At 37.0% G+C, this 57,671-nt stretch carries 44 protein-coding genes and 1 tRNA gene (2 of these 45 running past the window's edge); 10 read left to right on the top strand and 35 right to left on the bottom strand.

The window, feature by feature from the left end:
- Together R2Q70_RS08825 and R2Q70_RS08820 are read right to left on the bottom strand one after the other, a co-directional pair.
- Positions 1-72: the start of a hypothetical protein gene (locus R2Q70_RS08825; protein ID WP_316807238.1), read on the bottom strand. Its footprint begins 522 nt before the window's first position; 72 of the gene's 594 nt are visible here — the first part of the coding sequence; its start codon is at positions 70-72; the stop codon falls past the left edge of the window.
- A gap of 3 nt (positions 73-75) precedes the next feature.
- Positions 76-714: a DUF2975 domain-containing protein gene (locus tag R2Q70_RS08820; RefSeq protein ID WP_316807237.1), complete on the bottom strand. Its 639-nt coding sequence runs from the start codon at positions 712-714 to the stop codon at positions 76-78.
- 387 nt (positions 715-1,101) lie between these two features.
- Here R2Q70_RS08820 and R2Q70_RS08815 point away from each other — a divergent pair, with 387 nt between their 5' ends.
- Positions 1,102-1,962 (top strand): RNA polymerase sigma factor RpoD/SigA, encoded by an 861-nt coding sequence (locus tag R2Q70_RS08815; RefSeq protein ID WP_010601359.1) that lies wholly within the window; start codon positions 1,102-1,104, stop codon positions 1,960-1,962.
- Positions 1,963-2,410: 448 nt separating this feature from the next.
- On the opposite strand, the gene R2Q70_RS08810 is transcribed toward R2Q70_RS08815, so the two are convergent.
- From R2Q70_RS08810 to R2Q70_RS08775, 8 genes are all read right to left on the bottom strand, one after another.
- Positions 2,411-3,274 (bottom strand): AMP nucleosidase, encoded by an 864-nt coding sequence (locus R2Q70_RS08810; RefSeq protein ID WP_316807236.1) that lies wholly within the window; start codon positions 3,272-3,274, stop codon positions 2,411-2,413.
- Between the two features lie 95 nt (positions 3,275-3,369).
- Positions 3,370-4,638 (bottom strand): ATP-dependent Clp protease ATP-binding subunit ClpX, encoded by a 1,269-nt coding sequence (gene clpX / locus R2Q70_RS08805; protein WP_410478368.1) that lies wholly within the window; start codon positions 4,636-4,638, stop codon positions 3,370-3,372.
- Positions 4,592-5,299 (bottom strand): ATP-dependent Clp endopeptidase proteolytic subunit ClpP, encoded by a 708-nt coding sequence (gene clpP / locus R2Q70_RS08800; protein ID WP_316807234.1) that lies wholly within the window; start codon positions 5,297-5,299, stop codon positions 4,592-4,594. Before clpP ends, clpX begins: the two co-directional genes overlap by 47 nt.
- A gap of 58 nt (positions 5,300-5,357) precedes the next feature.
- Positions 5,358-5,720 (bottom strand): four helix bundle protein, encoded by a 363-nt coding sequence (locus tag R2Q70_RS08795; RefSeq protein WP_316807233.1) that lies wholly within the window; start codon positions 5,718-5,720, stop codon positions 5,358-5,360.
- A gap of 59 nt (positions 5,721-5,779) precedes the next feature.
- Positions 5,780-7,129: a trigger factor gene (tig, locus tag R2Q70_RS08790; protein ID WP_316807232.1), complete on the bottom strand. Its 1,350-nt coding sequence runs from the start codon at positions 7,127-7,129 to the stop codon at positions 5,780-5,782.
- A gap of 71 nt (positions 7,130-7,200) precedes the next feature.
- Positions 7,201-7,282, bottom strand: a tRNA-Leu gene (locus R2Q70_RS08785).
- 288 nt (positions 7,283-7,570) lie between these two features.
- Positions 7,571-7,876, bottom strand: a complete 306-nt coding sequence (locus R2Q70_RS08780) for a hypothetical protein (protein ID WP_316807231.1) — start codon at positions 7,874-7,876, stop codon at positions 7,571-7,573.
- A 275-nt stretch (positions 7,877-8,151) separates the two neighbouring features.
- Positions 8,152-8,949, bottom strand: coding sequence for a helical backbone metal receptor (locus R2Q70_RS08775; RefSeq protein ID WP_316807230.1), 798 nt, complete (start codon positions 8,947-8,949; stop codon positions 8,152-8,154).
- Positions 8,950-9,083: 134 nt separating this feature from the next.
- Between R2Q70_RS08775 and R2Q70_RS08770 the strand changes: the two genes are divergently transcribed.
- Positions 9,084-10,172 carry an L-dopachrome tautomerase-related protein gene (locus R2Q70_RS08770; protein ID WP_316807229.1) on the top strand — a complete coding sequence of 363 codons (1,089 nt, stop codon included), beginning with the start codon at positions 9,084-9,086 and terminating at the stop codon, positions 10,170-10,172.
- On the opposite strand, the gene R2Q70_RS08765 is transcribed toward R2Q70_RS08770, so the two are convergent.
- The 10 genes from R2Q70_RS08765 to R2Q70_RS08720 all read right to left on the bottom strand — a co-directional run bounded on the left by R2Q70_RS08765 (position 10,159) and on the right by R2Q70_RS08720 (position 28,175).
- Positions 10,159-10,854: an ABC transporter ATP-binding protein gene (locus R2Q70_RS08765; protein ID WP_316807228.1), complete on the bottom strand. Its 696-nt coding sequence runs from the start codon at positions 10,852-10,854 to the stop codon at positions 10,159-10,161. The two genes, R2Q70_RS08770 and R2Q70_RS08765, sit on opposite strands and share 14 nt — an antisense overlap.
- Positions 10,855-10,913: 59 nt before the next feature.
- On the bottom strand, positions 10,914-13,337 hold the full coding sequence (locus tag R2Q70_RS08760; protein ID WP_316807227.1) for an ABC transporter permease: 2,424 nt from the start codon (positions 13,335-13,337) through the stop codon (positions 10,914-10,916).
- Between the two features lie 79 nt (positions 13,338-13,416).
- A complete protein-coding gene (locus R2Q70_RS08755; protein WP_316807226.1) occupies positions 13,417-15,807 on the bottom strand; it encodes an ABC transporter permease in 2,391 nt (796 codons plus the stop codon).
- A gap of 69 nt (positions 15,808-15,876) precedes the next feature.
- Complete coding sequence (locus R2Q70_RS08750) at positions 15,877-18,246, bottom strand: ABC transporter permease (protein ID WP_316807225.1); 2,370 nt, start codon at positions 18,244-18,246, stop codon at positions 15,877-15,879.
- A 76-nt stretch (positions 18,247-18,322) separates the two neighbouring features.
- Positions 18,323-20,701, bottom strand: a complete 2,379-nt coding sequence (locus R2Q70_RS08745; RefSeq protein ID WP_316807224.1) for an ABC transporter permease — start codon at positions 20,699-20,701, stop codon at positions 18,323-18,325.
- A gap of 76 nt (positions 20,702-20,777) precedes the next feature.
- Positions 20,778-23,162, bottom strand: coding sequence for an ABC transporter permease (locus tag R2Q70_RS08740; protein ID WP_316807223.1), 2,385 nt, complete (start codon positions 23,160-23,162; stop codon positions 20,778-20,780).
- Between the two features lie 76 nt (positions 23,163-23,238).
- Positions 23,239-25,608, bottom strand: a complete 2,370-nt coding sequence (locus R2Q70_RS08735; protein WP_316807222.1) for an ABC transporter permease — start codon at positions 25,606-25,608, stop codon at positions 23,239-23,241.
- Positions 25,609-25,825: 217 nt separating this feature from the next.
- Positions 25,826-26,524: an ABC transporter ATP-binding protein gene (locus R2Q70_RS08730; protein WP_316807221.1), complete on the bottom strand. Its 699-nt coding sequence runs from the start codon at positions 26,522-26,524 to the stop codon at positions 25,826-25,828.
- Between the two features lie 8 nt (positions 26,525-26,532).
- Complete coding sequence (locus R2Q70_RS08725; protein WP_316807220.1) at positions 26,533-26,925, bottom strand: hypothetical protein; 393 nt, start codon at positions 26,923-26,925, stop codon at positions 26,533-26,535.
- A 5-nt stretch (positions 26,926-26,930) separates the two neighbouring features.
- On the bottom strand, positions 26,931-28,175 hold the full coding sequence (locus R2Q70_RS08720; RefSeq protein ID WP_316807219.1) for an efflux RND transporter periplasmic adaptor subunit: 1,245 nt from the start codon (positions 28,173-28,175) through the stop codon (positions 26,931-26,933).
- A gap of 226 nt (positions 28,176-28,401) precedes the next feature.
- Between R2Q70_RS08720 and R2Q70_RS08715 the strand changes: the two genes are divergently transcribed.
- The 3 genes from R2Q70_RS08715 (at position 28,402) to R2Q70_RS08705 (ending at position 33,581) form a co-directional block, all read left to right on the top strand.
- On the top strand, positions 28,402-29,811 hold the full coding sequence (locus tag R2Q70_RS08715; RefSeq protein WP_316807218.1) for a sigma-54 dependent transcriptional regulator: 1,410 nt from the start codon (positions 28,402-28,404) through the stop codon (positions 29,809-29,811).
- Between the two features lie 144 nt (positions 29,812-29,955).
- The gene (locus R2Q70_RS08710; protein WP_316807217.1) at positions 29,956-31,236 is read left to right on the top strand and encodes a sensor histidine kinase; all 1,281 of its coding nucleotides are present in this window, start codon (positions 29,956-29,958) and stop codon (positions 31,234-31,236) included.
- Between the two features lie 155 nt (positions 31,237-31,391).
- Complete coding sequence (locus R2Q70_RS08705; RefSeq protein WP_316807216.1) at positions 31,392-33,581, top strand: bifunctional alpha,alpha-trehalose-phosphate synthase (UDP-forming)/trehalose-phosphatase; 2,190 nt, start codon at positions 31,392-31,394, stop codon at positions 33,579-33,581.
- A 219-nt stretch (positions 33,582-33,800) separates the two neighbouring features.
- Here the strand turns inward: R2Q70_RS08705 and R2Q70_RS08700 are convergent, their stop codons facing one another.
- The 14 genes from R2Q70_RS08700 to R2Q70_RS08635 all read right to left on the bottom strand — a co-directional run bounded on the left by R2Q70_RS08700 (position 33,801) and on the right by R2Q70_RS08635 (position 50,761).
- The gene (locus tag R2Q70_RS08700) at positions 33,801-35,585 is read right to left on the bottom strand and encodes a glycoside hydrolase family 15 protein (RefSeq protein ID WP_316807215.1); all 1,785 of its coding nucleotides are present in this window, start codon (positions 35,583-35,585) and stop codon (positions 33,801-33,803) included.
- A gap of 449 nt (positions 35,586-36,034) precedes the next feature.
- On the bottom strand, positions 36,035-37,303 hold the full coding sequence (locus R2Q70_RS08695; RefSeq protein ID WP_010602492.1) for a glucose-1-phosphate adenylyltransferase: 1,269 nt from the start codon (positions 37,301-37,303) through the stop codon (positions 36,035-36,037).
- A 6-nt stretch (positions 37,304-37,309) separates the two neighbouring features.
- A complete protein-coding gene (locus R2Q70_RS08690; protein WP_316807214.1) occupies positions 37,310-38,722 on the bottom strand; it encodes a glycogen synthase in 1,413 nt (470 codons plus the stop codon).
- Positions 38,723-39,188: 466 nt separating this feature from the next.
- The gene (gene cobA, locus R2Q70_RS08685) at positions 39,189-39,983 is read right to left on the bottom strand and encodes a uroporphyrinogen-III C-methyltransferase (protein WP_316807213.1); all 795 of its coding nucleotides are present in this window, start codon (positions 39,981-39,983) and stop codon (positions 39,189-39,191) included.
- A 530-nt stretch (positions 39,984-40,513) separates the two neighbouring features.
- Positions 40,514-40,978 (bottom strand): hypothetical protein, encoded by a 465-nt coding sequence (locus R2Q70_RS08680; protein ID WP_316807212.1) that lies wholly within the window; start codon positions 40,976-40,978, stop codon positions 40,514-40,516.
- An 80-nt stretch (positions 40,979-41,058) separates the two neighbouring features.
- Entirely contained in the window at positions 41,059-42,069 is a 1,011-nt protein-coding gene (locus tag R2Q70_RS08675; protein ID WP_316807211.1) for a bestrophin family protein, read from the bottom strand.
- Positions 42,070-42,072: 3 nt separating this feature from the next.
- Complete coding sequence (locus tag R2Q70_RS08670) at positions 42,073-42,333, bottom strand: hypothetical protein (RefSeq protein WP_316807210.1); 261 nt, start codon at positions 42,331-42,333, stop codon at positions 42,073-42,075.
- Positions 42,334-42,390: 57 nt separating this feature from the next.
- Entirely contained in the window at positions 42,391-43,641 is a 1,251-nt protein-coding gene (locus R2Q70_RS08665; protein WP_316807209.1) for a sulfate adenylyltransferase subunit 1, read from the bottom strand.
- Positions 43,642-43,732: 91 nt separating this feature from the next.
- The gene (cysD, locus tag R2Q70_RS08660) at positions 43,733-44,638 is read right to left on the bottom strand and encodes a sulfate adenylyltransferase subunit CysD (RefSeq protein WP_316807208.1); all 906 of its coding nucleotides are present in this window, start codon (positions 44,636-44,638) and stop codon (positions 43,733-43,735) included.
- Between the two features lie 180 nt (positions 44,639-44,818).
- Complete coding sequence (locus R2Q70_RS08655; protein WP_316807335.1) at positions 44,819-45,538, bottom strand: phosphoadenylyl-sulfate reductase; 720 nt, start codon at positions 45,536-45,538, stop codon at positions 44,819-44,821.
- A 2-nt stretch (positions 45,539-45,540) separates the two neighbouring features.
- Complete coding sequence (locus R2Q70_RS08650) at positions 45,541-47,052, bottom strand: TSUP family transporter (RefSeq protein ID WP_316807207.1); 1,512 nt, start codon at positions 47,050-47,052, stop codon at positions 45,541-45,543.
- The gene (gene cobA / locus R2Q70_RS08645) at positions 47,036-47,806 is read right to left on the bottom strand and encodes a uroporphyrinogen-III C-methyltransferase (protein WP_316807206.1); all 771 of its coding nucleotides are present in this window, start codon (positions 47,804-47,806) and stop codon (positions 47,036-47,038) included. The genes R2Q70_RS08650 and cobA (R2Q70_RS08645) overlap by 17 nt, the downstream gene beginning before the upstream one ends.
- Positions 47,807-47,978: 172 nt before the next feature.
- On the bottom strand, positions 47,979-50,069 hold the full coding sequence (locus R2Q70_RS08640) for a HEPN domain-containing protein (protein WP_316807205.1): 2,091 nt from the start codon (positions 50,067-50,069) through the stop codon (positions 47,979-47,981).
- A 245-nt stretch (positions 50,070-50,314) separates the two neighbouring features.
- Positions 50,315-50,761, bottom strand: coding sequence for an RrF2 family transcriptional regulator (locus R2Q70_RS08635; protein WP_010599447.1), 447 nt, complete (start codon positions 50,759-50,761; stop codon positions 50,315-50,317).
- Between the two features lie 115 nt (positions 50,762-50,876).
- Here R2Q70_RS08635 and R2Q70_RS08630 point away from each other — a divergent pair, with 115 nt between their 5' ends.
- The 5 genes from R2Q70_RS08630 (at position 50,877) to R2Q70_RS08610 (ending at position 56,838) form a co-directional block, all read left to right on the top strand.
- The gene (locus R2Q70_RS08630) at positions 50,877-52,643 is read left to right on the top strand and encodes an ATP-binding protein (protein WP_316807204.1); all 1,767 of its coding nucleotides are present in this window, start codon (positions 50,877-50,879) and stop codon (positions 52,641-52,643) included.
- 100 nt (positions 52,644-52,743) lie between these two features.
- On the top strand, positions 52,744-53,967 hold the full coding sequence (locus R2Q70_RS08625; protein ID WP_316807203.1) for a metallophosphoesterase: 1,224 nt from the start codon (positions 52,744-52,746) through the stop codon (positions 53,965-53,967).
- 64 nt (positions 53,968-54,031) lie between these two features.
- Positions 54,032-54,658, top strand: coding sequence for a M23 family metallopeptidase (locus R2Q70_RS08620; RefSeq protein WP_316807202.1), 627 nt, complete (start codon positions 54,032-54,034; stop codon positions 54,656-54,658).
- Positions 54,659-55,280: 622 nt separating this feature from the next.
- Positions 55,281-55,490 carry a hypothetical protein gene (locus R2Q70_RS08615; RefSeq protein WP_316807201.1) on the top strand — a complete coding sequence of 70 codons (210 nt, stop codon included), beginning with the start codon at positions 55,281-55,283 and terminating at the stop codon, positions 55,488-55,490.
- Between the two features lie 148 nt (positions 55,491-55,638).
- Positions 55,639-56,838 (top strand): GAF domain-containing sensor histidine kinase, encoded by a 1,200-nt coding sequence (locus R2Q70_RS08610; protein ID WP_316807200.1) that lies wholly within the window; start codon positions 55,639-55,641, stop codon positions 56,836-56,838.
- A 46-nt stretch (positions 56,839-56,884) separates the two neighbouring features.
- On the opposite strand, the gene R2Q70_RS08605 is transcribed toward R2Q70_RS08610, so the two are convergent.
- On the bottom strand, positions 56,885-57,671 hold the 3' portion of the coding sequence (locus R2Q70_RS08605) for a TIM-barrel domain-containing protein (RefSeq protein WP_316807199.1). 3,062 nt of this gene lie beyond the right edge of the window; the window shows 787 of its 3,849 coding nt (coding positions 3,063-3,849); the start codon falls outside the window, past its right edge — the gene reads right to left on this strand; it ends in the stop codon at positions 56,885-56,887.

The raw sequence follows: 57,671 nt of genomic DNA, 5'->3' as shown, positions 1-57,671 counted from the left end.
TCCGAGCGAAAAAGCACCCAAAATCAAAAGGCTAAAACCTGCATACTTAAATACTTTGATGATCTTATTCATATATCAAATCGTTAAATCGTTTTCTTGTTTCAGTTTACAACCAAATGCAAATATCCCAGCAAAAATCAAATATTCTAAACCATGGATCAATAATTGGTTTATTTCATGTACATCTAATACCGATCTCAACTCGGAGTTAAGGTAGGTTGAATGCTTAAAAATCTGAGCGGTGATATAATAATAGATGACATTTACGGGTATGTAAAGTAGCTCCGAAATCCCAAACATCCTTAACCTAAAGGCATTGGTACTTGTAAAAATTTCGCCCTTTATCACATCATTAAGCAGATCTTTCATTTGCTTAAGCTGATAGAAAGAGATTATTAATCCAACAAAAAGAAATAAAAAGTAACTAACTGCGAAAGGACTCATTACTTGGTCTATTTTGAAATCTTCTAATGTTGCAGTTAATTTCGCTGGCTTATCGATTGCAAAATTAAAGACTTTGCTCAATGATGATACATCGGGGTGTGGACTTTTCAACTCCAATTCAAAAGATATCAAATCTGTCCCCATCACCCTTTGTTCCGAAAGTACACTTACCAAACAAATTATAGCCCAGATACCACATACTGCGATACCAATATACCAAGAGGAATCGATAAGGAATTTATAGAAGATTAGAGAACGCGATTTCTTCATATTTTAAATTTTAAAGTTTTGAATTATGATATTGACTAGGTTTAAACTTTTATAAGACAAAGCGAACCTAATGCAGCATTTTCAATTATGGTCAGAATTTATTATTCGTCATATATTTTTAATAATTACAAAGCAAACATAAAAATTTTATTATTACAAATCAAAATATATTTATTGATTCACAATAAATAATAATTGAAAATCAACTAAATTAAAATTATGTTAGTAAATAATGACAAAAACATTCTTGGAATGATTTTTGTTGTAAGTAAAACTGTAAAAAACATGTGCAAACGGCAACATTTTCAGCAATTTATCCTTTCGGATTGGCGTACAATTTCGTAACTTTGCACACTTCAACAATTAAAGAGCACACAAAACGTATAAATGAGACAACTCAAGATAACGCAATCCATTACCAACCGTGAAAGTCAGTCGTTAGATAAATACTTACACGAAATTGGTAAAGTAGATTTAATAACAGCAGAGGAAGAGGTAATTTTAGCAAGGAAGATTCGTGAAGGCGATCAGGCTGCATTAGAGCGATTAACTAAAACCAATTTACGTTTCGTTGTATCTGTTGCAAAACAATATCAAAATCAGGGTTTAACTTTAGGCGATTTAATTAATGAAGGTAACTTGGGTTTGATCAAAGCGGCAAAACGTTTTGATGAAACAAAAGGTTTCAAGTTCATTTCTTACGCTGTTTGGTGGATTCGTCAGTCGATTTTGCAGGCTATTGCCGAGCAAAGCCGTATTGTGCGTTTACCTTTAAACCAGGTTGGTTCATTAAGTAAAATCAGTAAAGCTTTCTCTAAATTAGAGCAGGAATATGAGCGTGAGCCATCTCCAGAAGAATTGGCAGATATTTTAGAAACCACAGTTGATAAGATTTCTGACACACTAAGTAATTCTGGCCGTCACGTATCAATGGATGCTCCATTTGTTCAGGGTGAAGAAAATACATTATTAGATGTATTGGAAAACCACGAACCTAACACGGATAGTTCATTGATCAATGAATCATTATCAGAAGAAATTAAACGTTCTTTATCTACCTTAACTGAAAGAGAAAGAGAAATTATCGTATTATTCTTCGGTTTAGGATCAAATCATCCACTTTCATTAGAGGAAATTGGGGAAAAATTTAACCTAACCCGCGAGCGTGTGAGACAAATTAAGGATAAAGCGCTACAACGTTTACGTCATACTTCAAGAAGTAAAATTTTAAAATCTTACTTAGGTTAAGACTTTATACTTTTTAATGTAACATTTATAGGGGCCGACAAATTTGTCGGCCCTTTTTTTATGCATTAAATTTCAGGTAAAGGAGCAACTACCGAGCCTACCTCTACCTTGTACGTCATTGCGAAGCCGATTTTTCTTCGGCTGTGGCAATCTCATTTTGTAAGTAATCTAAGTATGAGATTACCTCGCCGTTCCTCTTCGAAAAGACGGCTGAACCTAAAGATATATCCATTTACACCGGTTATTCCCATGCAGGTTGGCATCCTAAAGCGACACCAACCTCATCTTAAGTTATCCATACCCTAAAACGAATATCGCATAAAAAAAGACCGGTAAACCGATCTTCAAACATCACATTACTCCTCGAAAGATAAATGCAATAAAATCATGAAAAAGTTCGCGAGGGCGAACATTCAGGCATTTGATCTAACTAATAATTAACTGACGATTAAAACAATAAATGTTTTACCGTTAATCCATTATTAATCAATTGCTTTAAAGAGTCGATACCAATCCTCAAATGTGTTTCTACATACTTTTCTGTCACTGTACTATCGCTTTCTGCCGTTTTAACACCTTCAGGAATCATCGGCTGATCTGACACCAATAAGATTGCACCAGCTGGAATTTTATTGGCAAACGCGGTGGTAAAAATTGTCGCGGTTTCCATATCTACGGCCATTGCCCTCAAGGTTTTCAGGTATTTTTTAAATTCCTTGTCGTGCTCCCAAACCCTTCTGTTTGTAGTATAACAGGTTCCAGTCCAGTAATCTCTTCCGTGATCGCGGATGGTGGTTGAAATCGCTTTCTGTAAAGCGAAGGCTGGTAATGCAGGAACCTCAGCAGGCAAATAATCGTTTGATGTTCCTTCTCCCCTAATGGCTGCAATAGGCAGAATCAAATCACCAAGTTGATTTTTCTTTTTCAAGCCACCGCATTTACCCAAAAACAACACCGCTTTAGGTTTTATGGCTGTTAATAAATCCATCATGGTTGCCGCAAGCGGGCTACCCATACCAAAGTTGATAATGGTAATGCCGTTTGCCGTTACGCTCTGCATGGGCTTATCTAAACCCATAATTGGCGCATTATCATTCCATTCAGAAAACATACTTACATATTTGCTGAAATTGGTCAGGAGAATATAGTCACCAAACTGATCTAACGGGCGACCTGTATAACGGGGCAACCAGTTTTTCACAATTTCTTCTTTTGATTTCAAGCCAGATTTAACCGGGCTTTCTACCTCTTTTACTCGTTTTGATTTTTCTACAATCGTTTCATCTTTTTTTACGTCTTTTTCTTCATTCATATTTTAATAGCATTGAGCATAGCGCAAAGCGCATAGCGTTAACAAATATTATATTAAAAAAAATCCCCCCGCTTTCGCGAGAGGATTTGATTTTTTTATGCAGCTTGTAACTTTTTAAAGTCGGCCTTTTCAAATTTTTCTATCGCATAATCGAGATTAATGTGCAATTCCTTGACATCCGTCTGCGTCGGTGTATCAAACATCGCATCAAGCATAATCGCTTCGCAAATGGACCGTAAACCACGGGCGCCTAATTTGTATTCCATTGCTTTATCAACAATAAAATCCAAAACATCATCTTCAAAAACCAAGTTAACATCTTCGTAAGCAAAAAGCTTAACATATTGTTTAATTAGTGAATTTTTAGGTGCGGTTAAAATATTACGCAACGACTCTTTATCCAATGGATTTAAGTGTGACAGCACCGGAATACGACCAATTAATTCAGGAATCAAACCAAAAGATTTTAAATCCTGAGGGGTAATGTATTTGTAAAGATTTTTAAGATCTAAAACGGCCTCATCTTTCTTAACTTTGTAACCTACCGCCTGTGTACGTAAACGGTTCGCAATTTTGCGTTCAATTCCGTCAAAAGCGCCACCGCAAATAAATAAAATGTTGTTGGTGTTTACCGGAATCATCTTCTGATCAGGATGTTTACGTCCGCCCTGAGGTGGAACGTTTACAACCGTACCTTCTAAAATCTTCAGTAATGCTTGCTGAACACCTTCTCCTGATACATCACGTGTAATGGATGGGTTATCGCTTTTACGGGCAACTTTATCCACTTCGTCGATATATACAATGCCACGCTCTGCAGCAGCAACATCATAATCAGCAGCCTGAAGTAGACGCGTTAAAATACTCTCTACGTCCTCTCCTACATAACCTGCTTCAGTTAAAACTGTTGCATCGCATATACAAAAAGGTACATGTAAAATTTTAGCAATGGTTTTAGCTAAAAGTGTTTTTCCAGTTCCTGTTTCGCCCACTAACATGATGTTCGATTTTTCAATCTCAATCTCGTCTTTATCAATTTTTTGATTCAAACGTTTATAATGGTTGTAAACTGCTACAGATAATACTTTTTTCGCATCATCCTGACCAATTACATATTGATCCAGGTGTTGTTTAATTTCTAAGGGTTTAAGCAGAGAAATTGCAGCCTGGATATTTTTTGTGTTTTTGGTACCTAATTCCTGTGCAAGCAACTGATTGGCCTGGGTGACACATTTATCGCAGATAAATGCATCCATGCCCTCAATTAACATTAAAGTTTCATGCTTGCCAGAATGGCAGAATGAGCAACGGGATTCTTTATTTTGTTTCGCCATCTTTTTTCGCGTTTCTCGATAAAACTTCATCAACCATACCAAATCCTTTTGCCTCGTCGGCAGTCATCCAGTAGTCGCGATCTGAAGCTTTCTCTACCCAATCATAAGTTTGGCCAGAGTGCTCTGAAATAATATCGTATAATTCTTTTTTCAATTTTAACATCTCTCTCAAGTTGATCTCCATATCTGAAGCCACACCTTGTGCACCTCCTGATGGTTGGTGAATCATTACTCTTGAGTGAGGTAAAGCAGCACGTTTTCCTTTTGCTCCTGCAACTAACAATACAGCACCCATAGAAGCAGCCATACCTGTACAAATGGTAGCTACATCTGGCTGAATGTACTGCATGGTATCATAAATACCTAAACCAGCGTAAACAGAACCACCCGGAGAGTTGATGTAAATCTGAATGTCTCTATCTGCATCGGTTGATTGTAAAAACAATAACTGTGCTTGGATGATATTTGCATTCTGATCGTAAATCGCATCACCTAAAAAGATGATTCGGTCCATCATTAACCTAGAGAAAACGTCCATTTGAGCAACATTTAACTGACGTTCCTCAATAATATATGGCGTCATGCTCTGTGGATTCATATTTGCCTGCGCAATAAATTTATCTACGTGTAAACTGCCAATCCCTTGATGTTTAACGGCAAATTTTCTAAATTCTTGTGGATCTATGTTCATTTAGTGTTTTGAGTTTGGAGTTTGGCGTTAAGCGTCGAAAACAAATAGCCAAACTAAATTATAATTTTAATAAATATTTCCTGAAGTTGGTTAATTTCCGTGCCAATTTATCTAATTCTTCCAGATAATAAAGCAGTTCTGTGTCAGAAATATATTTTCTTCGTTCTAAAACTACTAAAATATTTGCATTCTCAAATACAGATCGATGCGCAATATTCAGATAATGAGCAAATTCCCTACTGGAAACCGAACCCGAACCTTCGGCTATATTGTTAGATATGCTAAGAGCAGCCCCATTGAGCTGCTCTGCAAATCTGTATTTTTTATCAACTGACAATCGGTCAGCTATATCAAGTAATTTTTCAGTTAAATCGATAGACAACTGCCAAACCTCGAGCGATTGAAATTTAAATTGAGCCATTGCTAAATATAAGCAATTGAACAATTATTTTAACGCCGATCGCCTAACGCGAAACGCTACTACTTCTTATCTAACTCAACAAACTTATCGTAATCAATATCTTTTTGATCTAAAGTAACGATCGTTTTGATTTGCTCGAAAGTTTTTAAAGCTTTAACCTCTTCGAATGTGCGGTTTGCGTTTTCTTTTTCTTGCAAAAACTGAACTGCATATTGCGCCAATTGCTCTTCTGGAAGTGGGCTAGGGCTATACATTCTAAACTGTGCATCCAACTTAGCTTTAGCAGCTGCAACTACATCTTCATATTTAATTTCGATGCTGTTATCTTTAATGATTTTGTTTTCGATTAAAGTCCATTTAAGGTTTTTAGCGAAATCATCATAACCTTCTGCCAATTCTTCATCTGTTAATTTTTCGTTTGTTGCTTTTAACCAACGACGTAAAAATTCATCAGGTAATTCAAAATTGTGTTTAGTTAAAAGCGCCTCGTAAATATCGTTTGATAATTTACGTTCAGCATCTTGTGTAAACATAAGTTCTACTTCTTCCTGAATTTTGGCTCTGAATCCAGCTTCATCAGTAACAGTACCTTCTCCAAACAATTTATCAAAAAATTCCTGGTTTAAATCTGATTCCTCTAAACGATTTACGTTTTTAACCGTTAACTGGAAGTTTGATTTTAAATCGGCAGCATCTTCTTCAGAAATGTTTAAAGCTTTAGCAATAGCTGCAGTATCTTCAAAAACTTTCTGAATACCAACAGTTACAACATCGTCTTTCTTTAAACCCACCAATGATTTCAATACTTTTTTATCCGTAATTAAATCTAAACGAATGGTTGCAGTATTAGAAATTCCACCTTCGAAAACTGCGCCATCAGCACCTAACTGTACCAACTCAGCATATAATACATCACCTTCTTCAGCAACCTCAGGGTTAGTCATTTTACCATAACTGCGACGGATGTTTTTGATACGGCTTTCTAAAGTTTCCTGATCCGCTTTAACCACATACTGCGTAAACTTATCTTTTGAGGAAATATTTACATCAAATGCAGGTGCTAAACCCAATTCGTAATCAAATTCAAATTCATCTGTATTATCCCACTTAAACTCGCGGGCATCATCCATTTGAGGAAGTGGTTGACCTAAAATTTCTAATTTTTCCTCAGCAATGTAGTTCGATAAAGTATCGTTTAACAAGTTGTTAACCTCTTCTACCAAGATACTTTTGCCATACATTTTTTTAATGTGAGCAGCAGGAACCATTCCTTTACGGAAACCTGGTAATTGTGCTTTTTTAGCTTGGTCTTTTATTGCCTTTTCTACTTTTGCACTATAATCAGCAGGTGCGATTTTGATTTTTACAACAGCATTTAAGTTGCCGGTTTTTTCCTGTGTAATATTCATTTCTTTCTGAATCTTGTTTTTAAAAACAAAACCGTTCCGATGTTTAAATCGGAACGGCCTTTATCTTGTTGTGCGGAAGAAGGGACTCGAACCCCCACGCCGTGAAGCGCCAGATCCTAAGTCTGGTGCGGCTACCAATTACGCCACTTCCGCAGTTAGGATGTTGTAAGGACTGCAAAGATAGAAACTAGATTGAATAATCAAAAAGTATCTACCATAATTTATTAAATATTTTCGCGTAAAAAAGCTAACTGGCTAATTTTTAAGGAGAATAGTTTTTAAAAAATATTTAGAAAAGCAATAGTTATGCTACTATTTCAGCGCTGTCCTGCTTTTTGCTACAAGGCCCGATGAAAAAATCGGGCGCTTTTCGCGTCAATCAGGTTTAGCTAACTTAAAACTTTGCAACTATCTATGATTTCCTACGGCAGAATCAACAACCTACTTCATCACCACTTCCGATACTTCAATCAATTCTGGCCCACCTTCCAGCGGGTAACCTTCAACCTTAGTTCCTCTTAAAGTAACCTGTCTGTCTACATAAGTATCTAAATTCAGGCTGCTGCTCCTTAAGGCGTATGGTTTTCCACCATAAGTAATGCTATGCGTACCATATTGAAAGGTGGTCATTCCCAGCTTTGTAATTCTTCCTTCAATTGAAACGGTTTCGCCGCTGGCGGCAGACCTCATAGATCCGCAGCTAGACATGATCACTGCAAATAACGAGAGTAAAATTATTTTTTTCATAATGGGTTAATCTGGTAAGTTAAAGTTATTGATTATTAACATAAATTGTTCGATAAAGTTCTCTGGTTGGATTACAAATCCAATACTCCGCGGACTGTTGCTAGTCGGGATTTGCAATCCCGACGTTAATAAAATCCTTGAAAGGACGAGATTACAAATCTCGACCAACAATAGCTTTTGAGATTTTTTAACGTTGCTCTTCGGGATTTGTAATCCCGACGTTAATACTGGAAGGTCGAGATTACAAATCTCGACCAACTGAGAACCAGTCCAACTCAATAAAGTTCTTTTTGAAACTCAAAAAAATACTGAACAGCTTTAACCAACCTGCTGCCATACCAGCTGAACATTTCGCCATCTACCAATTTGATCGACACATTTGGGATGGCTTTCTGGATTTCTTCAATATGTTTTTCGGCGAAAGGATAAGGTTCAGAAGAAAGCAAAATCAACTGAGGATTTAAATATTTCAATTTTTCAAGCGTAATCGTCGGGTAGCGCTCATGATGAATCACATTTGTCATGCCATTTACAAGTAAAACATCATCGATAAAAGTATTTTTACCCGCAGCCATATAAGGTTTGCGCCAAATCAGGTAAGCAACCTTTTTATCGATTTGATTTTGCAAAGCCAGTGTTTTCAAATCGTTAAAGCCAGCAGAAATTAAATGGTTTAAATAACCTGCTTCAGGTTCACGATCTACCAACTCCCCTATTTGCGTGATGGTTTTCATCGCATCATTTAATGTAAAAATATCGCTCATCCAAACCGGAAAGTGCTCTGCAAGTTCTTCGATATCGCTTTGCGTATTTTCTTCCTTGTTCCCGATAATCAAATCGGGCTTCAAATCTTTAATAAGATCGATATTCAGCTTTTTCGTCCCACCAACTTTTGTGCGTGCTGCAAATTTCTCTATCGGATGAATGCAAAATTTAGTTAAACCAACAATTTCCTGGTCTAAACCTAAATCAAACAGTAGTTCAGTTTGCGAGGGCACAATCGAAACAATTCTTTTAGGAGGAAAATTAATCAGGATTTCATTCCCCATCTGATCAGTAAAAGACTTCTGCATAAACAAAGGTAATGATAGAATGCAGATTACATGACTAAATCTCCATCCATCGTTAGTTACTCAAATTAATAAGCTGAAGACTGCAAACATTACATTTAAAATCTGGTTAACCTTATAATTAAATGGTATCCCCAATGAAAAAATCTATCCTTTTGTTGACCCTAATCATGAGCATATACATGAAAATTAATGCACAACAGCTGCTTGAAGTTGCATCTTTTGAAAAAAACCAGCCTATAGGCGTAACAGTTTCTCCAGTTTCAAATCGACTATTTGTTTCATTTCCAAAACATGAACCTTACTTATATGGCTTAACTGAAATTGTAGACGGGAAGCGGAAAGCATTTCCTGACCAAGAATGGAACAAAGTGGATAGCTTGGATACAAAAAACCATTTTGTAAATGTTCAGGATTTATATGCTGATGAAAATAATTTTCTTTGGATATTGGATTCAAAACCTGCGGGTGCTTCATCAGTATTTGGCGATTCTGGAAAAAGCAAAAACGGACAGTTTAAGCTTCTAAAAATAGATTTGAAGACAGATAAGGTAGCGAGGGTTTATGAATTTAATGATCTGCCAAAAGATAAAAGCGGCTTAAATGATCTGGTAGTTGATACTGATAAAGACCTGGCTTATCTATCAGATCCTGGTTTAAGTGCCGTAGTGGTGTTGGATTTGAAATCAGGAAAGTCGAGGATAGTGCTCGAAAAAGATCAATCGACAATTGCGCAGCCAAATTTCGTTTTGAAACTTGATGGTATCGATGTGGTAGATGATAAAGGAAAGCCTTTTAATTCTAATGTTAATGGAATTGCCCTCACCAAAGACAATAAATATTTTTATTTCAGGGCGATTAATCAAACCAAACTTTACCGAATCGCTACAACATTTCTCGCAGATGAAAAGTTAGGAAAAGAAGCGCTTTCTAAAAAAGTAGAAATGGTCGCCGAAACAGGTGTATGCCACGGCATGATTGCTGACAATAAAGGGAATATTTATCTCAGTTCATCTCCTGATTATTCAATTAAATACGTATCGCCGGATGGCAAATTACATACTCTGGTAACCGATAAAAGATTAAGCTGGCCAGATTCTTTTGGAATTGGAACTGATGGTTTTCTCTACCTTAGTTGCTCTCAATTAAACCGGTTACCAAAATATAACAAAGGAAACGACAGAACAGTATATCCGTACCAGGTGTATAAAGTTAAATTGCCTTAGCATTGGCTAATTTCACATCATCTTTAATTACGCCGTCGGCAATGTGCAAAATGCGATTGCCGTAAGTGGCATTTTTCTCTGAATGTGTTACCTGTATAATGGTTATTCCATCTTCCTGATTCAACTTTTGAAACAGTTGCATAATTTCATCAGCCTGTGCAGATTGCAAATTACCCGTAGGCTCGTCGGCAAGAATAACACTTGGCTGTGCGGCTAATGCCCTGGCAATACCTACTAATTGTTGCTGTCCGCCCGAAAGTTGGTTTGGAAACAAGTCTTTTTTCGCTACAATATTAAAGCGATCCAATAAGTTAGCAATTCTACTTGCCCGTTCCGAACTTCCAACTTTTTTGTAAAGCAATGGAGCTTCTATGTTTTCGTAAACGGTCATTTCATCAATTAAATGATAGGCCTGAAATACAAAACCGATGTGGTTTCGGTACAATTCAATGCGTTTCCGTTCATTTAATGTGGTTACATCTTCTCCCATAAACTCGAAAGTGCCGTAAGTCGGTTCTTCCAACATCCCTAGGATATTAAGCAACGTAGATTTTCCGGCACCTGATGGGCCCATGATTGAAACAAATTCTCCCTGTTTAATGGTGGTGGTAACATGGCGAAGCACATAATTTTTTACGCCTTTGTTCGAATAGTATTTCTCTATATTTTTTAGCTCTATCATTTTTAATGAGTATTAAGTATTTATTATCAAGACATGCTTTCAGCTTTAGTCTTTAAACTTTATTCGTATTTCAATGCATTTACAGGATCTGTTACCGCTGCTTTTCTCGCTTGGATGCTCACAGTTAGCACCGCAATAACTATCGAGACAAGTGTGGCAAGCAGAAATGGGATAACCGGCATTTCTATCCGGTAGGCAAAACCATCCAGCCATTTTTTGATAAGAATGTAAGCAATTGGCCAGCTGATTAAATTTGCCACAACAACCAATATCAAAAATGATTTATTTAGCAGATTTACAATCTGGATGTTTGATGCGCCAAGTACTTTTCTCACAGCGATTTCTCGTGTTCTGCGTTTTGCAACAAAGGTAGAAAGTGCAAAAAGACCTAATAATGATAATGAAACCGACACCAGGCTGAACAATACAATCATATTGATAAACCTGTTGTTATCTTCCAGAATTTTATCAAAGGCATCATTCATACTCGTATAGGTCATTGGATAATCAGGATACAACGCTTTCCATTCTGCCTCTATCTTTTTAATGATTTCGACGCTGTTGGCTGCATCTAACCGAACCAGCATGTTATTGGTGGTCGACATGCCTCCTAAATGTGTTACTTTATAAATCGTTGGCATCACTGCCTTATCGAAACCTTCATTGTGATAATCTTTAATTACACCCACAATTTGAAATGTATATTTTCGATCATCACGTAATAAATCATAAGTTTTCCCAACCGGATTCTTATCAATTAACTTCGCAGCGCTTTCATTGATTACCACACTATTGGCAGTATCTTGTTTATAGTCCCTGGAAAACAACCGACCCTGCACCACCTGAACACCCAAAGCTTGCAAGGCATCCATCGTTACGGTAACCGAATTAACCGGAATTTTATTTTCTTTATAAGTAATTTCTTCGGGTGTATTAAATACATTTCCCATTACCTGTGTGCTTGTAGCAATATATTTCACTCCGGGAACTTTCCTCAACCGCTCGGCAAATTTTTCTTCGTAGTTTGATTTGATGTTAATGAGATTCCCTTTTTCAAAACCTAAATCTTTATTGCTCACATATTTCGTTTGCTGGTACATTACCCCAATGGCAATGATAAAAGTTACCGAAATCACAAATTGAAAAACGACCAGTATGTTCCTCAAGGCAATGCCTTTTAGCCCGTTTTCATAATTACCTTTTAAAACCGAAACGGGATTATAATTTGACAAAATCCATGAGGGATAAAAACCAGCAAGAAGGGTGACTAAAACAAACAGAGTAAGCAGTTGCAAAATCATCATGAATAATTGAGGATTATACCAAAAGCTTAGAGAGACATTAAAATTTTGATTAAATGCAGGTAAAACCATTTCAACCAGAACTACGCAGAGGAAAAGTGATACCATACTTTGCATCGCAGACTCCAGTAAAAACTGCGTTAATAACTGGCCTTTATATGAACCTAAAACCTTTTTAACACCAACTTCTTTCGCTCTCTGAACAGACTGTGCGGTTGCCAGATTCACAAAATTAATCATCGATACCAAAAGAAGGAAAATTGAAATTCCAACTATAGGCTTCAACTTATCTTTCCAACTGAGTTTTAAGGCCGGATTAGCATGAACATCTGAAATTTGTAAAGCACTAAGTCCTGGAGTGTTGCCGTTTTTATAAATGTCATTGTAATTTTTCTTCTCCTTCGCAAAGGCTGCTTTCTTAAAATTAACATATACATTTTGCAGCGTCTTATTCAAAGCCGTACTATCTACAGGACCATTCATTTTGGCATATACCTGGCAAAAATGTCTGTTGCTGATGTTTGCAGGATCATGATCTTGCTCGCCAGTTCTCATGATGGCATTAAAACTAACAGATTGCGGGGTTTGAGGTTCTTTCACCACACCAGTTATGGTAAACACTTGTCCGGGGTCGCTCCTCCAGATTAATAGCTTCACGGTTTTACCTAATACCTTATCGGTGCCAAATAATTTTAACGCAAGGCTTTCCTTTATCACAATTGATTTTGGGGCGTTTAATGCAGCCTCTGCACTTCCATGCAAAAACTGATAGTTAAAAACCCTGAAAAAATTACTGTCAGCATCTTTTATTTGTTTAACCAAAATTGGATCTGCCCCATTAACTTTTACGGAATAACCTGCACTCCATTCCCAATCCTGATCTACTTTTGTTACTGCAACAGCTTGCGGAATATTTTCTCTAACCAGAGAAGCCATTCTGCTATCCGTTGCTTCCTGCCAGTGTTCTTTATTATCTGGCGTAAAAAAATCATGTTTTTCGCGGATTTGATAAACATTTTCGAGTTCAGGAGTCCAGCTATCATAACTTTCTTCGTGATTAATATATAAAAGCATCAACACAAAAGCAGTTAAGCCAAGTGCTAATCCACCAATATTTATAGCAGCATAAACTTTGTTTTTCCAAAGGTTTCGCCAGGCGATTTTTAAGTTTAATTTGAACATTTTGAGAGTTTTACGTGATAAGTTTTAAGTTGTACGCACCAAAACTTACAACCTAAAACGTATTACTTATTACTTGAATTTACTCATATTTAAGTGCATCAATTGTGTTTGCCCTGGCGGCTTTAAATGACCGTAAGCTCACAGTTATTAAAGTTATTGCCATTGAAATAATCATTGCTAAAAGAAATGGCCAGAAACTAATGTCGATTCTATAAGCAAAGCCAGAAAGCCATTTTGAAACAAACAAATAAGCCAGTGGCCAGGCAACCAGGTTAGCGATGAAAACCATTATTAAAAACGACCCGTTGAGCATTTTAACCAACTCCAAGGTAGATGCGCCTAAAACTTTCCTGATGGCAACTTCTTTGGTTCTTTGCGTTGCAACGAAAGAGATTAATCCGAACAAACCGATAAAGGAAATAAAAATGATTACGCCGGCAAAAACTTTGAAAAGGGTTCCCATAATTCTTTCTCCCTCATAATAATTTTTGATTTGGTCATCTAAAAAAGCTTCATTATACACCGATTCGGGGAAAGTTTGCTGCCATATTTTAGATACAACTTTCATCGTGACCATCATCTCCTTAGCATTTAATTTTACAGCAGCATAATAGTGCCTTGCTCTTAGTGAGCCAACTAAAATCGGGTCGATATTTTCATGCAAGCTTTTATTTTTAAAATCCTGAATTACACCAACTATTGGAGCTTTCATTCCGCCCATAGAAATTGTTTTACCAATCGCCTCGTTGGGATTTCGAACATTGAGTTTTTTTAATAAGGTTTCGTTTACCAAGTATTCATTTATCGTATCAGATTTAACCAGATTTCTACCGGCTACTAGTTTTAAATCGAATGTTTTTAAATAGTCTTCATCAGCATTCTTAGTATTTACCTGAAAATCGGCGTCTTTACCTCCATTGTAAGAAAAAGTATTTCCATTATTATTTTGTGAAGATGGAGCAGTACGGCAGAAACTCACTTCTTCAACACCAGAAATTTGTTTTAATTGAGCCTTGAAAGTAGCAAAGCGAGATACAGTAGCACTGTCATTTGGTAAATCTATCATTGCAATTGCCGATGGATTGAAGCCCAATGGTTGCTCCCGAACGTATTTCATTTGTTGTAGAATTACCAGTGTACCAATGATTAAAGTTACGGTTAGCGTAAATTGTACAACAACCAAAATTTTTCTCAAATCTAAACCACCCGTATTGGCAATAACTTTATTTTTAATGGCTAACGCAGGATTAAAACCAGACATTACCATAGCCGGATAAAAACCTGCCAATAAACTCACAAACACAACCAATAATATCATAAACAGAAAGATTATCGGATGCTGGAATATGCTGAATGATATCTTTGAATTAAACAGATTCTGCATTCCCGGCAAGGCGATTTCTGTTAGTACACTTCCAATTAATAATGAAATGAATACGATTGTTAAGGTTTCAGTTAAAAATTGAATAACTAACTGGCTTCTTTGGCTTCCCATTACTTTCCTAACTCCAACTTCTTTAGACCGACTTACCGCCTGTGCAGTTGCCAGATTAATAAAATTAATAGAAGCTGTAATCATCAGAAAAAAGCCAATTATCACTAATCCGTACAATTGTTTTTTCGGCATAATGCGACCTGAGAAATTGCCAAATTTTTCGTTGTAGTGAATATCTGCCAATGGCTGGAATAAATGTCCCTCTTTACCGGGTGCTTTTTCTACATAATATTTTTTAATGAACGATGTTAATGGCCCGTTAAGTGCTTCGATGTTAACATTTGCTTTCAACTTAAAGTAACTTTCAGAACTAGAACTTACTGAACCCCAGTTCGTTAATTTAGAATCTTTAAAAGATTTGTAAGCAAGCATAATTTTTAAGGGTACTGAATTATTTTCTGCCACATCATCAATTACGCCACTCACTGTATAATTCATTTTATCATCAAAGCTGAAGCTTTTGCCTAAAGCAGTTTTCCAATCTCCAAAAAACTTATTCGCCATTTCTTTCGAAAGTACGACATGATTTGGATCTGCAAGTGAACTGAAACGTCCCGACAACCAGTTATAATTAAATACTTCAAAAAAATCAGGTTCAACATAAAAAACATTTTCAATTGTTTTTAACCTTTCTTTTCCATTAGCATCTTTAACTTTAATCATCCCTGCACTATTTTCAATAGCAGCAACTTTTTCAATGTAAGGAGAAAAATCGTTGCGTATTGCAGCAGTTAATGGTAAAGGCACACCTTGCGAATGGAACTGATTACCATCTGCATAATCCCAGGTTGAAACAATTCTGTAGATTTTATCTTCATTTTTGAAACCTTCATCAAAACTCATTTGATAGCGGATGAAAATAAAAATGAGAATACAACTGGCCATCCCGATAGATAAACCAAGAATATTGATAAGCGTATAACCTTTGTTTTTCCAAAGGTTCCGCCAGGCGATTTTTAAGTTTAATTTGAACATTGTAGTATCAAGTATTTAGTATCAAGACATTGCAAATGGCTTTAGGCCTTTTGCTTTAGGCTTTCGGCTTTATTCATATTTAAGTGCATCAACCGGATTTGCTCTTGCTACTTTCACTGACTGTATGCTAACCGTTAAAACAGCAATAATAAACGAGATGAAAAGTGCAAGCATGAAAGGCAGCACCGATATACTGATGCGGTATTCAAAGGCAGATAACCATCTATTGATGATAATATAAGCCAAAGGGAATGCGATTAGGTTGGCAATGACCACAAGTTTTATAAAATCTTTATTGAGCAAAGTAAGAATGTTACCCGTGCTGGCGCCAAGAACCTTTCGAATGCTGATTTCCTTCTTACGCTGCTCTGCCATAAACAAAGCTAAACCTAGCAAGCCCAAACAGGAAATGAAGATAGCAAAGCCACCAAACCAATTCGAAAGTGTTCCTAAAAGTTTTTCTGATTCAAATTTTTCTTCAAAAGAATCACTTACAAAAACCCGGTCTACCGGATAATCAGTATTTATACCTTTCACAATTGCATCTATTTGTGCCAGTGAAGTACTTATGTTCTGCGTTTCGTTCAACCGAACTAAAATTACACCACCACTATCGTGATATGCCCTGTTGAAAATCATTGGTGCAACTTTTTGATATGGAGATTCTGCAACGAAATCTTTCATCACACCAATAATGGTACACTTATTCTCATCATATTCAATTACAGTACCTACGGGATTTTCGAGCGCCATTATTTTAGCAGCGGCCTCGTTAATTAATACTTTGTTAGAATCTCCAGGAAATTCGACTTTAAATTCCCGACCCGCTAACATTTTTGCACCGATGGTTGAGATAAAATCATAACCGATTCCTCTCTGATTAAATAAAACTTTATCGTTTGGGTTTTTGCCTGGCCAATTGATATTTGATGTATTATTGCCACCCTCATCAATATTCATACTTAGTAGCGAAACATTTGTTGCAGCACCCGATCTTAAGAGTTGAGTTTTCAGCAGTTCGATTTTATTTGTCTTTTGTAAATTCCCCATGGCTGCCATTTGGATTAAATTTCCCTGGCTGTAACCTATTGGCTTGTTTTTAATATAGGATAGCTGCTGATAGATAACCGCAGTACAAATAATTAAGCATGCTGCAAATACAAATTGGGATACTACGAGTATTTTTCTTACCGAGAATGCCGAACCTGTTTTTAAGTTAAAACCTTTTAAAACTTTTACTGGATCGAATGAGGAAAGATAAAATGCGGGATAGCTGCCTGCCAGCAAACCTGTAAATAACACTAAAGCTACAAGAACGAGCCAATACTTCCAATCGTTGTATTGAATGATTAAATTGATCTGTAAGATTGAGTTAAAGTACGGCAAGCTAACCTCTACCAATATAAAAGCGATCACAGTTCCGATTGAAGCCAATAAAGTGCTTTCTAAAATAAACTGAGCAATTAGCGATTTCCTACTGGATCCAATTGCTTTACGGACGCCAACCTCTTTGGCTCGTTTCTCCGATCGTGCGGTAGACAAATTCATAAAATTAACGCAGGCAATAAGCAAAATGCAAATGGCCAGGATAAAGAAAATTCTAAGTTGGTCTATTTTCCCTCCAACAGATTTACCATTTTCAAACTCATTATAAAGATGTAGTTTGGATAGCGGATGCAGAAACAATTCATTTAAAAGTCCTTTTTGATTGCGCTGATAAATTCCTTTGATATCGTTATTAACCTGATTTAACAATTCACTACTTTGAAGTTGCACTATTGTCAAGCAGAAATTACTTCCCCAACCTTGTTCTTTTATCCATTTTTGGCGTTTTTCATTTAATTTCCAGGGCATTAAATAATCAAATTTGATGCTTGTATTTGCAGGTAGATCTTCAATTATTGCTTCAACTTTCAGTCCATCCTCATTATCTAGTTTTACAATTTTGCCAAGCGGATTTTGGTTTCCAAATAGTTTATCCGCCAGTGATTGCGTAAGCACAACGCTATTGATATCTTTTAATGGTTCAACCTCGTTTCCACTTAAAAATTTATAATCTAAAATTTTTAAAAATTCAGGGTCAGCGAACACACCCCTATTTTTAATTTTCTTATTGTTGTAGCTAAGCAATTGCTCAAATGGATAACTAGACCTTGCGGCATTAACTATTGAAGGATATTTTGCTTTCAATTCTGGAGCTAGCAAACCTGGCGTCCATGCCCAGCTATGAACTTTACCATTAGCCTCCATATTGGTGTGGGCTACATAGGTGGTTTTGTAATTTTTAAACTGCTTATCAAAAGCAAACTCATAAGATACATATAACAGCAGAAGCATACAGCTTGCTAATCCAATAGCTAAACCCCCAATATTTATTAGAGAGAATCCCTTATTTTTCCACAGGTTTCGCAACGCGATTTTTAAGTTTAATTTGAACATTGTAGTATCATGTATTTAGTATCAAGTATCAAGACCTTGCAAATAGCCTTAGGCTTTTTGCTTTGAGCTTTTAGCTCTATTCATATTTAAGCGCATCAACAGGGTTTCCTTTTGCGGTTCTGTAGGCCTGAAAACTTACTGTTATCAATGCCATTGTTAAGGTTCCGATTGCGGCGAGCGGCATAATCCACCAGCTAATTGTGGTGTGAAATTCGAAATTATTTAACCATTTACCCATCGCGAAATAACTGATTGGTATCGCTATTACGATTGCAACTACAATCATCTTAATAAAAGAAAAAGACAATAATTGCATCAAATTAACCACAGATGCGCCGAGCACTTTCCTTACGCCAAATTCTTTAGTGCGTTGTTCTGCACTGTACGCAACCAAGCCGAATAAACCCAAACACGAAACGAAAATTGCCAATCCGCCGAAGAGGTTAGAAAGAATGCCAAGTGTTTTTTCAGCTTTATATTTCTCCTGGTATAGGGAGTTCACGAAAATAACTTCAGTTGGATATGCCGGATTAAACGCCTTGGTAATTCTACTAATGGTTTCGACATTGCTTTGTAAATTATTTGCGTTGTTAAGGCGCATGGTAATGGTGCCGGTTTGCTTTAGGTTTATGAAAACTACTTGCGGATTGTTCGATTTATAGGGCGAATCCCAAACGTAATCATCAAACACACCTATAATATGTGCGTTTGAACCAAAAAGCGTTACTTTTTTACCAATGGGTTCCTTATATCCAAATACTTTAACAGCTGATGCGCTCACAATAACGGCACTGGTATCTGAGGCAAAGCGCTTCGAAAAATCTCTGCCCTGTAATAATTTAATACCGTTGGTTTTGATAAAATCGTAAGAGGTGGCTACCTGATTAAACATTACGGTATTTTCGGGCCTTGTCATTCCGTCCCATTTGATATCCATAAAATTTCGGCCACGATGAGAAAGGCTAACAGATGATTGATACATTGAGGTAACCGCTCCGGATTTCAACATTTCAGTTTTTAATAAATCGAATTTAGTTTTCAATTCTCCATCTTGAGGAATTTCGACTAAAGCATTTACATCAAAACCAACAGGCTTATTTTTGATGTATTGGATTTGGCGATAAATAACCAAAGTTGATATAATGAGGATAATGGCAAAACAAAATTGTCCGATAACCAATACCTGCCTTAAGCTTATATTTAAAAATCCTTTAGAAGTTATTTTTCGCTTTAGGGTTTGAATTGGGTTAAAAGCTGACAAATAAAAAGCGGGATAACTGCCAGCAATTAATCCTGTAGCCAATACGATACCTAATATACCAACCCAACTTGCTGTATTGAAATATGAAATACCCAGGTTTATATTTAGTAACTGATTAAATGCCGGAAGAGAAAGTTCTAATAAAGCAATAGCAAGTACAACCGCAACCAACGTAAGCACCATCGATTCTGTTAAAAATTGAAGAATTAACGATGAACGATTTGCCCCAATGGTTTTTTTGATACCAACTTCCTTTGCCCTTTTTTCTGATTTGGCGGTTGCCATATTCATAAAATTGATGCAGGCAATAAGTAAAATTCCAAATGCCAGACCAACAAAAAGATATATTTGGTCTATATCGCCACCCGCAGGTTTGCCGTTTTCAAACTTACCGAATAAGTGTAGTTTACTGGCCTGATAAAGAAAATGTGGCTGTGATTGCGAATTTTGTGGTGCATTAGCTTTAACCAAAGCTTCAATTTTACGATTTACCAAATCAATATTTGCATCTGGATTTAAAGATACCATGGTTACGAAACTGTAGTTGTTCCAATTCAAATCTTTAGCGCTACCATCTACAATTTCGTAAAAAGACCATGGCATTAAAAAATCAAAACGGTTAGAACTATTTTCTGGTAAATCTTTAATTACAGCGGTGATGATGAGGTTTTCCTTATCCTGATAACGAACAGATTTATTTAAAACATCAGTTGTTCCGAACAAAGTTTTTGCTGTACTTTCTGTTAAAATAACTGACAATGGATTTATAAGCGCTGTTTTTGCATCGCCTGAAATAAACTCATAATCGTACATTTTGAGGATATCTGGTTCGGCAAATTTCGAATCTTTTTTATAACTGTTTTGTCCGTTGGCAATTAAACTTTTTTTGCCATAATCCATGCGGGCAATATATTTAACCTCTGGTAAATATTGTTTCAAGAGTGGCGCCAAAGCAGTGGTAGTCCCATTAAAGGTTCCGGCAATTTTATTGCCTTCGCCCGGAACATTTGTCATTGCTACAAAAACATTTGCAGAATTTTTGGCCTGTTTATCAAAATTCCATTCATAAGAAACGTACAATAACAGCATTAAACAAGCTGCAAGACCAATTGCTAAACCGATTACATTAATAAAAGAAGAAGTTTTGTTCTTCCACAGGTTACGCAAGGCGATTTTTAAGTTTAATTTGAACATTGTAGTATCAAGTATTTAGTATCAAGTATCAAGACCTTGCAAATAGCCTTAGGCTTTTTGCTTTGAGCTTTTAGCTCTATTCATATTTCAAAGCATCAACCGGGTTAGCTTTTACAGCTTTTTTAGCCTGAAAACTAACGGTGATTACAGTTAATAAAATGGTGATTAATGCGCTGCTGATAAATGGCAGTACCGGCAAATCGATTCTATAGGCAAATGTTTCGAGCCATTTGTTAGTTAGAACGTATGCGATAGGCCAGGAAATTAAATTAGCTATAAGCACCATCATAAAAAATGAAGTGTTAATCAGTTTAAAAATTTGAATATCACTTGCACCTAAAATTTTACGAACCGCTATTTCTTTAATTCTACCATTGGTAATGTATTTTGCAAAAGCAAAAAGGCCTAAAATGGCGATAGATATGGTTAACAAAGCCGCAGCAAAAAATACAGATTGCAGCTGCTCTTGTTTCTTGAAGAGCCTACCATAAAGTCCATCTAAAAATTCATATCTAAAATCCTCACCATCTTTTGGATTAATTTGAGACCATTGAGATTTTAATGTTGCCAACGCTGCTGCCATTTTATTCTGCTCAATTTTCAGCAAAATTTCAGTTTTGAAACTTCCACAAGGGTCTTTTATGGTGTAAATGGTTGGCTGAACGGCAGTTTCAAAGCCTTGCGTTTTAAAATCTTTAATTACTCCAACTATTTTATAATCAATGTTGCAACCAGTTATAATCTGACTGATGGGATTTTTAATTCCATATTTTGCAAGAGCACTTTCGTTTATAATAGCAGCGTTCGCGGTATCAGTTTTAAATGCATTCGAAAAAAAGCGGCCATCTTTTAACTTAATATCAAGTGTTTCGAAATAATCAAAATCTACATTTACGAAATCTATATTTGCTTTTACGCCATTTGCTTTATAGTTATTGATTCCGTTTGTTCCCCCAGGAATAAAAGAAGCCACAGTTGCCGATTTTACTCCAGGAATTTTCAGTAATTTTTCTCTCACTGGCTCAAAACTTAGTGAACCAAATTTTGCAGGATTATTGAAGAGCGTTAAATTTTTGATATAAACAACTTGATTTGCTGTAAAACCTAAATCCTGGCTTCGCATATATTTTAATTGCGAATTGATAATCAATACACCAATAATAAAAATTACGGCAATGCTAAACTGAAAGACCAATAGTCCGTTTCTCAGCCAGGAAGTTTGTCGACTGGTAGAAAAATTCCCTTTTAAAACCAAAGCAGGTTTAAAACCAGATAAAACCATTGCCGGGTAAATCCCCGCAATAAGGGTTATTAAAACTAAAATTAACGGCATTTGCCAAAACAGACTATTATCGAAATGCCAGATAGATAGTTGCACCTGAAATAGATTGGTAAAACTTGGCAATGCTAATTCAGCCAGAATTAAAGCCAAAATGATAGCTGCGAAACATTGCATTAAAATCTCTATCAAAAACTGAGTTGCCAATTGAAAACGGAAAGCACCCATTACTTTTTTCACTCCAACTTCTTTAGCACGTTTGGCAGCCTGTGCAATACTCAAGTTGGTGAAATTGATACACGCAATAAGCAAAATCAATATCCCTAAAGTTGAAAGTGCTATTAGTATTTTATAAGCAGCATCGCTACCTGCTTTTGGCTTTAAATGCTGGTTGGAGAGTGGATCGAGAAATGTTGAAATACCTTTTATTTCTTCACTTTTTTTATCTTTTTTACTTTGTAATAATTCGGTTCTATATAAGTTGGATATTTTTTGTTGTAAACTTTTTAAATCAACCCCTGGTTTTAATTGTAAATAAATGCTGTAATCATTCATATCATAATTATCGCCTTTACCTAATTCGTTGCCAATAGAAACACCATCAAAAGTAAAGTTAGAATGTACATCGTTTTTAATTGAACCTGCAATTGTCCCTGTTATCCCAGAATTACTTGCTCCAAACCCTACCAGTTCTGGCTTATTATCTTTTTTACTTGGAAAAAGCGTTTTCATGCTTTCGGTACTTAGGTAAGTAAGCCTTTCTACATCGCCTGCTGGCCTAACCAAACCACCATCCGGATTTATATTTAAAATTTTAGCTGCATTGTAATCAACAACTAGAATTTTTCTCGTAAAAAGTGAGTTTTTCCCATTTTTAATTGTTAGTTCAAAAGAGCTATCTTTTGTCAAACCTACTGACTCAACTTCAGGAAAATTTTGCTTAATGGCTACTGCAAATGGTGCTGCAACGTAATTGGTTTTGAATTCCGGATAGGCTACTCCAACTACATAAATATTTTTATAGTTGGGGTTTGATTTATCGTAGCTGGTTTCATACGTAAAATACATCATTACCAAAATAAACGCAGCCAAAGCAATCGCTAAACCACCAACATTAATTAACGTGATTCCTTTGTTTCTCCAAAGATTCCGCAACGCGATTTTTAAGTTTAATTTGAACATTGTAGTATCAAGTATTTAGTATCGAGTATCAAGACCCAGCAAATAGCCTTAGGCTTTTTGCTTTGAGCTTTCAGCTCTATTCATATTTCAAAGCATCAACCGGATTAGCTTTTGCCACTTTTACCGATTGTATACTTACTGTTAGAATGGCAATAAGGACAGATAATGCAACCGCAATTAAAAAAGGTAAAGCAGATATTGATATCCGATATTCAAAAGCAGATAACCATTTATTGATGATGATGTACGCTATCGGGAAAGCGATTAAGTTGGCGATAGCAACCAGTTTGATAAAATCTTTATTTAGCAGCGTTAAAATACTTGTTGTATTTGCACCCAAAACTTTACGGATACTGATTTCTTTTTTCCTTTGTTCTGCCATGAAAAGTGCTAAACCCAATAGGCCAAGGCAAGAAATAAAGATTGCAAAACCACCGAACCAGTTTGAAAGTGTTCCTAAAAGCTTTTCGTTTTGAAATTTAAGTTCAAATCCTTCATCTACAAATTTTCTGTTTACCGGGTAATCAGGTTCTATTTGTTTAACCAATTCATCAATTTTTGAAATAGAGGTACTGATGTTTTGATTTGAGTTTAACCGAACAATAATAACCTGTATATCATCCATATAACTCGGATAAAATACCATTGGTGCAACTTTCTGATAAGCGCTTTCTACAACAAAATCTTTCACCACAGCTACATTTGTTTTTTCTGTTCCCCAATACCTAATTTTCGCTCCTATTGGATTTTTAAGTCCCATCATTTTAACAGCGGCTTCATTAAGCATAATGTTGTTGCTATCGCTTTTAACTGTTGAAGAAATTTCCCTTCCGGCCACCAAGTTTGTGCCTATGGTTTTAATAAAGTCATCACCAATTCCTCTATTGTTAAATAAAATCGATTCTCCTTCGGTTTTACCTTCCCAATTAACATCAGTTGTGTTGTTTCCGCTTTCGGTGATGTCTTTACTAAAGGTTGTTACGCTGCTTGCTGCCCCAGATTTTAACAGTTGCGTTTTGAGTAATTCGAGTTTGCTTTTTTCGCCAACCTTGCCGCTAACTGCAATTTGAACCAGATTAGATTTATCGTATCCGATTGGTTTGTTTTTTACATAATTAAGCTGCTGATAAATAACTGATGTACAAACAATTAAACACGCTGCAAAAACGAATTGAACCACCACCAGAACTTTTCTGATGGAAACAGAAGAATCTGTTTTGATTTTTAAACCTTTTAATACTTTTATCGGTTCGAATGATGATAAATAAAGTGCTGGGTAGCTTCCAGCCATAAAGCCGGTAAAAACCATTAAGCCTAAAAGTGTAAACCAAAAAGTTAAACTTTTATAATCAATTTGTAATGCGATGTTTAGCAGATTATTGAAGTATGGCAAACTTACTTCCACCAAAATAAAAGCCATAACACCCGAAATAATGGTTACAAAAACCGACTCGAGTAAAAACTGCCCTACTAAAGATTTCCGTGTCGAGCCTATTGCTTTACGAATGCCTACTTCCTTGGCACGACGCTCAGACCTAGCCGTAGATAAGTTCATGAAATTTACACAGGCAATCAACAAAATACAGAAAGCCAATAGTAGAAATATTTTCAGTTGCTCAATTTTCCCACCAACTGATTTCCCATTTTGGAAATCATCGTACAAGTGCCATTTCGTATAAGGGTGCAATAAAGCTTCGGCTGTATTTCCTTGCTGGTTTCTTTTGTAAATGTTTTTAATGCTTGCATTTGCAGCCTCAAAAAATCGATTATCTTTCAACTGAGCCACAGTTAAACACATATTATTGCCCCAGTTTTTTTCTTTTGCCCACGGTTCTCGTTTTTCAAAAAGTGCCCAGGGCATTAAACATTCAAAAATTATCGAGTTGTTTGCAGGGATATCTTCAATTATGGCCTCAACTTTTAAAACATCCTTATTATCAAGTTTGAGCGTTTTATTTATGGGGTCTTCATTACCAAACAATTTTTTCGCAAAAGATTCTGTCAGAATAATAGAATTAACATTTTTTAAAGCCTCTTGAGGATTGCCCTTGATAAATTTATAATCAAATATTTTAATGAAAGATGGGTCAGCAAAATTTACTCTCGAGTTGATTCTTTTATCACCAATGGAAATTAATTTTGTAGACGGATAAGTACTGTGTGATGCATATTTAATACCCGGTATTTTAGCGGCAACTTCTTCGGCCATTGCATTTGGTGTCCACGCCCAGCTAAAAATTTTACCATTTGCAGGAGCATTCTGATAAATTACATAAGTTTTATCACTATTGGCAAACCCCTTATCAAAACTCCATTCGTAGGCTACATATAGCAGCAATATCATACAGCTTGCTAGTCCAATGGCCAATCCTCCGATATTGATCAGAGAAAATCCTTTATTTTTCCAAAGGTTTCGCAATGCGATTTTTAAATTTAATTTGAACATTTTTTTGAAGTATTACGCGGTCAGTTTTAAGTTGTAAGTACAGCACGTAAAACTTATAACGTACTACTTTTAACCTTTTAGTGCCTGATCCGAATCTTCCCATCCAGGAAGATTCGATTGGCTATCATTAAACTAAAACTATTTTTAGGGTTGAAAATTTGTACTGAACTTTAAAGCGACCAGCCTTGTAAAAGATAACTCGCAACCTTTAACTCAATTAAATCAACTCTTCGTTTCTGCTTTTATTTATCTTTTCAGAAATCACGTGGCCATCTTTCAGGTTGATGATTCTGTTTGAAAAACTTGCATCATGGCTCGAGTGTGTTACCATTACAATCGTTGTTCCGGTTTCATTTAATTCGCAAAGTAATTCCATCACTTCATTACCATGCGAACTATCCAGGTTTCCTGTAGGCTCATCGGCTAAAACCAATTTCGGTTTGGTAACTAATGCCCTTGCAACCGCTACACGCTGCTGCTGACCACCAGAAAGCTGTTGCGGAAAGTGACCGCTTCGGTTAACGATGTTCATCCTTTCAATGATTTCATTAACCAATTTCTTGCGTTCCCCCGCTGGGATTTTGTTGTAAATGAGTGGCAGTTCTATGTTTTCGAAAACGGTTAACTCATCAATTAAGTTAAAATTCTGAAAAACAAAACCCATATTTCGCTTACGGAAATTTGAGCGCTCTTTATCGTTTAAGGTTAAAAGTTCGGTATCAATAAACTTGTAGCTGCCGCTTTCAGGTTTATCTAACAAACCCATCACGTTTAATAAGGTTGATTTTCCACAACCAGAAGGACCCATTATCGAAACGAATTCGCCTTCTTTTACGTGAAGATTGATTCCGTTTAGTGCTGTAGTTTCCACTTCTTCGGTTTTGTAAACTTTTTCCAGGTTTTCTATTTTAATCATGAGGCAACTTATTTGATGGTTAGTTTAATATTGTTTTTTTGGGCGTTTTTCAATTCTACATCAAAATCCTTTATGCCGAGTTTTTTGTGGTAAATTTTGAATGTATATAATCCAGGTTGCAATTGTAACTCGCTAGTTTCTGGTTTTAATGCTAAATTAATTTTGAGTTTCCCCTCTTTTTTCAATTCAACTTTTTCGAGCATCGCTAAATCTCCTATTATTGTGAAATCAGCTTTGGCCGTCTTTGCATCAGCATCTTTTCCCGATTTACTGTAAATATTCATTTCATAGTTTACGCCATCCTTATTATCAATCCAGTTGGCCTCCTTTTTAAAGATACTTTGCGCATTTGCTAAAAAAGAAAAGCAAGCTAAAATCGTAGTTATCAAAAATCTATTCATGTGATCTATTTATTAATTTCTACCTGATCGTATTGGTTAAATTGGTCGTAAGACGAAGTAATTACTTGATCGCCTTTAGCCAAACCTTCTAAAATCTCATAATACAGGTAATTTTTTCTGCCGATTTTAACGTTTTTCTTAATTGCTTTACCATTGTTTACCACAAATACCCACGAACCGCCTGTACTTTGGAAAAACTGACCCTGAGCAAGCAGTAAAGATTTGCTGTTATCAGATAAAGTTAATTTTGTTTGTAACGATAAACCGCGGCGTAATCCATCTGGTGCAGCACCTTTAAAAATCATTTCAACCTGAAACTGCCCTGCAGTAACCTCTGGAATTACCTTGCTAACAGTTAAGTTGTATGTTTTGCCGTTAAATTCGCAAGTAGCAGTTTGCCCTTCTTTAACCCGGTTAATGTAATATTCATCAACACCAGCCTGTAGCTTATACCCTTGTAAAACATCAATTTTTCCAATCATCTCATTTGAATTGTATGATTTACCAATAACCGGGTCGTACGATGATAATTTACCGGAAACTGGCGCTTTAATTGTCATGTTTTCGATGTTACGACGAATCATTTCCAGGCTTTCATTCATCTGCCCCATCGATTGGTCGATTTGAGAAAGTTGCATCTTACGGCTTTGGTTTTCTTGTTTTATGGCCTGACGAACAATTTTAAGTTTACCCTGATAATACTCGTAATCCTGGCTCGACTTATTAAATTCTTGCTGTGTGATCACTTTTTTTGCAAACAAAGCACTATCAATTCTATACTGTCGGATTGCTGTACGAAGATTGTTTTCTACGTCTAAAACATCCTGGTTCAGTATCCTTTGATTTTGCTCTAAGTCTAATCTCGATTTACGCAACTGATTAATTTGTTCGGTAGCTGCCGTTTGCTGAGAGGTGTATCCCATCATGGCGTTTGAGTTTTCTATTCTCAAAAGTGGTGTTCCTTTTACGACAGACGCACCATTTTCTGTAAAAATCTGAGCAACTGTACCACCTTCTGATGAACTTACAATTACTGAAGTTAACGGAACAACACTTGCATTTAGTAAAACCACATCTTCAAAATCTCCATATTCAACCTTGCTAACGGTTAATTTATCGGCATCGGCACTATAAGTCTTTTTTAAAGATAAAGTATATCCATAGATTACAACTGCCACAAAAGCAATTGCTCCACCTAATATTAAAAGGGTTTTGGTGCTAAATCTTTTCTTCTCTATTTTTTTATCCATTGTTTGGTAAGCTGTTCGGTTGCTTAATAACCAAGCTTGTGCCAATCACCCCAAACACAAATAAATAACTAATAATCAAATACTTAAAAATTTTTATATTTTTATGGTGTTCGTTATCGAACAGTTTATGTGCGGGAGCGGACAGTTTGGTTAAATTTACCCCCGGCCCGCTGAAGGGGGAGTTACAGGCGAGATGGAATTGTAATATTTAATATAGCCATTTAATATGAACGGTAGACATTCAAGTTCCCCTTTAGGGGCGGAGGGGTTAAACACCACAGTTTTGATTATAGATGATGACGAGGACATTCTTTTAAGTGCCCGTTTGTTTTTAAAGCAACAAGTTAAACAGGTAATTACCTGCAAATCGCCAAAAGAAATAAATGTTTTACTAAGTAAAAACGAAGTTGATATCATTCTGCTTGATATGAACTATCAAAAAGGTGCAAGCGATGGACGAGAGGGTTTGTATTGGCTGGAACATATTTTAGCAATAGATAAAGATTATGTTGTTATTTTAATGACTGCCTTTGGCAATGTGGAACTTGCGGTCAAAGCCATTAAAAAAGGTGCCACAGATTTTATTCTCAAACCCTGGGAAAATGAAAAGCTTTTCGCAACCATTTCTGCCGCATCCAAACTTCGAGAATCAAACAGAAAAGTTAAAAAACTAGAAAAAATCCACACCTCCCTCCACAAAGATATGACGCGTGGGTTCGAACATATTGTTGGTGAGGCTGATGTGATCAGAAATTTGCAAAATACCTTATTAAAAGTTGCACCTACAGATGCCAATGTTTTGATTTTAGGAGAAAACGGAACAGGCAAACAGGTTTTTGCGTACGAAATTCATGGCAATTCACAACGAAAAAATCAGGTGTTCATGCATGTAGATCTAGGTTCACTGAACGAAAATTTATTTGAAAGTGAGCTTTTTGGTTATGCCAAAGGCGCTTTTACCGATGCAAAGGAAGACAAGCCTGGCAGATTTGAATTGGCTGATGGTGGAACGATCTTTTTAGATGAAATTGGAAATCTTACCTTGCCTTTGCAAGCAAAACTATTAAGCGTTTTACAGAATAGAACAGTAACACGACTCGGAGAAAGCAAAGAACGCAAAGTAAATGTTCGTTTAATAACAGCAACCAACATGCCCTTGAATGAAATGGTTGCTAAAAATACCTTCCGCCAGGATTTACTTTTTAGAATTAATACCGTTGAATTATTACTGCCACCACTACGCAAACGCGGAAATGATATTTTACTTTTGGCTAATCATTTTATGCAGGTATTCAGTTCCAAATACCATAAAGAATTACGAAGTTTAAGCACACAGGCGAAAAGTGTATTGTTAAACTATAACTTTCCAGGAAATGTTAGGGAGTTGCAACATGTACTAGAACGAGCAGTGATTATGAGCGATGGAAATGAAATTACGGAGCAAGATTTACAGTTAAGTCCGCAGCGATTTGCACAAAATAATGCTATACCTGATGAAATGGCATTAGGCGATATGGAAAAAATGATGGTGCAAAAAGCGATTGATAAGCACAAAGGCAATATATCAAAAGCCGCTGCCGAACTGGGTTTAACCAGAGCAGCATTGTATAGGAGAATTGAGAAATTTGGAATTTAAGCTAAAAGCTGAAAGACTAAAGCAGAAAGCTTTGGACTTTTCGCTTTAAGCTTTAAGCTTTAACAAATGTTTTACAAACGCTTTACTTTTCGTTTAATATCACGCTTAGCTCTCATTAATTTGCTGGGCTATTTGTTATATTACTTGATTAAAAACACTGAATTGTGGTTTACCATTATTGGCGTAGGTTTAATTTTATTGGGTTCGGTTATATCGCTTTATTACTACATCAACGAAATCCGCTCAGATATTAAACGTTTCATTCTAGCAGTAAAAACCCGAGACCACACGCTGAATTTCAAAAACAAAGCCACGAGGGGAAGTTTTCCTGAGCTTTATGAGTCTTTCGGAGATATCCTTCAGGTGCATAAACAAATTCGTTTGGAGCAAGAAGCAATGTTCCAATTGATTAAAACCATTTTAGAACAGGTTCCTGTTGGTGTAATCGTGGTGAACAACACAAAAACCGAACAAAACAACGAAGAAATTGCTTTTTTTAACCAGGCGGCTTCAAATCTGCTCGGCGTTCCGGCTTATAAATATTGGCACCGCTTGCAGCAACATTTACCAAATTTTGCCGAAGAAGTCGATCAGATTTCTTCCGGAGGAAAGCGTTTCCTGGAACTGAAGATTCAGGATAAACTTATTCAGCTTTCTACAGAAGTTATTCCATTAAATCTCTACGGAAAAAATTACACCATCATCAGTTTTCAAAACATAAAAGATGAAATTGAGCAAAAAGAAACAGAAGCCTGGAATAGATTAATTGGTGTAATTTCTCATGAGATTTTAAATTCCATTACTCCAATCAGCTCATTATCTGATACGATAAATAGCATGGTTACTAATAAGGAAAACCTTGATTTGGACGAAATGGAAGATTTGAAAACAGCATTACAAACCATTAAACGCCGTTCCTCTGGATTATTGGATTTTGTAAAAGATTACCGCCTGATTGCGGAATTGCCCACACCTAACCTCCAACCTCATACCATTGGCGAAATACTAAAACACATAAAGGTACTGATGCAGCCATTTGCAAAAGTTAAAAACGTAGTTTTAGATGTAGAACAAACATCATCGAAAATTACTGTTCAGCTTGATTTAAAATTAGTTGAACAAGTGCTGATTAATCTTATTACGAATAGTATTTATGCCGTAGAAGAAAACTTGAATCCACATATTTCTGTCAGTTATCGATTAGAAAACACAAAATTATACATTGATGTTAGCGATAATGGTAAAGGAATTGAAGCTGCTGATTTGGAAAAAATTTTCGTTCCTTTTTACACCACCCGAAAAAATGGCTCTGGCATTGGTTTAACCATTAGCAGAAACATTATGAAAATGCACCGGGGAAGTATTGAAGTTGTTTCAACACCAAACGAGCAAACTACATTTTCGTTGCTATTTAATTACGTTTAATTGACGCCCAAATCTTCAATTAGCAATTTATCAATTCAAACAATCAAACAATTTTTTAGCTGGTATTTTAATCATTTGAATGTTTCTTTTGAAACAAATTCCAAACAAAAAGTGTTTGAACTGCTTTTATTTATGTGAATACATTAGATACAAGCATGAAGACAGTTATAATATCGAACAGACTACCCGTTAAAATCATCGAAGAAAACAACGAGTATACGTTCATTCCAAGCGAAGGTGGCCTTGCTACCGGATTGGGTGACGTGTACAAAACAGGCAACTCCATTTGGGTTGGCTGGCCGGGAATAGAAGTTCCCGAAGACCGGCAGGAAGAAGTAATCCAGAAATTAGGGGAACTTAACCTCTACCCGGTGTTCCTTACCCAAGAAGAAATTAATTTATATTACGAAGGCTTCTCTAACGAAGTGTTGTGGCCGGTTTTCCATTATCTGGTTACTTACGCACATTACGAACAAAATTATTGGGATTGCTATAAATCGGTAAACGAAAAGTTCGCTAAAAGTGCCATGCAGGTACTTAACAGAAGCGATAAAATATGGATTCAAGATTATCAATTACTTTTATTACCTGGAATTTTAAGGGAAAAACTTCCCAATTCAACCATTGGGTTTTTCCAGCATATCCCCTTTCCATCTTACGAAATTTTTAGATTAATTCCCTGGCGGGAAGAGTTATTGAATGGTCTTATCGGCTCAGATTTAATAGGTTTCCATACTTATGATGATGTTCGCCATTTTATCAGTACCGCAACGCGTTTGCTACCTGTTAATTCATCATCAAATGTGCTGAACAGCAACGAAAGGCAAATCGTTATCGAAGCATTTCCGATGGGAATCGATTTTGATAAATTCTCTTCTTTAACATCCACACAAACCGTAATTGAAGAAATAGACCATTTCAAATATGGAAAAGACGAAATTAAAATTATTCTTTCCATTGATCGGTTAGATTATAGCAAAGGTATTTTAGAGCGATTAAAAGCGCTTGAACTGCTTTTGCAAATGCATCCGGAGTACATCGGCAAAATTGAACTTTTTATGATCGTTGTTCCTTCAAGGGATAATGTTCCGCAATATAGCGAACTACGCGACCAGATTGATCAGTTTGTTGGTAACCTGAATGCCAGGTATCGCTCTATGGATTGGATTCCGGTAAATTATTTTTATCGGTCTTTTCCAATTGAGGTTTTGTCGGCGCTTTATTCTTCAGCCGATATCTGCCTGGTTACGCCAATGCGAGATGGGATGAACCTGGTGAGTAAAGAATATGTAGCCAGCAGAAACGATAATGATGGCGTATTGATTTTGAGTGAAATGGCCGGAGCATCGAAAGAGCTTACCGAAGCACTCGTTGTTAATCCGAACAACCTTGGCGATATTATGGAAGCCATCGTTACCGCATTAAAAATGCCTTTAGAAGAACAACAGCAACGCATGAAAGCCATGCGGGCAATTGTAGAAAAATTCAATGTAAAACATTGGGTTAATAATTTTATTTTAAGACTAAACGAAGTGAAAGATTCTCAAAAATCATTACAAACCAAACATGCCGTAAATTCGGTTAACGAAATTATTGCTGCTAAATATGCAGAAACCAGCGATCGTGTTTTGTTTCTGGACTACGATGGTACACTGGTTGACTTTACCGGAAATATCGATGATGCCTCTCCTGATGATGAGTTATACGATTTGATTGAAAACCTGACACTAGATGCAGCAAATAAAGTTGTGATTATTAGTGGTAGAAGAAATGAAACACTCGAAAACTGGTTCGGGCATTTAAAGGTTGATTTAATTGCAGAGCATGGCGCATGGCAAAAAACCTACGGCGATAAGTGGAATTCCCTTCCTTTACTTACCGATCAGTGGAAAAGCGAAATCAGAACACTTTTAGAAACTTACACCGATAGAACCCCAGGTTCATTTATTGAAGAAAAAAGCTATTCTTTAGTATGGCATTACCGCAAAGCAGAAGAAGGTTTAGGTGAGTTACGGGCCAACGAAATTGTAAGCCACATGAAGATTTTAGCCGCTGATAAAGGCTTGCAGCTAATGCCAGGAAATAAGGTTATTGAATTTAAGAACATCGAAGTAAATAAAGGAAAAGCTGCACTGAATTGGCTATACGATAAACATCCAGATTTTATCATCGCTCTTGGAGATGATCATACGGATGAAGATATTTTCAAAGCATTACCTGATGATGCGATTACGGTAAAAGTTGGAAACAATCTATCTGAAGCAAAATATTACCTGAATGACTTTAAGGAAGTTAGAAAATTGCTTTGGAGTTTGGTTAAAGAGGAATTTGTAGAAAGAGGTTAATAGATTGTCATTCTGAGCTTGCTGAAGAACCTTTTTAAGGCATTTCGACAACCTGTCCCAACACTTCGGTAAGCTCAATGTGACAACATTAAAAATCTTGTTCCAAGGTCTGTGTTACCACAGACCTTTTTTAGCAAAAAATTTCCCGCAAATTTGAAATGATACTCGCTCATTGCGCTGCGAATATCTTCTCAAATCTGCGGGAAATAATAAATAGACTTATAAAAACACAGGTCTATCTAACTTTATCGCAATTCGATAAGCAGCATTCATTAAACCAACATGGCTATATGCCTGCGGAAAATTCCCCCACTGACTACCAGTTTTAGCATCAACGTCTTCACTAAAAAGTAATAAATGGTTGCAGTATTTGATGATATTTTCGAATTCTTCAATTGCCTCATCAACCCTGCCCACGCAAGCGAGCGCTTCCACATACCAGAAAGCACAAATCAAGAAGGTAGTTTTTGGCTTACCGAAATCATCAGCATGCAAATAGCGGTAGAATAAACCATCTTCAGTTTTAAGTTCTTTCTCTAAAGCAATTAAATGATCTTTTGCCTTATCAGAAGCTGGGTCTAAATAACCCATCATAATTAACTGCAAAGTACTTGCATCTAAATGAGTGCTGCCAACCGCATTGGTATAAACTTTTCTTTCAGGATCGTAGCAAGCCTCGATATGTGCCGCAGCCTTATCAATTAAAATAGTTGCCCGCTCTTCGAAATCCTTATTTCCAATCGTTTTCGCCATTTTTAAAGCAGCATGCGCACCAGCCCATTGAAATAAGTTACTATAACAATGCATGTTGGCGATATTCCTAAACTCCCAAATGCCGGCATCCTTTTCATCAATTGTTCTTTCAATTTTTGATAAAACACTTTCAATCCATTTCACCGAATCACTGCGTTCTGAAAATACAAAACGATGGTCGGTGTAAAGTGGCAACATAGAAGTAAGAACCTGTCCATAAATATCATTTTGAATATGCTCGTAAGCCTGGTTTCCAATCCTAATCGGTTGCTCACCTTTATACCCTTCCAAATGATCTAATGTGGTTTCGACAATTTCTCTTTCACCAGCTATACCATATAAAGGTTGGTAACGCTCATCTTCTGCTTGAGAAATGTCTGATAGATAATTGAAATATTTCTCCATCTCCTCGAAATGGCCGATGTGATTCAGCGATGTTAGCACATAATGAGAATCTCTTAACCAGCAATAGCGATAATCCCAGTTTCTTGTACTGCCTGGAGATTCGGGCAAACTGGTTGTACTTGCAGCGATGATTGCTCCGGTATCTTCGTATTGATGAATTTTTAAAACCAAGGCAGAACGAATAACAAAAGGTTGGTAAAAGCCTGCGATGGATGAATGTTTGATCCACAATCGCCAATAAGCCACAGTTTCGCGAAGGAAATTTTCTGCCGTGCTTACAATTGGTGCTTCCAGGTTTTCGCCATAAGTCATAATCAGGTATTTCGACTCATTTAAAACGAAAGCCTTCTCATCCAATATATAGGTTAAAGAAACATTGGTACTCAATCGGATATTTTCATCGCAACCATGGTAATCGATGTGGTTGCTGCCCCGGCTTGCACGCATTTTATTTTTTCCATAATCACAAACGGGTTCACATTTAATGGTTACCCGCGGGTTTCCTTCTAGCGGTTCAATTTTTCGAATAAACATCAATGGCTTGAAATACCGTTCGTAAAGATGAAAACGTGGCGCAAAATCGGTTATACGATATTTCCCGTCTTCTGAGGTAATTTCTGTTCGTAAAACATTGGTATTTTCAATATAATATTGAGTGGAGGTATATTCACCTTGCGGCAAAATTGAAAATTCGCCGCCTTTCTTTTTATCTAATAAACTTCCAAATACAAACGGACTATCGAAACGCGGCCAGCAAAGCCAGGATATGTCTGTATTTTTATTTACATGCGCCATAAAAGCACAATTCCCTATTATTCCTGTTTGATAAAGGTGTTGTTCAGCCATAAGCAATTTTGTGTGTGTTTATAACCTAACAGGTTTAAAAGTAAATTGTTGGCAGGAATGTGAAAAAGCTTAATTCGTTAGGAGACTTTGACATTTTGAGGGGAGCAATCTTTGTTAAATAAGCCTGATTGGAGTGGAAATATTTTTTTAGCAACTTCGAATATGCTGTCATGCTGAGGTACGAAGCATCTGTAACCGATGAAACAGATTCCTCGTTCCTCGGAATGACAGAAGTAAAAATATTGCAACGAAAAGCAGGGCTGAAATCCGCAATGAAATGCTGAGCTTCCACTTTCAAAAAAACCTGTTTAAGTGGTATTCGTCATGCTGAATTTATTTCAGCATCTAATGATTAAGACCCTGAAATGAATTCAGGGTGACGATAAAACAAACAAAAAAAAGCCAGCCTGAACGAATTCAAGCTGGCTTAATTAATAATATAATCGATTTTAAATTACCGTTCCACTTGGCAAAACAGCACCTTTTTTAACAACTACAATTCCATCTTTAACTGCATAAAGCTCAAAATCGCCATCTTCAAGGTGAGCGCCACCGTTAATTTTTACATCGTTACCAATGCGACAGTTTTTATCAATAATGGCGTTGTTTATGTAACATCGGTCTCCAATCCCAATAAGCGAATTACCTTTTTGATTTTCTAACTCAATTTCTTCCAATGTCTGGTATCGGTCGCTACCCATTACATACGTATTGGTGACCACGGTATGCTTTCCGATACGGGCCCTAATACCCAAAACTGCATGTTCAATTCTGCTGGCCTGAATAATACAACCTTCTGCAATAATTGCCTTTTCTAAGGTTGTGCCAGAAATTTTGGATGGAGGTAACATCCTGGCTCTTGTAAAGATAGTATGATTACTATCAAACATGTTGAATTTAGGAATTTCATCTGTTAAGCCTAAGTTAGCCTCAAAAAATGAAGAAATATTACCAATATCTGTCCAGTAACCTTCGTATTGGTAGCTTAAAACCCGACTTTCTGTTATGGCTCGTGGCAAAATCTCCTTACCAAAATCTTTTTCCTCTTCATTTTCATTTAGAATATTAATCAAATATTCACGATTGAAAACGTAAATACCCATTGAAGCTAAGAAATTACGTCCTTCGCCCTGCATTTCTGCACCAGTGTCAGATACCCAGTCTTCCAGGCCTGTTTTTGGTTTTTCAATAAACGAAGTAATCATATTCTCCTCGTCAGCTTTTAGGATACCAAAATCGGTAGCATCTTTAGCCGTTACGGGGATCGTAGCGATGGTAATTTCAGCATTAGCTTCGATATGTTTTTCAATCATATCTTTAAAATCCATCTGATAGAGCTGATCTCCGGATAAAATCAGAATATAATCGAACTCATGTGAAACAATGTGGTGCATACACTGGCGTACCGCATCTGCTGTACCCTGAAACCAACCTGCATTTTGCACGGTCTGTTCAGCTGCAAGGATATCAACAAAAGCCGTACTGAAATGACTGAAGTGATACGTGTTTTTTATGTGTTTGTTAAGGGATGCCGAATTAAACTGTGTCAGCACAAACATACGGTGGATGCCAGAATTAAGGCAATTAGAAATTGGGATGTCTACCAACCGATACTTTCCTGCAATTGGAACTGCAGGTTTAGAACGTGTTTGCGTGAGCGGCGATAATCTAGACCCCTGGCCACCGCCAAGGATAACGCCTAAAACTTTGTCAGTCATGTTAAGCTATTTTAAAATTTGGTATAATTCTATGTAATTCAGCGCTGCCCTATCCCATGAGTGGTCGATTTTCATCATGGTTTTGCGTACCGCCTTAAAAGTTTTTTTGTCGTTATAAATATCTACCGCCCTGTTAATGGCATGGGTAACATCCCAAATACTGGTTTGATCGTGACATAGTCCAAAACCTCCATCGCCAATGTCAATCACTGTATCTCTTAAACCACCAACTCGGCGAACTATCGGAACGGTTCCATAGCGTAAAGCATAAAGCTGGTTTAAACCACAAGGTTCAACCCTCGAAGGCATTAAAAGATAATCGGCTCCTGCATACATCTGGTGCGAAACCTGTTCGTTATAGCCGATGTAAACATTGTACTTTCCATAAAAATTATCTTTTAACTGGTTTAACCTTCCTTCTACCCAATCCTCTCCCGATCCCAGAACCAGCACATTGATGTTATCGCCATGTTGTTGTAATGCAGTGTAAAAAATATCAGGCAATAAATCGGCACCTTTTTCATCCACCAATCTGCCAATAAACGTAAAAAGTGGCTTCGAAGCGTCTAGTTGAAAAACATCACACAAAGCTTTTTTGTTTGCCAGTTTTCCAGCTTCAACCGTTTTTAAACTGTAACTTTTTGATAACATCGGATCGGTTTCCGGATTCCAAACCTCGGTATCAATTCCGTTCAAAATACCTACAGATTTCCACCGCTCCTGCCTCAATAAACTCTCCAGTCCACGGGCATTATTCATCATTTCCTCTAAATAACTTGGAGAAACCGTGGTTACCCTCCAGGCGCATTTTATAGCCGAAGCGAGTGGATTAATGGCACCTTCCCAACCCAGTAAACCACCTTTCCATAAATCAAAAGCCGGCAAATAGTATAATTTATCCCATCCAAACTGACCCTGATATTGCGCATTATGTATGGTTAAAACAGTAGGTACATTACTCAGGGTTTGATATTTTAAACAATTGGAAACCATAAAAGGAATCAAACCGGTATGGTGATCGTGGCAGTGAATTACATCAGGTTGATGCTCCCATTGCGCCATCCAATCGAGTGTAGCAATTTGAAATGCAATAAAACGTTCTGTATCGTCAGCGTAACCATAAACGTTTGGTCGGTCGGTTAAACCCTGAATATGAACGATATATAAATCGAAACCAAGTTTATTGGTTTTTTCTCTTAAAATGCGGTAAGAAAAGTGATGGTTTCCGTAATTTGACCAGGCATCATAAGCTACCTCGAATTCACTCTCGCGAACAAATTTAGTTTCATAGGCCGGCACAACCACTTTGGCAATGTGGCCAATTTTATTTTGGTATTTTGGTAAGGCCCCAACAACGTCTGCTAAACCTCCAACTTTAGCAACTGGGTAACACTCGGCGCTGATATGTATAATTTCCATTAAATATTTGGTGTAGATAACTTCGTTAAGTTAGTAATTGTTTTCTGATTTGGAAATAATTCAAAATTAATTTTTAGCATCAGATTGTCCTGCAGATTAAGTTGATTATTGAACATGAGAAATGAGCTTAAAGATAGTTTTTGGAAGTTAACGTTCCAGTTCATTTGGCAGCATGCGGCCCTGCTTTCCGTTTCTCCCGATGAAAAATCGGGATTCACTTCAATCAGGCTTATTTAACAATGGTCTGTTATAACCAAGACGCTTAAATTTCTGAAAATTAGCTGGGACATATGTTGTGCCCGCAGATCAAACAGATTACCGCAGACCAATAATAAGTTTTTACTTGCCATACGCTGCGAACATCAGCGGGAAATTTATTCTTAATGAGATTCCACAAACAAAAAAAACCGCTAAACTTTCGCCAGCGGTTTTTAACAACAAAACAAATATATGATTCTATTTACCCTTAATATTCCTCAGCAATGATTTCGTAAAAATCTCTAATGGGTTGAAATTGTGGATGCAACGATACCACATCTCCAAAAACCAATAATGCCGGCGCCTGTATTTTTTTGTCTTCTACTACTTCAGCAATGGTATCTACAATGCCTACCGCAATTTTTTCCTGTGGTGTCGAACCGTTTTCAATTACGGCAACAGGTAATAAACCTTTGTTTTCTGCCTGAAAAATAGCTGCAATCTCTTTTACCTTCGCCACGCCATTTAATACTACGATGGTTGCTTTAGTTTTGGCAGCGATGTATAAATCTTCAGAAATTTCTCCTTTAGAATTTGTACCGGTTACCGCCCAAAAGCTTTCGCTTAAGTCTTTATAAATCATTGGTATTTTTTGCAGACTCGGCGCACCAGTTGCACTCGAAATACCAGGAATAATTTCTGTTGGAATGCTATACGATTCTGCTGCATCTATTTCTTCGTAACCTTTTGCGAAGAAAAACGGATCGCCACTTTTTAAACGAACCACATGGCCATAATTCAAAGCATAATCAATGATTAACTTATTTACCGCTTCCTGTGAAAAATCTTCATCATCCGTACGTTTACCAACATAAACTTTCGGTATACCATCTGGAGCATGACACAGTAAAGCTTCGTTCACATTTGCATCATACAAAACAACATCAGCTGTTTTTAATGCTTTAACACCTTTTAAACTAAATAAATCCGGATCACCAGGACCAGCACCTATTAATGTAATTTTTGGTTCAATGTTCGCTTTTTCTACTTTACTTAAAATCATACCAGAAAATATTAGCTCGTTTTTAAATTATTAATTATACAAATATATAAAGTCTATAGAAATTGTAGTAATTTATTTTAAAATAATTTATTTGCCAGTAACCGTCACTGCGATAGAACCATTCCTACTTCGTCATTGCGAGGTACGAAGCAATCTTAATATTGGGGTTAATAGCTTTTTTCGTCATTGCGAGGCACGAAGCAATCTTTATCCATGAGGTCAATAGCGATTATTGTAGGACTGCTTCATACCTCGCAATCACGGCCGCCGAAGATTAAAGCGTATAAAAATTTGAGTAAAAAAGTCTAAGCGTGGATCTAAAACTATTCAAGATTTCATTACCATTTTCGTCATTGCGAGGCACGAAGCAATCTTAATACTTGGGTAAATAGCGATTATTGTAGGATTGCTTCGTTCCTCGCAATGACGGCCGCCGAAGATTAGCGTTTAGATAAAAATTAATTAAACAAAAAAAGTCTTAGCAATATGCCAAGACTATATAACAAAATTCCATTTCAGTATCCGAAACGTTACTTACAAGGCACTTCCACAAAAGTAAATTTTCCAGCTTCGTAATTTATGGGTTTGCCTTTTACAAAATACGAACGGCCCAGGGTGGTTTCAATTTGAGCTACGCCCATTATCAGTTTACCATCTTTCTTTAAAAACGCCAACGGGTTCGTAAATGCTTTTGTAGTATCGCTACCAGTGTTGAAACGGTAATCAACCAGTAGCGTATCCCCGTGAAATTTGCCATCTATTTTACCATTATTTTGGGGTTTATCACCATACTTAATTAGTAATGAACCCGTAACTTTTCCTGAAGACATCGTCTTCACAATCATTGCGGCACTATCCTTTTCGAAAGACGAGGCATAACAGGTTTCATTAATCAGTGAATCGGCCTTTGCAGCTTCAGCTTTTTTATCTGACGAGCCGCAGGCAAAAACAAATGGGATTGCACCAAAAAGCAGGTAAATAATTTTATTCTTCATCTTTTAAATTTTAAGATTAACACTTACTTAAATATAAAAAGATGATGAAATGTTTTTAGCATTTCCACAATAAAAATAGATTACATTAAAATATTATTTTCTGGCGTAAGGGCTGGTGGTAAATTAGTTTCATCTAACATGTCCCTCATATCAATTTCAATCGTTCTGGAAATATTGGTAATCGGAACGTCGTTTGCGCTGCCCTCGAATGGATTGGTAGAACTCTCTCCCACTACATCTAATGTATTGAAAACCCAGGTTAATAAGATGGCGAAGGGAATATTTAACCAAACCGAATAGCCCTCTATTAAAGTTCCGCTACCCAACTTATTAAAATCGTTTAATAAACCATAAGGCACCAGAAAAACAAAAAGATTAAGCATAATACTTGCTATTGATGAAAAATGGCGGGGATAAGGAAAGTTCTTGATTCGTTCGGCTTTGCCTTGATTATCATAGAAGTTAGCAATGCCGACCTGCAACGATTGTAGCTGCAAATCAGAAAAACTGCCTGCAGCTGCCAGTTTATTAATGTGATTAGATTGCAAAGCCATAATCTGCGTTGCTTTATTTTTCTTCGTTACGATGTAGGCCAATTCTTCTGCTGAAAGGTATTGAGCTAAAACCTCTTCCAGCTTATTTGCTTTTTCTGCGGTGTGATAATTTTGGGCATACTCAATATTTCTCAGATCATTCATATTTTCCCAAACGCGATTTTCCCTCAATTGAAAACGCAGTGCGGTCAACCAGGCAAAATGACGGTAAAATATGATCTGTACCTCTTGCTGTTTGTTTTTTGATGATAAAAAATCTCTCACCATAACACCGAAAGAACGGCTAACATTGATAATTCCACCATAAATTTGGCGGGCTTCCCATAACCTGGCATAGCTGGCGTTATTTTTAAATCCGATAATAAACGAAACCGCAGTACCCAATAAGGCCACCGGAACCCATGAAATGGAGAGAAACGTAAACCCACAAAAGTGATAGAGTACGGTGGGAATTACAGCAAGTATTGTTAAACGATAAATATCGCGACGAGTCCACAGGATAAACTCTTTTAAAGAATATTTCTTTCCGGCATGCATAAATTAAATTTTAGTTTGGGATATTATCTGAGGGATGGGCGAAGATAGAGAAATTTGTAAAATTCGATTGTCGGTTTTTGGAGAAACTTTAATAGCATTATTATCCTGCGTAAAATAAACCCGGTTGAAATGAAATCCTTTTTGTTGCAATTTTGCCAGTTTCAGGATGACGACAACAAAAAGATTGTAATGAAAAACGGGACTATCGTAACCGATGCCCCGCTGAAATTGCTTTCCTCTAAATTTAAAATCTAGAGTTTCCATATAATATTTGGTTATGGTTCTATTGGATAATAAAAATCTCCATTACGAATCTTAATGCTATTCTACCGCTGCTCTAAACATTAAAGCGCCCACTGTTAAATTTGTGCGGCTATCAACCAAAATAGCCGAACCATTTGCCCGGTTATCATCATATAAATCGAAAGCCAAAGCATCGGCAGTTTTAACAATCACACGACCGATATCGTTCAATTTGAATTCATCGGCCGGATGTTTTTCCAACGTATTAATATCAACTTTATGCAAAATCTCGCTGATTTTACATTTGGTTACCTTACTGTTATGTTGAATTAAATACATAATTGAGGTATCCAAAGCTCGCCCATCCATCCAACATAAATCGGCTTCAATCAACTTTGATTCTTGTGGCAAAGCTGATGCATTTACAATGGTATCGCCACGGCTAATGTCTACATCATCTTTTAAATGAATGGTAACCGATTGCCCTGCATGTGCAGCAATTGGCGCCTGGTCGAAAAATTCGATTTTCTCGATAGTTGAGCTGGCTCCTGAAGGCAAAATGGTAACCTTATCGTTGAGGTTGAAAGTACCACTCAACACGCGACCGGCATAACCGCGGTAATCATGCAATTCTTCAGTTTGCGGACGGATGACCCATTGAACAGGCATGCGAGCCAGTTGCGATTTATCCAGATTATCGGTATCAACTTTTTCTAAAAAGTGCAATAAACTTTCACCTTTGTACCAATCCATTCGTTCCGAATTTTGAACGATGTTATCGCCTTTTAAGGCACTTACCGGAATATAATTTACATCAACAAGTTTAAGCTGTTGCGCTAACACTTTGTATTTATCGATGATGGATTGGTAAACTTCTTCGCTATAATCAACCATATCCATTTTGTTGATACAAACCACAATGTGTTTGATGCCCAATAAAGATACCAGGTAAGAATGGCGAATGGTTTGCTCTACCACACCGTTTCTGGCATCAATTAAAATGATGGCTAAATTGGCAGTTGAAGCACCTGTTACCATGTTCCTGGTGTACTGAATATGTCCAGGGGTATCAGCGATAATGAATTTACGCTTATCGGTTTGGAAATATTTGTAGGCTACATCAATGGTAATTCCCTGCTCACGTTCTGCTCTTAAACCATCTGTTAAAATGGCTAAATCTATTGTTCCATCATCGTTTTTACGGTTAGAGCTTTGCAGGGCTTCTAACTGATCTGCCAAAATGGAATCTGTATCGTATAACAAACGGCCGATTAAGGTACTTTTACCATCATCTACGCTGCCTGCTGTGAAAAATTTTAATATGTTCATGTTTTTGGTTGTTTAGATAGTAGTTGTTTAGTTTTTTGGTAGACTTAATTAAATCTAACCAACTAAAAAACGAAACAACTAACCAACTACTTTAAAAATATCCGCCTTTTTTTCTATCCTCCATAGCGGCTTCCGAAACTTTATCATCCATGCGGGCGCCACGTTCTGATATTTTTGAGGAACTGATTTCAGAAATAATATCATCAATTAAAACCGCTTCTGATTCTACCGCAGCTGTACAAGACATATCGCCTACCGTACGGAAACGCACTTGTTTTGTGAAAATGATGTCTTCATCATCCATGTTTAAAAATGGTGAAGCAGCCATTAACTGACCATTTCTTGTAATCACTTCGCGTTCGTGTGAGAAGTAAATGCTTGGCAATTCAATGTTTTCTCTGCGAATGTAATTCCAAACATCCAGCTCCGTCCAATTGCTGATGGGGAAAACACGAACGTTTTCGCCTTTATGAATTTTACCGTTGTAAATGTTCCAAAGTTCCGGGCGCTGGCGTTTTGGGTCCCATTGTCCAAATTCATCGCGAACAGAGAAAATGCGTTCTTTAGCTCTTGCTTTTTCTTCATCTCTACGGGCGCCGCCAATACAAGCATCAAACTGGTATTTGGCAATGGTATCTAACAAGGTAACGGTTTGTAATGCATTTCTGCTGGCATTTTTACCTTTTTGCTCTACCACTTTACCTTGATCAATAGACTCCTGAACAGAACCAACGATTAATCTTTCGCCAATTCTTTCTATCATTTGATCACGATAATCAATCGTTTCCTGAAAGTTATGACCAGTATCAATATGCACTAAAGGAAAAGGAAATTTCCCCGGACGAAAAGCTTTTTCTGCTAAACGAACTAAAGTGATGGAATCCTTTCCGCCGGAAAATAATAAGGCAGGCTTTTCGAATTGCCCTGCAACCTCACGTAAAATGTGAATTGCCTCGGCCTCCAGTTCATCTAAGTAATCAAAATTATATGTACTCATTTGTTAATGTTGTAAAGTTTGGTTGTTGAATGTTGGAATGTTCCTCGTTCAATTTATTTGTTGTTGTTGTCGTTAATGAGAATAATTAAATCCTCCCCCTGCCCCCTCCAAAGGGGGAAACCCCTCATAGTTTTCCATCTATGTTGCAAAGCTTAGTCTCACGGCTTCAAGCTTTTTGCTTTAAGCTTTAAGCTTAACCTCAGCCTCCGTAGCATGCAAGCCACATTCCTTTTTGCTTTGGTCTTCCCACCACCATCTTCCGGCTCTAAAATCTTCGCCGGGCTGTACTGCTCGTGTACATGGTGCACAGCCGATACTCGGAAAACCTTTATCATGTAAAGTATTGTAAACGATGTTATTTTCTTGGATATAGGCTTTCACATCATCTAAAGTCCAATCGAAAATGGGGTGGAATTTTATCAGTTGGTTACCTTCATCCCACTCTAAATCATGCATATCCTCACGGTTAGTGCTCTGCTCAGCCCTGATGCCCGTTACCCAAATCTCATTGCCCGTTAAGGCTCTTTTTAAAGGCTCGATTTTACGAATGTAACAACACTCTTTTCTGTTTTCTACCGATTCGTAAAAGCTGTTCGGACCTTTGCTGTTCACCATATCCTGCAACAAATCGTTTTTAGGATAGTAAGCATGAATCGGCTTGTTGTAAACTTCTAAAGTACGGTTCCAAACATAATAGGTTTCCGGAAAAAGACGCCCAGTTTCTAACGTGAAGACTTTTATTGGAATGTTATTTGCAAAAATTAAATGCGTAATGGCCTGGTCTTCCCAACCAAAACTGGTCGAGAAAATAATTTTATCGGCATATTGATCTGCCAGATATTTTAATTTATCTATCGTACTCAATCCATGAAGTGCCGTTTTCAACTCCTCTAATCTCATCACTAAATCAATTTTAAAATAAATAGAATTACACTGCGTAAGCTTACAATCATTACAATAATGCCCACAGCGACCATGATGGTTTTTGCAGAAATTTTGTTAGAAACCCTTGCTGCAATTGGCGAGGCTATTGCGCTACCGATAATTAAACCGACAACCGCTTCCCAGTATTTACCGCCTAACATCGTAAAAAAAGTTAAGGAACTCAAAGTGGCAATAAAAAATCTGCTGATTTTCACCGTTCCTAAAGAGAATAACGGATGACGTCCGCCTGCGATTAAGCTTGAAAGTACGATTGAGCCCCATCCGCCTCCAAATGCCGCATCGATAAACCCGCCAACGAAACCTAAAAAACCAATTTTCTTTATTTTTTTGTCGCCTTTTTTTCTTTTGATGTTAAAGGCTTTCATCAAAATTATCCCACCTAAAATTAATGTGTAAACCCCAACTACTGGCTTAACGTAAGCACTATAATGTTCTAATGAGGATAAAATATAAGCGCCTAAAACTGCACCGATAACGGCTGGAATGATTAAGATTTTAAACAATTTCCAATTTACATTTCCCATGCGGTAGTGCATCCATCCGGCAATTCCGTTACTTAATACTTCAGAAATGTGAATGGCCATACTTGCTGAAGCAGGTGGTAAACCCATCGCCAATGAAAATGAGGCGGTGGTTACGCCGTACGACATTCCGATGGCACCATCAATCAAAGCAAATACGAATCCGGCACCTAAAAACCAATAAAATAATGGGTCGATGTTGATTAAGAAAGTTTGAAATTCTGGCTCGGTATTCCAAAGGGTAAAACCAATTGAACCGATTAACAAGATTGCTGCAGCCCAGATTAGCCACTTAATATTACGCTCTGCAAAACTTTTTTTGGGGTTAATTAAACTCTGCGTTACTTTATTCAGCTTTTTAACTTTTGCAGAAAAATCACCGTTTAAAGTTTGGCGTAAGGCACTCATATTTTGTAAAGTCTCATCCAGCTCTGCCGGAATTCCCTCATTTAAAATCTGCTTTAATCGCTTTGCGATGGTTGGCGATTTACCGTTTGTAGAAATGGCAATTTTCAAATCGCCTTTCTGAACAATGGAACCTAAATAGAAATCGCATAAATCAGGTTTATCAGCCACATTGATGAGTAATCCCTTTTCGTGTGTGACCACTCTAATCTCTTCGTTTAAAATATCATTGTTCGTTGCCGCAAAAACGATGTCGATATTTTCTAAATCAGAAACATCAAAACTTTTCTGCTTTACTTTTATTTGAGGATAATTTGCAATAAGCGTATAAACCTCGGGTGATACCATTTCTGCAACAATGGTAATTTTAGCCTGATGACTATTGTTGACAATGGCTGTCAACTTTTCGAGCCCAATAGGTCCTGCACCAATTAATAATGTACGCAACTTGTTCAGCTTTATAAAAACTGGAAAAAGCTGATTTCCTTTCTCCTCTTCAGAAGAAAGTGCTGCATTATCGGGTTGGTTAGGCAATACTTGCATACTGTTTTACTAGGTTTTTAAATGATGGATGAAGAGAAACCACCTCACCGAAAATTAATAGTGCCGGCGCTTTAACATTTTCCTGTTTAACCAAACTTTCAATGGTTTCTACCACACCAACAACCAGCTTTTCATCTTTGGCAGAACCATTTTGCACAACCGCAGCTGGTAAATTGTGTCTGCCGGCTGCCTTAAATATCTCAACAATTTTAGCTAACTTTTTTAAGCCCATCAATACTAAAACCGTGGCATTTGATGTTGCTGCCTGGTAAATATCATTTGAAACCTCGCCTGATGTGGTAGTACCTGTAATTACCCAGAAGCTTTCACTTAAACCACGGTGCGTTACCGGGATTTGCTGCAAGCCTGGAACACCAATTGAACTCGAAATACCTGGAATCACATCAACAGGAATGCTATAAGATGCGGCGTAATCCAGTTCTTCGTAGCCTCTACCAAAAACAAATGGATCGCCACCTTTTAAACGCACCACATGGCCATAATTCAAGGCATAATCAATCATTAATTTGTTGATGGTTTCTTGCGGATAAGAGTGTTCGCCAGAACGTTTGCCCACATAAACTTTTATCGCTTCGGCTGGAGCATGTTCCAATAATGCTTCATTTGTCAAAGCATCGTATAAAACCACATCAGCAGTTTGCAAAGCCTTTACACCTTTTAAAGTCAACAAATCCGGGTCTCCAGGACCAGCACCTAAAAGTGTAATTTTCGATTCTTTATTTTGATCTAACATGTCTTTTCAATTTTTGAATGAGGGTTGTTAATGATTGAATTTTGAATGAGTGATTGAGTTAATGTTTTTCTAGCGATTGTAACATTCACTAATCTGCTAATTCACTAATTCTATAATTCTCTTCTTCACTAATTCTTTCATTCATTCTCACATTCACTAATTCACTAATTCCTTACTTCACTCCTACCGCTCTTTTTTCTTTAATCTGATTTAAAAAAGCCTCTGCTTGGTTAAAATATTTTGCTGCAAATTCCGCTGTTGGTTCGTTTTTATTAATTTGTAAAACCAAATCTGAAAAGTTTGTCGGCAAATTAAATTCGCCTGTTTCCACATAATGATTATCGAACTCTCTGATTACGCCAACCTGCGTGGTACTGTTTACGCCTTTGTCTAACAGCAATGATTTTGCAGCGCTCACAAAGGTTGAGTAAGTGTGGTAAATCGCATCAGCGTAAGCACCTTTATCTAAATTTTGCTTTGCCCAACCAAATTTTTCATCAGCTTCTAAAAGTAAAGTGGCTACCAAATCAATCACCACACCAGCACATTCGCCAACACCAATGGCCGTTACAAATTGCTCCACATGGCCCCAGTCTACAAATTCTTCTTGCTGAAGATTGGTTAAATCGGCCAGAGGTTTTAAAAGTTGATAAAAATGGTCTTTCCCCTTTCGGTCATAATATTGATGAAAGTTTTCGCTCTCTTCGTTATTTGCTTTAAAATCATTTAAAATGAAGTGCAAAACGCTCGTTGCTCTTTTCGATGGTACTTTAATCACACGTTCGGCAACTCGGCCAACGCCATTCCCAACCGTTCCGCCACCAAGCATTACTTGTACAGCTGGAACAACTTTTCCTTCGGCTTTTACCGAACTGCCGTGAAAACCAATCTCTGCCAAACCATGCTGACCGCAAGAATTCATACAGCCACTAATTTTGATTTTGATATTCTTTTCGTAGATAAACTCTGGAAAATCGGTATAAATTACCTCTTCCAGAACCTCGGCTAAAGTCATAGAATTGGAAATGCCCAAATTACAAGTATCTGTTCCCGGGCAAGTGGTAATATCTGCCAGACTATCGAAACCGGCTGTTGTGAAGCCAATTTTATTTAAAGCAGTATATAATGATGGCAAAGCCTCTTCACGAACATATTTTAAAAGTAAGCCTTGGTTTTGCGTGACCCTGATTTCATCGGCAACGTAAGGTTTAATGGCTTCAACAAAAGCTCTTGCTTTATCGGTTTTAATATCGCCAACCTGTACCTTCACATAAACAGCGTAAAAACCAGCCTGCTTTTGCGCTACCACGTTGGTTGCCGACCAATGTTTATAATGTGCCTCGTTTAAAATTTCAACTGTGGAATATTCCTGTTCCAGAGGCAAAGCCGGTTGAGGCACAGCATCCCGATCAATTGCAAAAGTTTTCACTTTGTTAGCAATCCGTTCTTCAGCAACCAAGCGTAAAACTTCCTCTAAGCCTAACTTTTGAACTAAATATTTTAAACGAGCTTTATTTCTATTGCTGCGTTCTCCATAACGGTCGAAAACCCGAAGAACCGATTCTGTGAAAGGAATTAACTGGTCTTCTGGCAAAAATTCATGAACAGCACTTGCCAAAAACGGCTGTGCACCTAATCCGCCAGCAAATAAAACCTTGAAGCCGCGTTCGCCTACTTCATTAATTTTTGGAATAAAACCCAAATCGTGAATGTAACTGAAAGCAGTATCCTTATCGCTTGATGAAAAAGAAATTTTAATCTTCCTGCCCATTTCCTGGCAAATCGGGTTTCGCAAAAAATATTTGAAAACCGCATGTGCATAAGGCGAAACATCAAATGGTTCATCTTTATCAATGCCCGAATTTGGCGATGCGGTTACATTACGAACGGTATTTCCGCAAGCCTCACGAAGCGTAATATCATCTTGCTCTAGTTTAGCCCAAAGTTCTGGAGTTCTATCAAGACTTACATAATGCAACTGTATATCCTGACGGGTTGTTAAGTGCAAATTGCCACTTCCATACTCATCAGCGATATCGGCAATGCGCAATAATTGCTTAAAAGTTACCTTACCAAAAGGCAGTTTAATGCGAATCATCTGTACACCTGGCTGCCTTTGTCCGTAAACCCCACGGGCCAAGCGTAAGCTTCTAAATTTCTCATCGTGAATGGTTCCATCGCGAAAAGCTTTAATCTTATTCTCTAAATCGATAATGTCCTGCTCGACAATATTGTTTTCGAGTTCTGTTCTGAAACTTTGCATATGTGTTGTTAGCTTTATTCAAAAAATGCCTCTCTTTTATTGAGAAGCATCTTAATATTTTATACCTAATAAATTATTCGTGTAGCCTCTGTTACCATGTTTTACAACAACAGTGCATCATTTTGAATGATCTCGTATTCAGTATAAAATTAATATTCATCTGTCAAATATATAAAGTATATAGGAATAGTCGTAATTTTTCTTAAAAAAAATGCTTATCTGTTGAAAAATAAGCAAATAGGCCTTTAAATATTATCTATACCCAGTTTTAGGGTATCTTCTCTTCCGATAACGTCAGCAATGCTGGTTTCGCTTAAAACCTTAAGTGTAGCGTCTCTTACATCAATAAATGCACTTCTGATGCCGCAAGTTTTTTCATCTACGCATTCGTCGCATTTATGATAAAAGTTCAAACTGGCACATGGAACCATAGCAATCGGACCATCAGTTACCCGCATCACCTGAACTAAAAGAATTTCTTCAGGTTTCTTGTTTAAACTGTAACCACCGCCAGCACCTTTTTTACTGTACAAAAAGCCAGCGTTGCGTAAATCTAACAGAATTTGCTCCAGGAACTTTTTAGGGATATGCTCCTCCTCGGCAATCTTTGAGATTTGCATAGGTGGTTTTTCTACATTTTTGCCAAGTGCAACTAGTGCTTTAATGGCGTATTTAGTCTTTTTTGATAGCATATTTGCACAAAGCTACTAAAAGAAAGTAAATTATGAAACATCGGATATGGTTCAAACAAACCATTTATCGTCATTTATTAAAAAATTTTATCTTTGTGCTCATACATAATCATTAATGCTGAGAAACATTGATTTTTTAAATATTAGAGATCGCAAAATAAGCATTGAATCTAAATTGTTTGCGGTATTATGTCTGTGCCTCATCATCGTTTCGATAATCAGTATTATCTCAAATTTCGCCATTGGTTTAGCCTGGACAACCAATCTTTCCATCTCATTTAATCTTATTGTTCATTTTTCGTTTTACTATTACGCCTTAAAAGATAAAGTATCAGAAAGTGGGCGGTTTTGGTATTTCATGTTCAACTGTTCCACAATGTTTCCGGCTTGGTTCTTAAATGGCGGTTCGTTGGGTTCTACCCCGGTTTTTTTAATATTTTACCTTAGTGTGGGGATTCTTTCGCTATCACGTCGGTATACCGGATGGTTCATTCTCATTTTCTGTACAACGGCAATGCTCTGCCTGGTTTTTGAACATTTTTTTCCTTCGCTCATTACCCCCTATCCAGATGAGGCTACCCGAAGTTTTGATCTGATCTGTGCGTTTTTCAACATCTCTTTCATGATGATTTTGATGCTTGTTTTCTACCGGCAGGTGGCTGAATTTGACCAGTTCTTATTGCTTAAAAATAAAGAGCGCTTAGAAGCTTCTCAACAGAATTTAATATTAGCTAAAGAGGCAGCTGAAGCCGCAACGGTTGCCAAATCAACATTTTTAACCAATATGAGCCATGAGATCAGAACGCCACTTAACGGAATTATTGGTGCTTCTGAACTATTGAAATTAACCAATCTGGATGATGAACAGGCTGAGCTGCTGAACACATTGCAGGCCAGCAATAGTATCATGATTGATATTGTGAATGATTTGCTTGATATCTCTAAAATTGAAGCAAACAAAATGGAGGTTCATCATCATCCCTTCAATTTACGAACCTGTTTAAAAGATGCTGAGAATATTATAAGGCCCTTGCTGAACAATAAGGATATACAGCTGCTAATTGAAATCGGACACCAGGTGCCTGATACAATTGTTGCTGATGAAATTCGATACAAACAAATCATCATCAACATGCTTAGCAACGCAATTAAATTTACCGAGCTTGGATATGTGCGGCTTAAAGTAACGTTTGATTCCGAAAACAGCACCCTAGTTTCCTCTATAAAAGATACAGGGATTGGAATAGATAAAGATGACATGGAGAAATTATTCCTCCCGTTTTCGCAAATTAATCCTTCACTTACCAGAAAATTTGGGGGAGCTGGCTTAGGCTTGGCCATCTGTAGAAAACTTGCCGAAATGATGGGTGGTAGCATCACTGCTGTCAGCGAACCTGGTATTGGCTCGGAATTTACTTTTTCTGCTTTGGTAGAGCGATATCAAAACGATAAATTATTAAAACCTATTGGCCCTAAAATTGAAAACGGTATGTTACCAATTGCCGGAACGCACATCCTCATTGCAGAAGACAACGTCTTCAATCAAATGATTACATCCAAAATGCTCGAAAAGGCTGGCTATAAATTTAGTATCGCTAATGATGGTCTTCAGGCTTTAAATATGGCAAAAGACAACCACTACAACATTGTTTTAATGGATATGCAAATGCCCCATATGGATGGGATAGCCGCAACAATTGCAATACTTAATCTTTATCAGAATAAAAACATCACACCTCCTGTAATTATTGGGTGCAGCGCTAACGCGATGCAGGAAGATAAAAACAAATGTCTGGATGCAGGAATGAAAGACTTTTTATCAAAGCCATTTACCCTGGATGATATCCGGTCGGTAATGATAAAATGGACAAAAGTTGATTAGCTAATTTGATCAAACTATCGTAAAAATAACCTGTCAGTATACATTCAAGCAAATTAATCTGCGTTTAAAATCTATTTTTACCGCCATTTAGCATCATATTATGAAACGTAAGATTAATATCTTTCCTATACTGGCCATCGTATTTATATTTTTCGCACTTAATGCCTATGTGCTTTCAGGTTTCGGTGCCATTAGTCAATCTGCCGCTTTGGTTCCATTTTTTTGGGTATTTGTTATCGCATTAACTATAGCCCTATTTTTTGCCATTAGCCAAATGCGGACACAGGGTACAGGTAAATTCTTCCAGATTATTACCCATGCTTTCTTAATTCTGTTCACTGCCGAAGTCGTTTTTGCATTATTCCTGCTCATCGGCGATACTTTGAATTTTTTAGCATCAATACCATCGAGTTTTGAGCCACAGGGTTATCAGGTTGCAGGTCGCAATGTTTATTGGGTGGATTTTGCCTTCGTGATGTTTTGCCTAACCGTGATACTATTTATCTTCGGTATCATAAGGGGTAAATATGCGTACAGAATTATTAAACATACCTTGTATTTTGACGATTTACCAAAAAGTTTCGACGGTTTTACCATTACCCAAATTTCGGATGTGCATGCCGGAAGTTTTACCAAACCCAAGCAAGTTCAAAAAGGGATAGACCTCATCAATGCACAGAAGAGCGATTTATTTGTTTTTACAGGAGATCTGGTCAATAACGCCGCATCAGAAATCGTTCCGTATATCGGGCATTTCTCGCAGATCAAGGCACCCTTTGGTCAGTTTTCAGTACTAGGCAACCATGATTATGGCGATTACATTAAATGGCCATCAGAAACCGATAAGGTAAATAATTTAGCGCAGTTGAAAGCTTATCACGCAGCATTGGGCTTTAGACTTTTACTTGATGAACATTTAGAAATAACTAAAACCGGCGAGAAAATTATTCTGGCTGGCATTGAAAACTGGGGACTAGGATTTGGAGAACGTGGTGATTTGCAAAAGGCACTTTCAGGAACCTCTGTCAACGATTTTAAAGTATTGTTGTCACACGATCCATCTCATTGGGAGGCCCAGGTAAAAAACAATCCCTCAAAAATTCAACTGGCTTTGGCTGGTCATACCCATGGAATGCAATTTGGCCTTGAAGCCTTTGGCATAAAATGGAGCCCGGTAAAGTACCGTTACAAACATTGGGCTGGAATTAAATCAGAAAATGGCCGCTATCTGAATGTAAACAGGGGCTTCGGATTTATTGGATTTTCAGGCAGGATTGGCATCTGGCCAGAAATTACCGTGATTGAGTTGAAAAGAAAGGCTTAACAAGAAAAGTAGAGTAGGTAATTTGAATAGCTAATGTTAACTTGCTTTTAAAATTAAAAGCAAGATGAAATTCATTTTATTTTTTCTATTCACGTTACCGTTTTTTGAAGCGCCAAGCATCGAAAAAGATAAAGACCGTTGGAAACCTTACTATTTAGCTGTTGAACCAGAAAAAACTGCTGACAGATGGCTACTGCCATTTGATGTGGCCGATCGTAGCAAAACAAGCAGCATTAAAATCATCAGTATTTTTGGCGATCACCGGGATAGCTATTACAAAGGGCATATTCATACCGCCATTGATATTAAACCCGCAAAACCTAAAAATAACTATATTCCGGTTTATGCAATGGCAAATGGAGTAGTTTGCTCCGTACATTTAGGTGAAAATCAAAAAACTGTTGTCGTTCGGCACACGTTGAAGGATGGCAAAACTATGTTTACCAGTTATAAACATTTAAAAGAAGTTTATGTAACTAACGGAAAACAGGTTAACCAGAATACTAAACTCGCCCGTTTATTTACCAAAGAAGAAAGTAAAAGATACGGTGGAGATTACCACCATCTTCATCTGGAAATTAGAAAAAAATTTGATGATTATGGCTGTGCAAGTTGGTTAACATTTAACAATACACAATTAAACGAAAGATTTTATAATCCTCAGGATTTTCTGAAACAAAATATGAAATGAATTTACGCGGTTGAAATATTTACATAAGCTGAAAGCCTTTTACACACAAAAAATTAATAATGAAATTTTTTAAAAGGCTAAAACTTATCTAGCTATGCTCATGCTGTTTTCAGAATTTGGGAGTAAATGAAATAGCCATATATTCGTTTAAGGAGCGTTAATTTAGAATCGGGGAATAACCTTAGGGTTAGTCCCCGTTCTTCTTTCGGCCCTTTTCTGTTTTACGCCTGCTTATCACCTTGCCTTCTGGTGATCATCTTTACCGTAAAATCTATAAAAAAATTTTACTTAAGACGATTGACCGAAGTTCACATTTTGTTGATACAAATTACACAACAGTGGCGTATTTAATCCCCTAAAGTACAACAGAAAAACTTCTGAATTATGTTTGAGAGATATTCAACAGTAGAGATACTAAAATCAATGCCAATAGTCCCGAGCCAGAGGATCTCGATGACTTAATAGAAGGAGAAGATGAATTAAATGATATCCTTTTGCAAAGAACAACTGGTGAGCCGCTTAGAAAAAATTACAGTTATCATTTGCAACTGATCGTTAATCACCTCATTAGAATATACCAGATTACCGAATGGGAAGATATGCCCCTGCCTTGGGATAATCTGTGTATTGGCTCGGATTTCGACGGAATGTAGAAACTATCGACTGCGGCCGCAATGCAACAGAATTTGATAGTTTCGCACTGGCCATGACTAAAGCACTGGATACCGGTGCCCGGCAAACACAAACTGATTTAGGCTTAAGCGCTGAAAGAATTGTAGCAAAGCTGATGTACGAAAATGCGATTAATTTTATGCATAAAAATTTAACCTAAACAAAATTAACAGTACCTACTGAAGTTCAGATAAAATGATGAAGTTTTTTCAAAATCGAGCGCTCAATTTGTCGATGTATGAAAATCTTGGTCAAACAAATCTTCGGTTATTTAGTTTACCTTTAAGCGCAAATAACTAAAGTAGTCTATGATCATTTATCCATTGCCACCAAACGAAAACGAACGACTTTCTGCTTTGGGTGCTTACAATATTTTAGGTGGTGAAAAAGACTGTGATTTTGATGATTTAACGCGTTTAGCAGCCGAAATTTGCCAGACACCTATTGCTTTAGTCACCATTTTAGGGGAAGACACGCAATGGTTCAAATCTAGCTTCGGAACTGATCTGAAACAAACCTCACGAGAAGTTGCCTTTTGTTCGCATTCTATTGCCGGCAATGGTGATATTATGATTGTAAATAATGCAAAGCAAGATCATCGCTTTGTTCAAAATCCATTAGTTACCGGCCATCCTGATATTGTTTTTTATGCCGGCGTTCCACTCTTAAACCCTGAAGGATTTGCATTAGGAACTTTATGCGTAATCGATCATGAAGAAAAAGGATTAAATGAAAGCCAGATTAACGCCTTAAAAATTCTGGCTAAACAGGCGCAGCATCAGCTTGAGTTGCGAAGAAAAGTTAGCGAGCTTGAAAAGGTTAACATTGCTTTAAGCGAATCTAATTTATTTATTGAAAAATTTGCGCAACGCGTAGCCCATGATATCAAAAACCCTCTGGCAAGCATCATTCTTTCTGCTGAATCATTACGAAAGAAATTTGATGCGCAGGGTGATGAGAAGGCGGTTAGGTTAATTCAGATTGCGTTACGCTCTGCCAATAATTTGGTTAATTATGTTGATGACATGCTTGATTATTCAAAGGCACCGTCAACTTTGCTGGAAAAACAGGAAACAATTGATTTCAGGTTATTGCTCGAAAACTTAATCCCGATGTTAAATGTACCAAAGGATTTTAACATCAGCATGCCCGAAAGGATCAACATCCGCACATCAAAAATTGCGATAGAACAAATAATGTTGAATTTGCTCACCAACGCCATTCGCTACAATGATAAAGATAAACCTGAAATTCAGGTTTCCTGTGCTTTAGCTGACAACCAATATGTACTTCAGGTTAAAGATAATGGCAGAGGCATCTCTGAAGAAAACCTTGAAAAGATATTCTTTGAGGGATTTACCGTGAAAGAGCACGATCGGTTTAACCGCAAAGGGAATGGTTTGGGTTTAGATGCGGTAAGCAGCCTGGTTGGCAAAATGAGAGGCAGCATAAAAGTAGATTCTGTACTCAAACAAGGTACAACTGTTTCCATTTGCCTCCCCAAGTAAACAATACAAAAAAACGCCTTCACTTATAAATGAAGGCGTTTTTATGCTACATATTTTTTGATGAAAGCGATTGATCAACCAATATTCCGTTATTCATTTTCAAGTTGAAGTTAACTTTACGTTTAGCCTTTAGTTTGATTACAAATAAATCCTCATCACTTTTCAATGTCGTTTTGTTTCCAACATTTACAAACGTTGGGTATAGCACTTTACTGCCATCTGTATGTAAACGATCGTAAGTTAGGTTTTCCATTGATTTTGTACCAATAGTATCAACACCAACATATTCATAATCTTTGCTATCGTATGGCAATGCAAAGCTTAACGCATTTACATCTTTTAAGCCAATGCCCTTTACTTTAATTTCCACCATCTCATCTTTTTGAAAAACTGATTTCGATACATTTAAAACAATATTTCCATCTAATTCAGCTTTCGCAGGCGCCCTTACGCCACCATCAAGTTGAGTGGCAACATTCGAAATATCAAAGGCATCAATTAATCCATTTTTATTGATATCACCCTTGCTGATGTAACCTTCAAAATCAGCATCACCTTTTTTTAATCCTGTATAATTAATGTAGGATGTTAAATCATTACGATCGATAATTTTATCGTTATTAATGTCGCCTGAGATGGAAAACTCACTCCCTGGAACCCTGAAAATATACAATTCACGTCCGGAGCCAAAGCCACCAGCTCCTTTTTCCACTTCGATTTTCAGGAAACGAGCTTCCGGATTTCCGTTGAAGGCAATAATTTTCGGGTCTCCGTTATTTTTCCAGTCAAAGTCGTTAACCTTTTTCCAGCTAGTTTTGTCTTCACTGTAGAAT

Source organism: Pedobacter agri (assembly GCF_032678665.1).
Taxonomy (GTDB): domain Bacteria; phylum Bacteroidota; class Bacteroidia; order Sphingobacteriales; family Sphingobacteriaceae; genus Pedobacter; species Pedobacter agri_A.
Note: the sequence above shows the minus strand (reverse complement) of the source record. Positions and strands in the feature narration are given on the sequence as shown.

Excerpts from the sequence above, each read along its gene's own strand:
- R2Q70_RS08820 (WP_316807237.1), bottom strand. The coding sequence starts at position 714 with ATGAAGAAATCGCGTTCTCTAATCTTCTATAAATTCCTTATCGATTCC.
- R2Q70_RS08815 (WP_010601359.1), top strand. The coding sequence starts at position 1,102 with ATGAGACAACTCAAGATAACGCAATCCATTACCAACCGTGAAAGTCAG.
- R2Q70_RS08810 (WP_316807236.1), bottom strand. The coding sequence starts at position 3,274 with ATGAATGAAGAAAAAGACGTAAAAAAAGATGAAACGATTGTAGAAAAA.
- clpX (WP_410478368.1), bottom strand. The coding sequence starts at position 4,638 with ATGAAGTTTTATCGAGAAACGCGAAAAAAGATGGCGAAACAAAATAAA.
- clpP (WP_316807234.1), bottom strand. The coding sequence starts at position 5,299 with ATGAACATAGATCCACAAGAATTTAGAAAATTTGCCGTTAAACATCAA.
- R2Q70_RS08795 (WP_316807233.1), bottom strand. The coding sequence starts at position 5,720 with ATGGCTCAATTTAAATTTCAATCGCTCGAGGTTTGGCAGTTGTCTATC.
- tig (WP_316807232.1), bottom strand. The coding sequence starts at position 7,129 with ATGAATATTACACAGGAAAAAACCGGCAACTTAAATGCTGTTGTAAAA.
- R2Q70_RS08780 (WP_316807231.1), bottom strand. The coding sequence starts at position 7,876 with ATGAAAAAAATAATTTTACTCTCGTTATTTGCAGTGATCATGTCTAGC.
- R2Q70_RS08775 (WP_316807230.1), bottom strand. The coding sequence starts at position 8,949 with ATGCAGAAGTCTTTTACTGATCAGATGGGGAATGAAATCCTGATTAAT.
- R2Q70_RS08770 (WP_316807229.1), top strand. The coding sequence starts at position 9,084 with ATGAAAAAATCTATCCTTTTGTTGACCCTAATCATGAGCATATACATG.
- R2Q70_RS08765 (WP_316807228.1), bottom strand. The coding sequence starts at position 10,854 with ATGATAGAGCTAAAAAATATAGAGAAATACTATTCGAACAAAGGCGTA.
- R2Q70_RS08760 (WP_316807227.1), bottom strand. The coding sequence starts at position 13,337 with ATGTTCAAATTAAACTTAAAAATCGCCTGGCGAAACCTTTGGAAAAAC.
- R2Q70_RS08755 (WP_316807226.1), bottom strand. The coding sequence starts at position 15,807 with ATGTTCAAATTAAACTTAAAAATCGCCTGGCGGAACCTTTGGAAAAAC.
- R2Q70_RS08750 (WP_316807225.1), bottom strand. The coding sequence starts at position 18,246 with ATGTTCAAATTAAACTTAAAAATCGCGTTGCGAAACCTGTGGAAAAAT.
- R2Q70_RS08745 (WP_316807224.1), bottom strand. The coding sequence starts at position 20,701 with ATGTTCAAATTAAACTTAAAAATCGCCTTGCGTAACCTGTGGAAGAAC.
- R2Q70_RS08740 (WP_316807223.1), bottom strand. The coding sequence starts at position 23,162 with ATGTTCAAATTAAACTTAAAAATCGCGTTGCGGAATCTTTGGAGAAAC.
- R2Q70_RS08735 (WP_316807222.1), bottom strand. The coding sequence starts at position 25,608 with ATGTTCAAATTAAATTTAAAAATCGCATTGCGAAACCTTTGGAAAAAT.
- R2Q70_RS08730 (WP_316807221.1), bottom strand. The coding sequence starts at position 26,524 with ATGATTAAAATAGAAAACCTGGAAAAAGTTTACAAAACCGAAGAAGTG.
- R2Q70_RS08725 (WP_316807220.1), bottom strand. The coding sequence starts at position 26,925 with ATGAATAGATTTTTGATAACTACGATTTTAGCTTGCTTTTCTTTTTTA.
- R2Q70_RS08720 (WP_316807219.1), bottom strand. The coding sequence starts at position 28,175 with ATGGATAAAAAAATAGAGAAGAAAAGATTTAGCACCAAAACCCTTTTA.
- R2Q70_RS08715 (WP_316807218.1), top strand. The coding sequence starts at position 28,402 with ATGAACGGTAGACATTCAAGTTCCCCTTTAGGGGCGGAGGGGTTAAAC.
- R2Q70_RS08705 (WP_316807216.1), top strand. The coding sequence starts at position 31,392 with ATGAAGACAGTTATAATATCGAACAGACTACCCGTTAAAATCATCGAA.
- R2Q70_RS08700 (WP_316807215.1), bottom strand. The coding sequence starts at position 35,585 with ATGGCTGAACAACACCTTTATCAAACAGGAATAATAGGGAATTGTGCT.
- R2Q70_RS08695 (WP_010602492.1), bottom strand. The coding sequence starts at position 37,303 with ATGACTGACAAAGTTTTAGGCGTTATCCTTGGCGGTGGCCAGGGGTCT.
- R2Q70_RS08690 (WP_316807214.1), bottom strand. The coding sequence starts at position 38,722 with ATGGAAATTATACATATCAGCGCCGAGTGTTACCCAGTTGCTAAAGTT.
- cobA (WP_316807213.1), bottom strand. The coding sequence starts at position 39,983 with ATGATTTTAAGTAAAGTAGAAAAAGCGAACATTGAACCAAAAATTACA.
- R2Q70_RS08680 (WP_316807212.1), bottom strand. The coding sequence starts at position 40,978 with ATGAAGAATAAAATTATTTACCTGCTTTTTGGTGCAATCCCATTTGTT.
- R2Q70_RS08675 (WP_316807211.1), bottom strand. The coding sequence starts at position 42,069 with ATGCATGCCGGAAAGAAATATTCTTTAAAAGAGTTTATCCTGTGGACT.
- R2Q70_RS08670 (WP_316807210.1), bottom strand. The coding sequence starts at position 42,333 with ATGGAAACTCTAGATTTTAAATTTAGAGGAAAGCAATTTCAGCGGGGC.
- R2Q70_RS08665 (WP_316807209.1), bottom strand. The coding sequence starts at position 43,641 with ATGAACATATTAAAATTTTTCACAGCAGGCAGCGTAGATGATGGTAAA.
- cysD (WP_316807208.1), bottom strand. The coding sequence starts at position 44,638 with ATGAGTACATATAATTTTGATTACTTAGATGAACTGGAGGCCGAGGCA.
- R2Q70_RS08655 (WP_316807335.1), bottom strand. The coding sequence starts at position 45,538 with ATGAGATTAGAGGAGTTGAAAACGGCACTTCATGGATTGAGTACGATA.
- R2Q70_RS08650 (WP_316807207.1), bottom strand. The coding sequence starts at position 47,052 with ATGCAAGTATTGCCTAACCAACCCGATAATGCAGCACTTTCTTCTGAA.
- cobA (WP_316807206.1), bottom strand. The coding sequence starts at position 47,806 with ATGTTAGATCAAAATAAAGAATCGAAAATTACACTTTTAGGTGCTGGT.
- R2Q70_RS08640 (WP_316807205.1), bottom strand. The coding sequence starts at position 50,069 with ATGCAAAGTTTCAGAACAGAACTCGAAAACAATATTGTCGAGCAGGAC.
- R2Q70_RS08635 (WP_010599447.1), bottom strand. The coding sequence starts at position 50,761 with ATGCTATCAAAAAAGACTAAATACGCCATTAAAGCACTAGTTGCACTT.
- R2Q70_RS08630 (WP_316807204.1), top strand. The coding sequence starts at position 50,877 with ATGCTGAGAAACATTGATTTTTTAAATATTAGAGATCGCAAAATAAGC.
- R2Q70_RS08625 (WP_316807203.1), top strand. The coding sequence starts at position 52,744 with ATGAAACGTAAGATTAATATCTTTCCTATACTGGCCATCGTATTTATA.
- R2Q70_RS08620 (WP_316807202.1), top strand. The coding sequence starts at position 54,032 with ATGAAATTCATTTTATTTTTTCTATTCACGTTACCGTTTTTTGAAGCG.
- R2Q70_RS08610 (WP_316807200.1), top strand. The coding sequence starts at position 55,639 with ATGATCATTTATCCATTGCCACCAAACGAAAACGAACGACTTTCTGCT.